Origin of the sequence: Uliginosibacterium aquaticum (assembly GCF_012972705.2) — a bacterium.
GTDB lineage: Bacteria > Pseudomonadota > Gammaproteobacteria > Burkholderiales > Rhodocyclaceae > Uliginosibacterium > Uliginosibacterium aquaticum.
Genome location: NZ_JABCSC020000002.1, coordinates 733,426 through 789,007, shown reverse-complemented (window position 1 = coordinate 789,007; position 55,582 = coordinate 733,426). Strand labels below are relative to the sequence as shown.

Sequence of the window (55,582 nt, the reverse complement as noted above, 5' to 3'; positions counted from 1 at the left end):
TTTGGCAAAGGCCTCAAGTAGCTTTGATGGATGTGAGGATTTCCGGTGGCAATCTCTTTCAGCAGAAACTGCGCCTGCAGTTGCGGGTGACAAATCCGAATGCGCTGGATATCGGTGTCGAAAGCCTGGTGTTTGAAGTGTTGGTTGGCGACAGCCAATTTGCCAGTGGGCGATCGAGTGCGCCGGTGACTATCCCGAAGCGCGGAGAAGGTCGGGTAGATGTTGATGCGGATGCGCAAGTGCTGGGGTTATTACGTCGGTTGCCGGAGCTGACCGGGGGGGATGGCAAGCTCCACTATCGCCTGAAGGGTGAGGCACAGATCAAGGGATATGGCCGTACGCCCTTCGATCAGCCGGGCGAACTGGATGTCAGCAAGCTGCTCGGTGGTGCAGCCAAGCCTGCCCCGGCCGGGAATGGCGAGCGGATAGGATTTTAGTAAGAGTGTTCGGTCTGTAAAAACACGCACGTTGGGAATGGCTTCATCAATGGGCTGACCTGATCCCGTGCGGGGCAAGATAGCCAGGCCTCTGCCTGATCGCTCGCCAGATCGGTGCAGCGTGGATGTGTAGAGGCGCATTCGTCGCCTGCATGATCAGGACTTTAAGCATGGAGCCGATCTTGTTGGAGGTGTCGCCACGGGTTGTGAAGCGGCCTTCTCTGATCATCACGTTGGGATACGCTGATGGTCTTGGGAGGCCGTTATTCCGTCTGCGGCGCCTGATGAATTGGACCGAGCGGGCCTCCGGGATACACTCGCGGTTCCTGAAATGCTGGAGCAGGCATGCGCAATCTTTTGCTGTTTTTCCTCTTGTTGCTGGCGGTTCACTTTGTGCGCCGCTGGTGGCAACGCTCTGATGCGCCGCAAGAGCGGGGGGCGGAGCAGGCTGCACCTGCGGAACCCGAGCGCATGGTGGGGTGCGCGCATTGCGGCCTGCTGGTTCCAGAGAGTGAGGCGGTAAGTGACGGTGGGCGGGACTTCTGCTCGCCCGAGCATGCTCATCTTGGTGTGGGGGGCGGCCACTGATGACTGCAGTACTGACCGGATTCGAGGCTCCGGATGCACGCGCGGTTTCGATCCGTTACTTCAATCTGTACCGGATCGTCGTGGCGAGCGCCTTTGCGATTTTCGGCGGTGTGCTGAGCTTCGGCCAGAAGGCGCCAGATGTGTTCATCGTGGCGGTGGTGGCCTACTGGGTGATGGCCTTCACCTTCTTCCTGCTGCATGCTGGCAGCCCGCATTACGGCGAGCGTACGCTGGGATTGCAGGCGGCACTGGACATCATCGTGCTAGCGATGTTCATGTATGCCAGCGGGGGCTATCGCAGCGGTGTGCCGTTCCTGATGATGACTTCCATTGCAGGTTCCGGACTTATTGGCCAGGGCCGTATGGTGCTGGGGGCCGCTTCGCTGGCGACGATTGCAGTGCTGATCGATCAGGCCGCCCGTATGCTGAGTGGAGAGCGAACTACGGAAGATCTGCCACAGGCTGCGATCGTCTGCATTGGTTTTTTTGCGGTGGCCATCGTGGCCCGCATGCTGGCCCGGCGTGCGCTGGCCAATGAAGCGTTGGCGAGGGAGCGTGGACTAGACCTGGCACGCCAGTTACGCGTCAATGCCCGCATCATCGAGGATATGCAGGAGGGCGTAGTGGTGGTCGATGAGCGTGGTCGGATTCGCCAGGCCAATCCACGTGCGGCCGAGCTGCTCGGTGTGAGGCTGGATGTTGGCTCGGCGCTGAGTGCGTGTGTGCCGGCGCTGGAGGCTGGAGCGGTGCTGCACGTCGAGACTGATTTCTGCGTCCACATCCAGAACGAGCAGACCGGCGCATCACTCCAGGTGCGGCGGCTGGCGACTGGCGAGGGTGCCGATTTGCTGTTCTATGTAGAAGATACCGAGCGGGTTCTGGCGCGTGCGCGGCAGATGAAGCTCGCTGCACTGGGGCGACTTACTGCCAATATTGCGCACGAAATCCGCAATCCGCTCTCCTCGATCTCGCACGCTGGTGAGCTTTTGCTGGAAGAGAAGCGAGGAGAGGTCCAGCAGCGTCTGGTGCGGATCATTCATGACAATACGGCCCGCATCGAGCGCATTGTGCGGGATGTGCTGGAACTTGGCCGGCGTGATCGCCTGACCAGTGAGCGCCTCGAGCTGGGGCAGTTCTGCCGGACCTTTCTGGAAGAATATGCCCTGCAGCACGCCGATGTGATGACGCTGGTGGTGCTCGATGTACCGCAGGAGGTGTGGGTGAATTTTGATCGCGTGCATCTCTATCAGATCCTTTCCAATTTGCTCGGCAACGCGCGTCGTTATTGTTGCGGCCAGCCCGGCAGCATTCATCTGAATGTGCAGCGGCTCGACGAAGCACGTGGCCTGTTTACCATTCGTGATGACGGCCCGGGCATTCCGTCAGAGGATCGGAGCAAGGTGTTCGAGCCGTTTTTTACTTCCGACCCCAAGGGGACCGGCCTAGGGTTATACATGGCTCGCGAGCTGGCAGAGGCCAATGCGGCTGATCTGAGTTTGCTGGATGCTGCGGGCGGGGCGGAATTTCATCTGATTGTAAGGAGGCTGCATGAGCAGTGAGAGCATGGAGCGTCGTGGCCGTGTGCGGGGTGCCGACGTGCTGGTGGTTGATGACGAGGAAGATATCCGCGAATTGATCGAGCTTTCGCTGGTGCGTATGGGCTTGGGTGTGGACGCTGCAGGCTCGGTGAAAGAGGCGATCCGTCTGGCCAGTGAGCGCCAGTACCGGTTGTGCCTGACGGATATGCGCCTGCCGGATGGTGAAGGGCTGGATGTTGTGCGCTACATCGCCACTCATTGCGCCGACTTGCCTGTTGCCGTGATTACTGCTCACGGCAGCACGGACAACGCGGTGGCGGCACTCAAGGCCGGCGCTTTCGATTACATCTCCAAGCCCGTGTCGCTCGAGCAACTGCGCACACTGGTCAAATCGGCCCTCGAGATCCCGAAGGCTGAGCAGAAGGCTGGCAAACCGGTGGCGCAACTCACTGGGGAATCGGCCAGCATGCTGCAGGTGCGCAGCATGATCGAACGCCTCGCTCGCAGCTTGGCTCCGGTCTATATTTCTGGCGAATCCGGCAGTGGCAAGGAGCGCGCCGCTCGCCTGATCCACAGTTTCGGCGCGCGCTCGGACAAACCCTTTGTTGGCGTCAACTGCGGTGCTATTCCGGAGAACCTGATGGAGAGTGAGTTCTTCGGCTATCGCAAGGGTGCTTTCACGGGGGCGGATGCTGATCGGGAAGGTTTCTTCCAGGCGGCCGACGGCGGCACGCTGTTTCTCGACGAGGTCGCTGATTTGCCGCTGGCCATGCAGGTCAAACTGCTGCGCGCCATCCAGGAAAAGCGTGTGCGGCGTATCGGCGACACACAGGAGCAACCGGTTGATGTGCGCATCATTTCAGCGACTCACCAGAATCTGCGAGAGCGGGTAGAGCAGGGCAAGTTTCGTCAGGATCTCTTTTATCGCCTTAACGTGATCGAACTGAAAATGCCGGCTCTGCGAGAGCGGCGTGACGATATCCTGCCGCTTGCCGAAAACATCCTTGCACGTCTTGCGACAGAAGCCGGTTTGCGCACGCCGCAGCTTACCGATGCGGCACGGCGGGCTTTGCTGGCTTATGCCTTCCCCGGCAACGTGCGCGAACTTGAAAACATCCTTGAGCGCGCCATGGCACTGGCACTGGGGGACCAGGTTGAAGTCGAGGATCTGCATCTTGAGCCGCAGGACTGTGAGGGCTCGCCAGGTGCCCATGGTTGCGCTGAGGGCACCCTGCAGGATTATCTTGATCGGGTCGAACGTGACGCCATCATTGAGGCCTTGGGCAAGACTTCTGGCAATCGCACCGCGGCTGCACGCGTGTTGGGCGTAACTTTCCGCTCGCTGCGTTATCGCATGGAGCGTCTGAGCATGAAGGGTGACAAGGGGGGAGAGGCCGAGTGAGTGCCCTGCAACTGGATCATGAGGGATGGCTCAGTGAGGCTCGCAGGATTCCGTCACCGAATTCTGATGAACGCCCGGTTGGCTGCGTGGCAGAGCTGCTGGTGATACATGCCATCAGCCTGCCACCGGAGGAGTTTGGTGGCCCCGGCGTCGAAGCGCTCTTCACCAATACTCTCGACGCTTCCGCTCATCCCTATTACGCGAAGATCCATCACCTGCGGGTGTCTGCACACTTCTTCATCCGTCGGGATGGTGAGCTGCTGCAATTCGTGTCCACCCGTCAGCGTGCCTGGCATGCCGGCGTCTCCTGCTGGGAAGGGCGTGAGCGCTGCAACGATTTCTCCCTCGGCATCGAGCTGGAGGGGAGCGACACGCAAGCGTTTGAGGCTGCCCAGTATGCGCAGTTGAACAGGCTTGTGGCCTGCCTTGCGGCACATCATCCATTGCAGGCTATAAGCGGGCACAGTGATATCGCGCCTGGCCGCAAGACGGATCCGGGGCCATTTTTCGACTGGAACCAGTTGTCGTCGTGTGCTCTGCATAGCGGCTTACGCATGCACAACATGCGCTGAACACGGCTACCGCCGATAGTAGCCTTGTGCGGCGGACTCACCATATCTAGTGTGCACTGATTGGGCAGAGTGGTGGCGACTCGCAATTTTCCGGAAGCGCATGAATTGCCCTGTGGCCGGGCTTTCCGACGAACGTTGATACTTGTGGTGAGTAGGGTGGAGTCATTTGTCATTTTATTTTGGCTTGCTTGAAAGCCTTGTGGCGCAAGCTTTTCCGGCAAGGATGAAATGTTGTGTGTTCGCGACGAGCGTGCAAGTCTTCGCCTAAGGCAAGAAGAAAAGTCTTGATTCCACTAGTTTTTTGCATTAAACGGTAATGACAAGCTCAACTTCATTCACGACCTGAGCCGGTGCATATACAGAACCAGAACCCGACGTCTGTGCTTACCTACACTGCCTTCGACGCAAGGGCTTTCTGTTCTCCGCAAAAACGTGATGCTCATCGCGTCTGCATGCCGGAATTTTCTGGACTTCCCTTTCCCATTCTTCGCCATGCTGCCGCGATGTTGAGCAGGGTGGTCGACTGTTTTCTCATCGCCGCGTTATCGCGTGGCTTGATCACCATCCGGATGGCATCCGGGGATGGTGTGTTCGTGCGTAGTAACCAACCTGATCGGTGCTAACAAGGAGGTGTGAAGATGGCAACAACTGAGAAAGTAAAGAAAGCAGCAGAAAAAAAACCGGCGCCCAAAGTGGTCGCCAAGCCCGCAGCTAAAAATGCGGCTCCCGTCAAAGCTGCTGCCAAACCTGTAGCGAAGAAGGCTGCACCAGCTAAAGCTGCTGCCAAGCCAGTGGCGAAGAAGGCCGCGCCGGCCAAAGCTGCTGCCAAGCCAGTGGCTAAGAAGGCTGTGGCTGCCAAGCCGGTCGCCAAAGCTGCTGCCAAGCCAGTGGCCAAGAAGGCCGCACCAGCTAAAGCCGCTGCCAAACCCGTAGCAAAGAAGGCTGTAGTGGCTAAGCCGGTCGCGAAAGCTGCAGCCAAGAAGGCTGCACCAGTCAAGGCCGCAGCCAAGCCGGTGGCCAAGAAGGCCGTGGCGAAAGTTGCAGTGAAGAAAGCAGCGGCGGCCAAGCCCGCAGTAAAGAACGCTGTTGCCAAGCCAGCAGCCAAGCCGGCAGCTAAGAAGGCTGTGCCGGCCAAGGCGGCAGCCAAACCGGTCGCAAAGAAGGCTGTGGCCGCCAAGCCTACCGCTAAAACTCCGGCCAAGAAGGCTGCACCGGTCAAGGTGGCTGCCAAACCTGCCGCTAAAAAGGCCGCAGCTGCAAAGCCTGCCGCCAAGCCGGCCGCCAAGAAAGCTGCGCCGGCCAAAGCCGCAGCGAAGCCCGTTGCGAAGAAGGCCGCTCCTGCCAAAGCCGCAGCGAAGCCTGTTGCCAAGAAGCCGGCTCCGGCCAAGCCTGAAGCAAAGAAGGTTGTTGTTGCCAAGCCTGTAGTGAAGAAGGCTGCTCCTGCGAAGGCTGCCGTGAAGCCCGAACCCAAGAAGGCTGTAGTTGCCAAGCCTGCGGCGGTAGCCAAGAAACCCGCCACAGCCAAGAAGTCTGCCGCAAAAAAAGCTGAGCCGGTTGCTGCCCCCGCTGCGGCTGCACCGGCTTCGGTAGTTGCAGCGCCGGCCGCAGTTGCCGAGACATCTCAGGCAACTCCTGCTCCGGCACCCAAGCCCGCAACGCCCTCGACGGCGGCTACTCCGGGTATCAAGTCCTCGTTGGATCCGAAGGCTGGCTGGCCTTTCCCGGGTGGTTCGCGCCCCTGATTATGGCCAGTTCAGGTGTATGAGAACGGGGTCTGCGGACCCCGTTTTTTTGTGCCTGAAAGTACAGTGGGTGGCTGAATCTACCGTCTGACGCGGCTTTTGAGGAAATGACAAATGAATTGCCGCGTCAGCGCTGGCTTTGTGGGCTGATTGACAAAATTCATTGTAATCAATAGACTGCGAACACCTCTGGAAACAGACGGAAACGCTCTGCCCTTACTCAGGGGGCTGCATAGCAGGATCGAGCGCTTCGTCACATAGAACTACATGCCCTGATGACCCGTTACGCTGTGGTCGCCGATGCAAGAAGCATCGTGTTGCTGCAGTCCAGTCCGGCACCTCCCGGTTGCGGAGATGCGTTACGCAGGATGGCCCTTCCCACTTGGAAGTTTTCGCCATCTGACACTCGAAGAAAACCGGTATGAACTATCACGCTGCGCTGCGCGCGGAGTGTTGTCCGCGCCACGGCGCTGTGCCGGTTTGACTGAACAGGAGAGCCAGAATGACACCCTTAGTCAGACTGACCCGCTTTGCTCAACATCTGCTGACTTTTTTCCTGCACTTTGCTCACGGTGGTTTCGTGATGGCGGGTGTGATCGTGATGGCCGGCATGACTTATCAGCTGGGCCGTTTCGGTGTGGATGGTCTTAATCCCCGCGAAATGTTTGGCTATGGCCAGCAGATGGTGGAAACGACTGAAGTTGCGATGGTGGATGCTGTATATGAAGAGGCTGTGGCTGAGCACTCGCGCGGCATGTCTGCTGGTCACGCACGTGTTGCAGCCGCCATTGCCAAGCGCCATCGGGTCTCTCCGCTGGTGGTCGAGACGCTGGTCAAGGCGGCTCAGCGTGAAGGGCAGGCGAATGGTGTGGATCCGCTGCTGATCCTGGCAGTGATCACTGTTGAGTCCGGCTTCAATCCTTTTGCCGAGAGTAATTTCGGTGCTCAGGGCCTGATGCAGATCATTCCGCGTTTTCACGTCGAAAAGATCACCGCTGAGAAGGGCAGTGTTGCGCTCTTCGACCCGGTTGAGAACATTCGAGTGGGCACCCTGATTCTCAGGGAGTACATCCGCTCCACCGGAAGCGTAGATGCAGCGCTGCAACTTTATGGCGGGGCCAGTGCCGATCCGGAGATGGCCTATTCCAGCCGGGTCATGCAGGAGTTTGAGCGCCTGCGTGGTTTCGTGGCGGCACCCGCCACGCGCACGGCGGCGCGATCTGCCACTGATAAGGCCAGCTGATTACAGGACGCTGCGGATGCGCTCCAGCGCTTCTGCGATGCGTGTTTCGTCAGCGGTATAGGCTAGCCGCAAATGTGCGGCAGCCTGCCAGTCACCAAAGTCTTTGCCTGGAGTGCAGGCCACTCCGGCCTGATCAAGCAGGCGGTGAGCAAACTCCATGCTGTCAGTCGCGAGCCCTGCGATGTTGGCATAGATGTAGAAGGCACCAGCAGGTTCGTGTCCGATACCGAAACCGAGCTCACGCAAACCTTGCAGCATGCCGTTGCGGCGCGAGGCAAAAGCCTGGCGTCGGAGCTCCAGGATTTCCAGGCATTCTGAACTAAAGGCTGCCAGTGCCGCATGTTGGGCAGGGGTTGAGGCGGCGATGAACAGGTGCTGAGCAAGCATCTCCACTGGACGCGCAAAACCTTCTGGAACTACCAGCCAGCCTAGGCGCCAACCGGTCATGCCGAAATATTTCGAGAAACTGTTCACCACGAAGACATCCTGGCGCTGACTCAGGACGCTGCTGGCGGCTTCGCCATACACCAATCCTTGGTAGATCTCATCCACGATAACCTGCTTGCCGGCGGTTCGCGTATGGGCGCACAGCGCGTTCAGCTCTGCTGGGCTGAGCACGCTGCCCGTCGGGTTGGCAGGGCTGGCAAGAAGCAAGCCCTTGGTATGCGGCCCCCAGGCGGCGCCGAGTTGTTCGGCGGTCGGCTGCCAGGCTGTCGTGGCACTGACCGGCAGAGCGCGTACGCTGCCGTTGAAGGCCTGTACAAACTGACGGTTGCAGGGATAGCCCGGGTCTGTGAGCAACCATTCGTCACCGGGGTTGGTGAGGGCCGCTACCGCAAGTAGTAGTGCGCCGGAAGCGCCAGCGGTAATGATGATGCGTTCAGGATCAACGTTGGCGCTGAAGCGTTCAGCATAAAAACCGGAGATTGCTTCGCGTAAGGCGGGAAGGCCCACCGCTGGGGTGTAGCGCACCTGCCCCTTGGCGAGAAAAGCCTGGGCTGCCCGGATTACGGGCTCCGGACTGGGGAAATCCGGCTCTCCAACCTCCAGATGAATGATGTCGTGCCCTTTGGCTTCGAGTGCTTGGGCACGAGCCAGCAACTCCATGACATGGAAAGGAGGAATGCCGTGCAGCCGCGCGGCGAGACTGTCGGGAAGAGTGGCGGACATGTGGCTGTGGAAGGGCGGACAAGGGGTGAGCATACGTGATTTGTGCCAACAAGCATGTCCGGATGAACAGCAGGGTGTCAGGTGTGCATTGCGGCTTCTAGAATGAGCGGCACATACAAGAACAATCTTCCCGAACCCTACTCAGAGGCCTTCTCATGGATGAAAGAATCCGTGCTGCCGCACTGGAATACCATGCCTTGCCCCGCCCCGGAAAAATTGCCGTGGTGCCGACGAAGGCGCTTACCAATCAGCGGGATCTGTCCCTGGCGTATTCGCCGGGGGTTGCGGCTGCGTGTGACGCCATCGTTGATGATCCGGCGACAGCCAGCTTGTACACCGCACGTGCCAATCTGATCGGTGTCGTTACCAATGGCACTGCTGTGCTTGGACTTGGCGCGATCGGCCCCTTGGCGGCCAAGCCGGTGATGGAAGGCAAGGGCGTGCTGTTCAAGAAGTTTGCGGGCATTGATGTATTCGACATCGAGATTGCCGAGCGTGACCCGGACAAGTTGGTGGACATCATTGCTTCGCTGGAACCGACCTTTGGCGGGATCAACCTTGAAGATATCAAGGCGCCAGAGTGCTTCTATATCGAGCGCAAGCTGCGCGAGCGCATGAAGATCCCGGTCTTCCATGATGACCAGCATGGCACGGCCATCGTGGTGGGGGCGGCCATCCTCAATGGCCTGCATCTTTTGGGCAAGCCGCTGGACCAGATCAAGCTGGTAACTTCCGGCGCCGGAGCAGCTGCACTGGCCTGTCTGGACCTGCTGGTGATGTTGGGCATCCCGGTCCGGAATATCTGGGTGACTGATATCAAGGGCGTGGTCTATGAAGGCCGCACCGAAGAAATGGATCCGATCAAGTCTGTGTATGCCAAGTCCACCGGCATGCGGACCCTGACCGAGGTTATCGAGGGGGCGGATGTGTTTTTGGGGCTTTCCGCCGCCGGCGTGCTCAAGCCGGAAATGGTGGTGAAGATGGCGGTGAATCCGCTGATCTTGGCTCTGGCCAATCCGGTGCCGGAAATCATGCCGGACGAGGTCAAGGCGGTGCGCCCCGATGCCATCGTGGCAACCGGCCGCTCCGACCATCCCAATCAGGTCAACAACGTTCTGTGTTTTCCCTTTATCTTCCGCGGCGCGCTGGATGTGGGGGCGACTACGATCAGTGACGAGATGCAGCTGGCTGCCGTGCGAGCGATTGCTGAATTGGCGCGGGCCGAGCAGTCCGACGTGGTCGTAGCGGCTTACGGGGAGCAGGTCGCGGGTTTTGGGCGTGAGTACATCATTCCGCGTCCCTTTGATCCGCGTCTGATCGTGCGGATTGCTCCTGCGGTCGCCAAGGCTGCCATGGATTCCGGTGTGGCCACGCGGCCGATCGAGGACTGGGACGCCTATCGTCAGCAGCTGAATAATTTCGTGTGGCATTCGGGGTTGGTGATGAAGCCGGTGTTCTCCGCTGCCAAGCGTGAGCCGCGCCGTATCATCTTTGCTGAAGGTGAGTCCGAGCGCGTGCTGCGCGCGGTGCAGACGGTAGTGGATGAAGGGATCGCACAGCCGATCCTGATTGGGCGGCCAGATGTGATCAGCATGTACATCGAGCGCTTTGGGCTGCGCATCCGCCCTGGGGTGGATTTTGAGCTGGTGAATCAGGACTCCGATCCGCGCTATCGCGAATTGTGGTCGCACTATCATCAGCTCATGGAACGACGCGGGGTTTCCGTTGAATACGCCAAGCGCGAGGTGCGCCGACGCTCGACCCTGATTGGTGCCTTGATGCTCAAGTTTGGTTGGGCCGATGGAATGATCTGTGGCACCTATGGTCTGCACAACCACCACCTGCGGTTCATCGAGAGCGTGGTGGGGCGACGACCTGGCGTGAACCACTTTTACGCCATGAATCTTCTTGCCCTGCCAGGGCGCACGATCGCTTTGTGCGACACCTACGTCAATTACGATCCGAGTGCCGAGCAGGTTTTCGAAATGACGTGCCTGGCAGCTGAGGAATTGCAGCGTTTTGGCATCACGCCGCGTGTTGCACTCCTATCGCATTCGAGTTTCGGTACGGATGACACGCCAACCGCGCGCAAGATGCGTGAAGCGCTTACGCTGCTGCATGAGCGGCGCCCTGATATCGAAGCTGAGGGCGAGATGCATGGAGATGCAGCGCTGGACGCCTGCATCCGACAGCAGATTTTCCCGAATGCGCGCATGCGGGATGATGCCAACCTGTTGGTATTCCCGACTCTGGATGCGGCCAACATTGCCTTCAATCTGATCAAGACGACGTCTGGTGATGGCATGACGGTTGGTCCTATTTTGCTCGGCGCGGCGCGCCCGGTGCATATCCTCACACCGACGGCGACGGTACGCCGGATCGTTAACATGACCGCCCTGACTGTGGTCGATGCTGCGCAGATTGAACGTCGCGGCTGATCGCTGGTCTTCTTTCCGGATGGCTTGACGCAATTCGGTCGCCATCCGGACAAAACCCGTATACTTCCGCCTGCCTCGGACTGGGGCAGGTTTTTTTTTGCAAGCGGTCCAAAAGCTGCGAAATTACTTCAAGAAATTCGCCTATCTCTTTAATTTTCAAGAATCATTGCTAGAATCAGCAATGATTCAGTAGTCTGGAGTTGCCCCGATGCGCGTCAGCCAAATCCTGCTTGGCCTCATGAGTGCGGTCTTTCTCGTTGTGACGCCGCTTTCTGCAGAGGCTGCCAGCAAGAAGCCGGTTGCCAAAACAAGTACTAAAGCGCCTGCCTCCAGCAAGCTCACCAAACCGGTGGCCAAGAAAGTGAAGCTGGCACCAAGCAGCGTGCGCAGCAAGCAATTCAAGCCGGTACTGGAGAACGATTTCGACAAGGAAGGCAACCCGCTGATCCGCTCGTCCGCTTTCTTTGTGCAGGACGTGAATACTGGCGAGGTACTGCTCGAGCGCAACGCTTCGGCACCGCAGCCGATCGCTTCGATCACCAAGCTGATGACGGCCATGGTGGTCCTGGATGCCCACCAGAATCTCTCTGAAATCATCGAAGTGAGCGACGACGATGTTGATCGGCTCAAGGGCACCAGCTCGCGCTTGGCTGTAGGCACGCAGTTGAGCCGGGAAGACATGCTGCGTCTGGCCCTGATGGCGTCCGAAAACCGTGCGGCCTCCTCCCTGGCGCGCAGCTACCCGGGCGGGATGAATGCCTTTCTGGAGGCGGTCGCGGTCAAGATCAGCCTCATGGGCCTGCATGACACACGGATTTTCGATGGCACTGGCCTGAACAAGAACAACGTCTCCTCTGCGCGTGATCTGGCAACTTTGGTCGCGAATGCCTCGCGCTATCCGCTGATCCGTGAGTTTTCGACTGCCTCCGAGCATACGGTGGCACTGAAGGGCGGACGCTCGCACACCTTTCACAGCACGAACTCGCTGGTGAAGAGTCCGGACTGGCAGATCGACGTGCAGAAAACCGGTTATATCAGCGAGTCTGGCAAGTGTCTGGTGATGCAGGCCTGGATGGGCAACAAGCCGTTGGCCATCGTGCTGCTGGACTCCTGGGGGCGCTATACCCGGGTGGGTGATGCACAGCGCATCCGCAAGTGGCTGGAGACTATGGCCATGCATCGCAGCCAGCCCGTAGCCAGCGCCGGGCATCCGGGTCTTTCACACAGCAACTGATTGCTGGCAGAAAAACATAAAGGCCGCATGGATCTGATCCATGCGGCCTTTGTTTTTTTGTGCGTCGTGTTTGTGGGATGGCTTAGCCGAAGCGGCGACGCTCCGGGGTACGACGGGCAAGCTGCCACAGGGCGACCAGTGCAACAAGCGTGAAATTCAGCAGGGCCCATTCAGCGATTGTCAGGCCCAGAAAGGGATCGGCTTTGCTGCAGTCGCCCGTGCCTTGGAAAATCATCGGGAAGGCGTCGCCGAGCGGAAAGGAATTGAGCAGATAGGCCAGATCGGGGCCACAAACCGTTTCGGCCGGAGGATTGCGTTGCAGCATGATCTGGCGGACTGACACGCTGGCGCCGGCAATTGCGCTGGCTGCGATCAGGAAAGCGTAGAGGCGACGCCCCGCACCTGGGGCGTTGTGGATGACGGCAATGAGGGCAATCGCGGCGCAAGCGACGAAGGCATAGCGTTGCATGATGCACATTGGGCAGGGCTCGTAGCCACCAAAGTGCTGCAGGATCAGACCGAAACCGATCAGGCCGGCACACCAAGCAAAGATTGCGGAGAAAACAAGGCGCAGCGGGTAACGGGTGTACATGGCGAGCGACTGGAAGTTAACGGGCCGGTTTCCGGCGGAGGCTGGATTCTAGCCCGGATTGCGTGTGTGGGCTTGCCGCAGGTGCGGGAGTGAGACGCAAAAGACGGGCTGCCGAGAATCGGCAACCCGTACCACATTGAACGGGCCTAGTTGTGCTTGGTGTCTTGCAGCCGACTTACCGCATCGCGCACGTTCTGGGTGTCGAATTCCGCTCCGGAATCGCCTAGCAGTGTGCGAATTTCCTTGCATCTGGTTGTGGCCGGAACCTGTTGTTCGGAGAAGCCAAGTTCTCGGTAAAGCTTGCCGAGTTCCACGCCGTAGGTTTTTGCAATCTCTTCCAGCGTCATGTAGCCGCGGATGGCTTGCGCATCGAGTCGTCCTTCGCTGGTAACGGCAGCGCTGATCGAAGCTGGTTGGGTACGCCAGTAGCCTGCGAATTGTGCCGTAGCGATCATGCCCAGGAAGATGACCAGTCCGGCCCAGCCGATGACAGCCGGGCGGATCTGTTTGCCGGCGATTGCGGGCAGCAGGAAGGTTTGACCCTCATGCTCGGTGCCGCGCTTGCCGGTGGGGCAGGTGGTGGTGCAGGTGAGACAACCGATGCATTCTGCCGAGCGCACGGCCGGCGCCGCCATGATGGGGATCGTGACCGGACAGGTTTTCTCGCACTTGTTGCAGGCGAGACAGCTTTTGCCATTGCGCTTGATGCTGAACAGGCCCAGCTTGCTGACGATGCCGAGAAAGGCGCCGAGCGGGCACAGGTAGCGGCAGAAAACGCGATCAACAAAGAGGCTGATCAGCAGGGACGCAAAGAGGATGCTGCTGCCGACCGCAAACTCGCTCCACATTTCGTTCCAACCCGCGAAGCCGTGGGCGTAGGCGGCCCAGGGGTCATAGGGGCGGATGATCAGGCTGCCTGTCTTCCAGGTGAAGACCAGTGCCCAGGCCAGCACGACGTATTTCAACCAGCGCAGGGGCTTGTCGAGCATGGCGGGAACGCTGAGCTGGACTTTGCGGAACAGTTTCTGTCCGATCTTGCGGGCCAGCTCCTGGAGGGTGCCGAGCGGGCAGATCCAGCCGCAGAAATAGCGCCCGAGTACGAGGGCCAGCGCGATGGTGCCGGCCAGCAGCACAAAGTCAGAGGTATTCAGGCGCTGGATGAATTCGCCGCTGCTGACGAATTTGAACAGAGCTTCGAGCCCGCCGAAAGGGCACAGGGCATCGACGGATGCCGCGCCTTCCGGACCACCGCCCAGTTTCTGATGACGCCAGGCTGCAAAACTGGCGAAGGCCAGAAAACCGAGCTGGGCGATGAGGCGTGCGGGCTGCACCCAGGGACTGTGCTGATAGTGTTTTTTCATGATTCAACTCCCCCGATGGTATGTGGATCGGTCTCTGCTGGAGTTGCGGGTGCGCGGGCAGCTTCCGGGCTGGGGGCTGCCCGTGATGAGGCTCAGCGGCGCGGGCCGCGGCCGGCAGCTTGCTCTTCGGCCGAGAGCTTGCCGTCCTTGTTGGTGTCGAGCGTGTCGAAGCGGTTCAGGGCCTGGGTGGTGAGGTACTTCTCGGCTTCAGCGCGGGTGATGACGCCGTCTTTGTCGGTGTCGGCGTTGAGCAGCATGCCGCCCTGAGATCCTTGCCCACGGTAGCTTGCCTTGTGCATACCGCCGCGAGCCCCCATGCCACCCTGTGCGCCGGAGCTTCGGGCATTGTTGCGGAAGGTCTGGAATTCTTCGGTGGTGATCTTGCCGTCCTGATTGGTGTCCAGCACGGCGAAACGCTCACCGAGCCCTGGCATGCCCTTGCTGGCTTCGTCTTTGCTCAGCGCGCCGTCCTTGTCGGTATCGGCGGCCTGGAAGCGTTCAAGGGCGCGGCCTTGCATGGTGGCCGGCTGCATGACTCCGCGGCCGGGGCCTGTCTGGGCAATGGCGCCTGCACTGGCAAAAACAGCGGCGATCAGGCTGGTCAGCGTGAGCAGATTGCGGGTGGTGGTTTTCATGGTGACACTCCTCTTTGGATGATTGAGTGGGCGGAGCGTCTGCTCCGTCCGCACTTGCATCCTAGGCCGGGGTGTCGTGCGAGATGTTTCGCAGCGGAAAGCGTGTGTAAGCGGATGTAACAAGGGCCGCCTTCCGGTCACCGGTGGCGGCCCTCAGAAGCTGTTCCCGATCTGACTGCGAGGCCGCTCACTGATCACTGAGAGGGCTCATGCGTTGCTCGGAATCCTCATTGATCAACATAAATTCCGGTTCCTGTGCTGCTCTTCATCCTGCTGACGGCCTCTCGCTACAGATCGTGAACAGCTTCTCAGAACTCTCGCAGAAGGCGGATCAGCCGGGTTCGCGGGTGATCAGGGTGGCGATGGCCGTGTGGCGTGAAGCGATATCGGTCGAGATGCTTTCTTCAAACATCATCATCGACAGGCCGAACACATGAGTGAAGGTCAGTAGCGCCCGGGTATAGGCTTCTTCGGCGCTGAAGCCTGCCAGTTCGAAGAGGCGGGTGGAGTTGCGCAGGCGGGCCTGATCCACGGCTTCCACGGCGGCGGCGACCAACGCGTCGCGACGGGCCCAGTCCCGAATGGCCAGTTCCATGCGCATGCGGACCTGATTGGGCTGGGTCGCGTACTGGTTGATGACCGCGTGAATCTGCTCACGGGCCTGCTGTGGTGCGATGCTGGCCTGGGCTTCCACTTCGGCGATGCGCAAGTCGCGCCAATGTGCAGCGACGGCATTGAGGAGCGCCTGCCGGTCCTTGAAGTGCCAGTAAAAACTGCCCTTGGTCACATTCAGGCGGCGCGCCAGCACTTCCACACGCAAGCCTTCGAGGCCATCTTCAGCCAGTACTGAGAGGGCGAAGTTGATCCAGGCGTCACGATCGAGTGGCTGACGGGGCTGAGCGGAGCCGGTGGCTGGCGATTTCGTTGTGTTCATGTGGGCGATGCGGTGTTGGGCTGGGTGGCGTCGTATTATCCGGCCTTGGCGTAATTGGACAAGTCGCACCGCAAGGTGCTGACCTGATCGTTCGAGCTTTGCGGGAGTTGGCAGCGTGAAAATCCTGGTTCCGGTGAAACGGGTCGTGGACCATCAGCTCAGGGTGCGGGTGAGGCCCGATGGCAGTGGCCTCGAAACGGAAGGCCTCAAAAGAGTCATCAATGCTTTTGACGAAATAGCCCTTGAAGAGGCGGTGCGTTTGCGCGAAGCGGGGCTGGCAAGCGAGGTGCTGGTGGCAAGTTGTGGCCCGGCTGCCTGCCAGGAGAATCTGCGCAACGCACTGGCGTTGGGGGCGGATCGTGCCGTATTGCTTGAGACTGACGAGTGCCTCCAGCCGCTTGGCGTGGCGAAATTGCTCAAGGCTCTGGCCTTGCGTGAGGCGCCGGATCTGGTGCTGATGGGCAAACAGGCGACGGATGATGATGCGGGCCAGGTCGGTCCGATGCTGGCGGCGATGCTGGGCTGGCCGCAGGCCTGCTTCGCTTCCAAGCTGGTGCTGGGTAAGGCTGCGCTGCAAGTCAGCTGCGAGGTGGAAGGCGGACTGGAAGTGCTGGAGCTGAGCTTGCCGGCACTGGTGACTGCGGACCTGCGCCTCAATGAGCCGCGTTTCGTGAGCCTGATGAATCTCATGCAGGCCCGCAAGAAGCCGGTGGAGGTCTTGCCTGCAAGCGGCCTGGGCGTGGACTTCAGTCCGCGCCTGAAGACCCTGAATTACGCGGAGCCGCCGGTGCGTGCGGCCGGTCGGCAGGTGGCGAGCGCTGGCGAGATGGCACACGCCCTGCGTGCGCGCCTCGCGGCAGAGGGAGCCGAGGTATGAAGATTCTGGTCCTGGCTGAACATGACAACATTCGCCTCAAACCGCTGACCGCGCGCCTTTTGGGGGCTGCGCAGCAGTTGGGGGCGGCTGCGGATCTATTGGTGATTGGCGCCGCATGCCAAGCCGTTGCCGAGCAGGGCGCCCTGCTGGCCGGGGTTGCGCGGGTGCGTCAGCTCGATGCACCGCACTATGCGCACTTCTCAGTTGAAAACCTGGCCATGGTGTTGGCCCAACTAGCAGGCAGTTATACCCATGTGCTGTTGCCGGCGACGCCCTTTGGTAAGGCCTTGGCGCCACGGGTAGCGGCGATGCTGGATGTGGCGCCGGTGTCAGGCGTGACGGCGATTGTCGCGGGGGACTGCTTTGTGCGTCCGACGCATGCCGGCAATGTGCTCGAAACGGTGTTGTGTCCGGAACCGGTCAAGGTACTGACCCTGCGTCCCGCTGCTTTTGCGGCGACAGGCCGGCAGCTGCCGGCGGTGATCGAGAGTCTGGCGCCCGGGCCGGAAATGGGCGTGAGCCGGCAGGTGGCGCAGCAGCGGACGAACAGCGCGCGGCCGGAACTGGCGACGGCGCGGGTGGTGGTGGCCGGTGGGCGTGGTCTGGGCAGTGCAGATGCCTTTCGTGATCTGCTTGAGCCTCTGGCCGATTGCCTCGGTGCTGCGCTGGCGGCAACGCGTGCGGCGGTGGATGCGAACTACGCGTCGAATGATCTGCAAGTCGGGCAGACCGGTTGTGCCGTAGCACCAGAGCTCTACATTGCGGTCGGCATTTCTGGCGCACAGCAGCATCTGGCGGGTATGCGCGATGCGAAATGGATTGTCGCGATCAACACCGATCCGGAGGCGCCGATCTTCAAGGTGGCCGATCTGGCACTGGTGGGGGATGCTCACGAAATTGTGCCGCAGCTGATTGCAGCACTACGCGGATGACGGTGTTCGTGTTTGACAGTGAGGCCGCCAGCCTTGCCGTCTGCGCTGATCCGGCGGCGGCCCTGCAGGGGCGTGCCGTGGCGGCTTTGCGGGCGCAGCGCTGGTTGTTCTTTGGTGCGGATGGCGCGCCTTTACGGGTCGATTGTCTTGCTGACGGGACGAGCCAGCTGCGCCCATGGGCATCCTGTGCGTCCTGCCGACTGGTTCAGGTGCTGCCGTGGGTGGAGCATTTTGAGGCTACACCGGAGTGGCCGGATCTGCAGCGTGTGCGCGAGAGCCTGGGGGAGTGAGGCGGGTGGGCTGGCTCAACGCCGGTCCATCATCTTGCGCACAAGCATTCAGCCTGCGGGTTGGTAGCGGGCCAGTGCGGTGTGCAACTGCTGCTCATCGATCGGCTTGGTGAGGAAGTCGTTCATCCCGGCGGCGAGGTAGTCGTCACGGTCTTCCACGCTGGCGTTGGCGGTCAGTGCGATGATCGGAATCTGCGGCTGGCGTACCGGATGCTCGGGCAGGCCGCCGGCACGAATTGCGCGCGTGGCTTCCGGGCCATCCATTTCGGGCATGCGCCCATCCATCAAGACCAGATCAAATTCTTCGCGGGCCAGGGTGCGGACGGCTTCGAGCCCATTTTCGGCGAACACCGGGCGATGCCCCATTTCTTCGAGCAGGGCGCGCAGGATCAGACGGTTGGTGCTGGAGTCCTCGGCACAGAGAATGCGCAAGGCATGCCGGGCCGCAGGCAGCGGCATGCTTGCGGTGGCCTGATCCATGCCTTGCTGTGGCAGGGTGAGGGGCAGGGTGAAGCGGAAAGTGCTGCCCTCCTGCTCGCGGCTTTCTACGCCGATGCTGCCGCCCATTGCTTCGACGAGCTGGCGGCAGATCGCCAGGCCGAGGCCGGTGCCACCGAATTTGCGCGAGGTGGAGGCATCGGCTTGCTGGAATTTATGGAACAGGCGGCCCAGCGCTTCAGGCGGGATGCCCAGTCCGGTGTCCTTTACGGCGAAGAGCAGGCTGGCTTGTCCGTCCGCCTCCTGATCGCAGTCGACCTGGACCGAGATCTTGCCTTGCTGGGTGAACTTGATCGCGTTGCCGATCAGGTTGGTGAGTACCTGACGGATGCGTACCGGGTCGCCGATGATCCAGCGCGGCACCCGTGGCCCCATGTCGAGGGTGAAGCGCAGTCCCTTGTTCTGCGCATTGTGGCGCATGATCTGCACGGTGTCGTCGAGAAGCCGGTGAAGATCCAGGGAAACACTTTCGATCTTCAGCTCCCCGGCTTCGATCTTCGAGAAATCGAGGATGTCGTTGATGATGCCGAGGAGCGATTCGGCGCTTGACAGGCCGGTGGCGACGAAATCCCGTACCGGGCCGGTGAGTTGCTTGTCACGCATGGCCAGCCGCAGTGTGCCGATCACGCCGGAGATCGGGGTGCGGATCTCGTGACTCATGTTGGCGAGGAACAGGGACTTGGCTGCGCTGGCGCGCTCGGCCTCTTCCTTGGCCTGCTGCCAGCGGGCTTCAGTCTCGCGCAGGGATGTGATATCCGAGAGCACGCCGATGCGCACCGGCTCACCGTCCGCACCCTTGCCGAGCGTGTCCAGCAGCACGTAGTGGTGCAGGCTGCCGCCCTGTGGGCGCAGGCTCAGCGGGCGCTGCAGGATCTGCAGTTCCTGGCTAGCGTCGGCCATGTCCGGCACCGGAGGCAGGCCGAATGCCCGTGGCTGCTGGCCGATCAGGGCCACTGGATCACGTTCGAACATGCGTCCCAGGGCGCGGTTGACCATCACGAAGCTGCCGTTTGCGTCCTCTACAAAAAGCGGAGTAGGCAGGGCATCAAACACTTCCTGGAGGAAGGCCAGCAACTGCGTCTGGCTCTGGAGTGCGATCTGCAGTGCGGCTTCGGCGGTGCGCCAGGGCGTGATGTCGAAATTGGTACCGACGATCACTGCCTGTCCATCCACGCCGGCGCAGGAAGTTTTCGCAATCATGCGGAAGGCTTCCTTGCCGGTATAGGGATGGGTGATGTGTTCTTCCTTGTGAATCTGGAGGGTGCCTTCCAGTACCTGGCGATCTTCCTCACGGACCAGACTGACGTACTCCGCCCCGGCCCCCAGCTCGGCCGGCCCACAGCCGATCAGCTCGGCTGCGCTGCGGCCGGAGTCCTTGGCCATGGCCGTATTGACCAGCAGATAGCGGCTGTCGGCATCCTTCACGTACACCGGTTGCGGAATCACGTCGATCAGGCGCTGAGTGAATTCCCGGGTGCGCTGCAGGAGCGCCTGTTCGCGTTCCACCGCCGCCTGCAGGGCGCGTTCGGCGAGCTTCCACTTGGTGATGTAAAAATGCGCGCCGAGTACCAGTACCTTGCCGTCAGCATTCTCCAGACGACGCTTGCGCACGATCCGGAAGCATTCCTCACCCCGTGCGTTGGTCGTGTGCTGTTCCTTGTCGATCTCGCCGCCGGCCAGCACCTGATCATCTTCTTTGGCGGCCAGAGCGGCCGAGCTGGGGTCGCTGGCGAGATCGTAGGAGGTCAGGCCCAGCAATTCCTCGCGTGGCCGGCCACGCTCCTCTGCGAAAGCCTCATTCACCATTACAAAGTGGCGCTGCTCATCCTTGAGGTAGACCGGATCAGGAATCACGTCGATGAGGCGCTGGATGAAGGCCTGGATGCGTCGGCGACGGGCTTTTTCCTCTTCCAGCGCCTGCTCGCTGCTGCGCCAGCGAGTGATATTGATATTGGCACCGACGATGACGGGCTGGCCGTCGAACCAGTCGATCCGCTCCTTATTGACGAGTTGGTGGCGCTCCTCTCCGGTGACAGGATGCGGGCCGTGCTCGTCCTTGAAGATTTTCTGCCCGGCAAGGATCAAGCCGTCTTCGGCGCGCACCATGGCGCCGTACTCGGTGCCGAAAACTTCCTCTGGGGTGCGGCCGATCACCTGTTCGCGCTCCAGTCGGTTGGAACGCAGGAAAGCGCGGTTTATCAGCAGGTAACGGCTCTGCCCATCCTTGATGTAGAAGGGTTCGGGCAGTACGTCGAGCAGGTTCTGGATAAGCGCTTCGAGATTGGCAGGCGGTGCTGCGCTGCGTGGGGGCATGGAGGCGAGACTGCCGGTGAGGCAGCCCGCCAGCGCCAGGATGGCCAGGCCAAACCCGTCCTGCCCGAGAGACCATGCCAGCAGCACGCCCAGCAGCGTGCCGAGAGCGGGAAGGGCAGGTCGGAATAGATCTGGTTTCACAGGGCGGGCCACCAGCAGGGGAGGATCCTCTCCGGCTAACGGCCAGCTACGGCCGCTACTTGATGGCGGACGGGAGGATTGCCCGCAGGTGCGCCGTCGATGGCGGGATCAAGCCTTCTTGCGGCCCTTGCGGTTTTCGCAGTCGGTTTTGGTGCATTCGGCGTAGAGATACATGGCATGTTCGCGCACCTTGAATCCCTTTTCGATCGCGATGGCGTTCTGACGCGCCTCGATTTCCGGATCGAAGAACTCCTCGATGCGGCCGCAGTCCATGCACACGATGTGATCGTGATGGTCGCCCTTGTTGAGCTCGAACACGGCCTTGCCGGTTTCAAAGTGATGGCGTTGCAGCAGACCAGCTTGCTCGAACTGGGTTAGCACACGGTAGATGGTGGCCAGGCCAACATCCATTTCTTCAGCCAGCAAAAGGCGATAGACGTCTTCGGCGGAGAGATGGCGCTCGCTGGTTCGCTGGAACAGGTCGAGGATCTTCAGGCGCGGCAAGGTTGTCTTGAGCCCTGACTCCTTGAGGCTATGGGGTGGCGGCATCGCGGTCTCCGGTCAGTAAGGCCCGTATGATATAGTCCGGGCGGTGTTCTTGGAATCTTCCGGGGCCGGGCCGATGGCCGGGCCCCGTCCCTGTCGATGTCACGAGAGTTTGTCCGAATGATCCTGCGTAGCGGCTTCCTGACCCTTGCTGTCTGCCTGCTGGCAGCCTGTTCCTTCAAGCCGTACCGGATCGATGTACGTCAGGGCAATGCCATCACTCAGGAGATGGTGGCGCGCCTCACGCCCGGCATGAGCCGCGAACAGGTGCGCCTTGTGATGGGCTCGCCGATGCTGGTGGATGTCTTCCACGCAGATCGCTGGGACTATGTTTACCAGTTCTCCAGTGGCTACAAGACGCCCGAGCGCCGCAAGCTGACCGTCTTCTTCGAAGGTGACAAGCTCGCGCGCCTCGATGGCGATGTGGTGCCCGCTTCTGGTGAGATGCCGGTGCTACCGGTTACGCCGCGCATGATCGACATCACTGGCCCGGCGCCCGCCGCCAAACCCTGATTTCAATCGCGGCCGCAAATCCTGCGGCCAGCCGCTTTCCCGAGGATCGAACATGACTGTGAAGGTCGCCATTGCCGGGGCTTCCGGCCGTATGGGGCGCATGCTCATTGAAGCCGCCCAGCAGATGCCCGAAGTGCAGTTTGTGGCGGCGCTTGATCGCGCCGACAGCCCTTTCATTGGTCGCGACGCCGGTGAGCTGGTTGGCAACGCCTGTGGCGTTCCGGTCACCAGCGACATCGAGGCGGCACTGACGCTGGCTGATTGCCTGATCGATTTCACCCGCCCCGAAGGTACGCTGGAACACTTGAAGATCGCTCGCCGCGTGAAATGCGCGGTGGTGATCGGCACGACCGGCTTCAAGCCGGAAGAGAAGGCCCAGATCGGTGAAGCAGCCACTGAAATTCCGGTGACTTTTGCGTCCAACATGTCGGTGGGCGTGAATGTCGTGTTCAAGCTGCTTGATGTCGCGGCGCGGCTGCTGGAAACGGGCTATGACGTTGAGGTCTTCGAGGCTCACCATCGTTTCAAGGTCGATGCCCCCTCCGGTACCGCGCTCAGCATGGGAGAAGTGGTGGCCCAGGCGCTTGGGCGTGACCTCAAGGAATGTGCCGTGTATGGCCGTGAAGGTGTGACTGGTGAGCGCAAGCCCGAGACCATCGGTTTTGCCACGGTACGCGGCGGCGATGTAATCGGTGATCACACCGTGATGTTTTGTGGTCTGGGCGAGCGCGTCGAGATTTCGCACAAGGCCAGCAGTCGCATGCCTTACGCCACCGGCGCCCTGCGTGCTGCGGCTTTCCTGCAAGGCAAGGGCAGTGGCCTGTACGATATGCAGGATGTGCTGGGCCTGAAGTAGTCAGGCACTTCAGCCAGATCAAAGGCCGGGCTTGCCCGGCCTTTTGTTTGCCTGCCTCAAGGGCGGAGGGCTACCTGCCGTAAACCAAGGGAGTCGTTCACCCTTTCCGGAGCAGGCATGGCCCGCCGTCAGCACGAAGAAGAGCATGAGAATCACGAGCGCTGGCTGGTGTCCTACGCGGACTTCATCACCTTGCTGTTCGCCTTTTTCGTCGTGATGTATGCAATCAGCTCGGTGAATGAGGGCAAGTACCGGGTCTTGTCCAGCTCCATGGTGCAGGCTTTTCGCAGCGCGACCAACGAGCAGGCTGCAGCCATCGTGGCGCCGCCGCAGGCGACGGGCACGCCGATCATGCCTGTAGTGACCCGGCAGAGCCGCTCGGATACGCAGACCGAAGCGCGGCGTACCGAGTATCGGCAGAAGATGCGCAGCATGGCCGAGGAGGTCAAACGGGTGCTGGAGCCCTTGGTGCGCGGTGGTCAGGTGCGGGTCACCGAGGGAGTGAATGGCATTGCCATTGAAATCAATGCCAGCGCCCTCTTTAACCCGGCAGAGGCTCAGTTGGGGCCCGAAGCCGTGCGCGCTTTGCGTGCCGTAGCCGAAGTGATTGCCGTGGGCAGTTTTCCGATCAAGGTCGAAGGGCATACCGACAACCTCCCGATCTCTACTGCGCTATTCCCTTCCAATTGGGAGCTGTCGGCGGTGCGTGCTTCGTCCGTGGTGCGCCTGTTTGTGGCTTCCGGCGTCAGTGCTGAACGCATGACGGCGGCAGGCTATGGCGATCAGAGGCCCGTGGCAGACAATTCCACCCCGGAGGGGCGGGCCCGCAATCGGCGAGTAACCATCCAGATTGAATCGATGGCGCCCGAAGTGGCTGAAGCACCGGTGACCACGACAGAAGTGCTCGGCGCGCCGCGGCAGCCCGAAGGTGTGCGCCAGGTGCCGGATGCGGATGGAGCGCTGGGAACGCCGGAGAACATACGTCTGGTGCCGGGCGGGAAGGCTCCATGAATGCGCTTGGCTCAGAGGCCCGCTGGAATCTGTAAAACGACATAAAAAAAGCAGGCGTTGCTGATACGGATCTCGCAAAAATGGCAGGCCGCTTCGCCTTCGGATGGATGCCCTCTGCCGAAAAATGTCGGTGTGTGGCTGAAGCTATTACTGTAGAGGCGCTCGGTCAGTGCTCGAGCAGATCTGTGCAGCAATCTTTGATGCGGCCGGTGTTCAGGCAAGAGCGCGTACGTTGATCAGCAGACGTGCCGTTCAGGTGGGGCTGAGCGGTGCCGGGCGAGATGGCCCGGGACTTAGTAGCTACCCAGCAGGCGTGAGCCAGGGCGGGTGCGGGCGGCACCGTCCGGCCCATAGACTGTGGGCTGGTCGGAGTGCGCCATAAGAATGGCAAGGGCTTGATGATTGTGGGCGAGGCGCTCGGTGAGCAAGGCACCATTGGCCTGATTCAGGGCACGGGCCTCGGCGACAGCCTTCAGGTAGTTGTTCCAGACCGGATTGGCTGGATCGCCAAGCAGACTTTCCACGCCGCTCTTGTCATGCTTCAGCGCAGCCTGGCCGAGCAGGCTGGTGCGGGCGTCTGCGCTTTGCTGGAGCAGGCGGGCGTAGCGGTTCTTGTGTTCCGAGAGGGCAAACAATGGCTCGACGTCGCGCTCGCCCAGGATCTTTCTTTCCTGTTCGAGAACGGCGACGAAATCCCGTACCTGCTGGGTTTCAGCAATCAGCAGGGCGAGCAGGCGCTGGCGCAGCGCGCTATGGTCGGCAGCTGGGCTCACGCGCTACGGGGTTGGGCGGCGAGCATCTGGCGCACGCTGTCGAGCAGACCATCGGCGACCTTGTCCGGATTGACCTTGAACTGCCCTTGAGCAATGGCGCTCTTGATCTCGTCGACTTTGCCGCTATCGACAACCGGTGTTTCGGCAATGGCTTGCTCCAGCTTTTGCAGATTGCTGGCAAGGTTGGAAAGTTGCACCTGCGACGGGCTGGCCGAAGCGGAGCTGGTGGAGGATTCGCGGGTAGATCGGGGTTTTGAGGTGCTGACCGATCCTGGCGAAGTGACTGAATTCTCGATTTTCACGGCGTTTCCCTTCGGCTCGAGGCATGTGCGGTGCACTGGCAGGGCACGCAAGCCACTGATTTTTTAACAGGCATTCGTGATGCCATGACTGCCTTATCGGGCCTCTGGGGAAAAACTTTAGATTTTTTTGCAATCCACGGCAAGGGGCTGCCGGTGCTCCGGGGCAGAGCACAGCAGGCCTGGCGGCAGGAATCGGGTCAGAGCTGAACTTCGACCAAGCCGGCCTCGCTCGCTATCCCGCGCACGATCTTGCCGTTGGGCAGGCGGACGCGCAGCGTTTCGCCGCGCCCGGCGCTGCTGATGGCAATCCCCTGGTTGCTCACCTGCAGGCTGCCGGCCCGGATTTCCACGCGGACCTCCTGACCGGCTTCGATGATGGCTTCGCTGCGCAGCAGGCTGCGTTGCAAGGGCCGGCCGGCGGCGATGCTGGCCCGACTGGTGCGCCCGAGGGCCTCAGTTGGCGTGCTGAGTACATCCGCTGCCTGGTTGCTCAGCTCTCCTTCGACGAGCTTCATATCGTGCTCGGTGAGCGTTGCGCCGAGTGGAATCTGGCGGGCCGCTACCAGCATCTGGCCTTCCACCTTGATTCGGGAGGGGATGTAAAGGGCTTGTTGGGGCCCCGCCTGGCAGCGGGCGCCAACCGATATGCGTCCCCAGGGGCGGCCGCCTTCAGGCAGGAAGAGTTCCCAGCGCTGGCAGGCGATGAGTTTCTCGCTCAGTGGATAGCGCCCGATTTCAATCGTGACCTTGCCGGGCAGGCTGGCGCTGCGGGCTGCCAGAAAACGCTGCAGTGCCGGGCCGAGTTGGTCCTCTGCATGGGCGGTGCAGGGGGCAAGACAACTAAGCAGCAGGAGGAGGCCGGGAAGGAGGGAGCGCATGGTGCCGCCGGATGGGTGATGGCCGATTCAAGCACAGCGCGCGCCAGCTGATGGGTCAAACAGGCGGGTGCTTGTGGGGCTATTCCGGGGCGTTTCAGCCTGCCGGCAAACATTGCCGCAGGCTGGGTGATGGCTGCCGGGAAAGCCGGTGGTTTTGCCGCTTTATCGCCGTCTGCGGACCGTAATACGGGGCTTAGGATGGTTGGCATAGAAGCTGCAATGAGTTCGTCGAGTGGCCGATGTGTGCCGGGAGCGACGGATATGTTTGAAGAGATCATGAACGGAGTTGAAGAGATGAACGTCCAGCTCGATAACGCCCTGCGCTTTCACCAGACCGCCCTCAACCTGCGCGCCGATCGCCAGGAGCTGATTGCGGGCAACATGGCCAACGCGGATACCCCTAACTACAAGGCACGCGACATCGATTTCGGCTCTGCGCTAAGCGGTGCGCTGCTGGGGCGTGCAGGCAAGCCGATTGCGCTCAGCACGACGGCCAGCCGTCACCTGAATGCGAGTGGCACGAGCACTTTCCCGCAGCAGATGTATCGCACGGAAACGCAATCGAGCGTAGATGGCAATACGGTGAACATGGATGCCGAGCGCGCGGCTTTTGCCGGAAACTCGGTGCAGTACGAGGCCAGCATTACCTTCATCAACGGCTTGTTGCGCACCATGCAGCAGGCCGTGTCGGGCCAGTGAACAGGGGCTGAATCATGAGCATGTTCAATGTTCTGAATATCGCCAGCTCGGCGCTCAGCGCGCAGTCTCAGCGCCTGAACACCACCGCCAGCAATCTGGCCAATGCCGAGAGCGCGGTGGGGGCCGATGGCAAGCCTTACAAGGCCAAGCAGGTCGTTTTCCAGGCCGTGAATATGGGCCAGAGCGGGCAAGGCGTGAAGGTGCAGCAGGTGGTGGAGAGCGCAGCCCCCGGCCGCATGCTCTACGACCCGAAGAGCCCGCTGGCCGACGAGAAGGGTTACGTCACCATGCCCAATGTGGATGTGGTGGAAGAGATGGTGAACATGATTTCGGCTTCGCGTTCCTACCAGACGAACGCGGAGGTGATGAATACGGCCCGCACGCTGTTGCAGCGCACGCTGGCCATTGGACAGAGCTGAGCAATCGGCGGGTAAGACAGGAGTAGGCACATGACAACCGTCAGCAGCAGTACCAGCGCGCAGGATATCTATTCCTCGCTGAACAAGACGAGCACGACGTCCACAAGCACGGTCGAAGAGCAGCAGTCGCGCTTTCTGAAGCTGCTGACAACCCAGCTCAAGAATCAGGACCCGCTCAACCCGATGGACAACGCGCAAACCACTTCTCAGCTTGCACAGATCAGCACGGTGGATGGCATTGAGCGGCTTAACGCAACGCTCAAAAGCATGATGGGCAACATGCAGTCTTCCGAAGCACTGCAGGCTGCCAATCTAGTCGGCCACGCGGTGCTGGTGCCGGGCAGCGGCATGGTCGTGACCGAGAGCATAGGCATGGGTGGCGTGCAACTCGATGCCGTGGCCGACAAGGTATCGGTGACCATCAGCGACAAGAACGGCCTGGAGATCAAGCACATGGAGTTGGGCGCGCTTGAGGCTGGCGTGCATGACTTCGTGTGGGACGGCAAGAACGATGCCGGCACCGCTGTGGTGGATGGCAGCTACACCATGAAGGTCACGGCCTACAAGGGTGACGTCAAGGTGGGGGCCACCGCACTCGAGTTGGGTACGGTGACCGGCGTGGTCACCAGTGGCAGTGAAGTGCAGGTTGATGTGAACAAGTTTGGCGACTCCGCCCAGCTTGGTCGTGTTTCGATGGGCGACATCAAGCTCATTCTGTAATCCGGGAGCAGATCATGGCATTCCAGCAAGGCCTCAGTGGCCTCAACGCATCCTCCAAGGCGCTCGACGTCATCAGCAACAACGTGGCCAACGCCAGCAACGTGGGCTTCAAGCTCTCGGGCACCCAGTTCGCGGATGTGTACGCCTCTGCGCTCAATGGCGCGTCCGCCGGGGTGTCGATCGGGATCGGCACCCAGATTGGCAAGGTGGCCCAGGTTTTCAATCAGGGCAACATTACGCCGACCAACAATCCGCTGGATGTGGCCATCAATGGCTCCGGTTTCTTCCGCATGGATAACGGCGGCTCGGTGGCCTACACCCGCAACGGTCAGTTCCAGATCGACAAGAACGGCTACATCATCAACTCTCAGGGTTATCAGCTCACGGGCTATCCGGCGAGCTCTACCGGCCAGATTTTGCCGGCCAGTCCAAGCAGCATCTATATCGACACCGCCGACCTGATGCCGGCACAGAGCTCGGAGGTCGCCATGGGGCTGAACCTCGATTCGCGCTCCACTGTGCCGACCAATGCCTGGGTGGCGGGCAGTGCCAGTCCGGATCCGAGCACCTACAACTCGTCGACCTCGGTCACCCTGTACGACAGCCTGGGTAACTCCCACATCATGACGATGTATTTCCGCACGGCGGGCAGCGGTAATTGGGACATGTATACCGCGCTTGATGGTGGTGCGACCGGAGCGGCGACTGCCGTGACCTTTGATACCTCCGGTCAGCTCACCACTGCCATGCCTGTGACCATTGCAGGCTTGGCTGTAACGACTGGCGCCGTCACGCCCTTCAGCGTTGATTTCGATTTGACCGGCAGCACCCAGTACGGCAGTTCCTTCGGGGTGAATCGCCAGACTCAGGATGGTTTCGCCTCGGGTCGTCTCTCCGGGATCACCATTGGTGACGATGGTGTGATCCAGGGGCGTTACTCAAATGGCCAGACGCGCAATCTTGGCCAGGTCGTACTGGCGAATTTCGCCAATCCGCAAGGCCTGCTTTCCCTGGGCAATAACCTGTGGGGCGAATCGCCCACTTCCGGCCAGCCGCTGGTGGGCGCGCCCGGCACTGGCAGCCTGGGGCAGCTTACGGCTGGCTCGGTGGAAGAGTCCAACGTTGATCTCACGGCTGAGCTGGTCAACATGATTACCGCTCAACGTAACTACCAGGCCAATGCCCAGTCCATCAAGACTCAGGATCAGGTGCTGCAGACCCTGGTGAACCTGCGCTGATAAGCACTTGAACGCGAGCGAATGAGACTGAGATGGACAAGCTGATCTACACCGCGATGACCGGGGCCAAGGCCACCATGGGCCAGCAGGCCTCGGTGGCGCACAACCTCGCCAACGCCAGCACGGTCGGCTTTCGCGCCGAGTTGCATCGTCTGCGTGCGGTGCAGGTGCAGAGCGAGGCTCAGCCTACCCGGGCCTTCGTGGTGGATGCTTCGGTTGGCAGCGATTTTTCGTCTGGCCCGCTTAATCACACTGCTCGTCCGCTGGATGCGGCGGTCAATGGTCAGGGCTGGTTTACGGTGCTGCAACCGGATGGCAGCGAGGCCTATACGCGTGCCGGCTCCTTCAAGATCGACGACAACGGTGTGCTGCGCACGCAAGGCGGTCTTGAAGTGGCGGGGGATGGCGGTCAGCTCGCAATCCCGCCGGAAAACGCAGTGGAAATCGGACCGGATGGCACCATCACTGCCGTGCCGCTCAGTGGCACCCTGGCGGCTACCAATACAGTAGGCCGCCTGAAGCTCGTCAACCCGCCTGAAGAAGAGCTGGTTCGCGGCGATGACGGCCTGTTTCGCCTCAAGAGCGGCCAGCCCGCCAATCAGGACGAGAACGTGCGTGTGAGTGGCGGCTATCTCGAAGGCAGCAATGTGAATCCGGTCGACCAGATGGTGAACATGATTTCGCTGGCGCGCAGCTACGAGACCCAGCTCAAGCTGATCTCCAGCGCACAGGACAATGACAAGAGTGCCAACCAAGTGATTGCTGCCCGTTAAGGGGGGCGGATTGCGGGGTTTTTGATGCGCTGATTGACGGACTGGTCGATGACTGAGCGACCTATCCTCGCAACACAAGGAGAAGCAAAATGATCCGTGCCCTGTGGATTGCCCGTACCGGCCTCGATGCGCAGCAGACGCATCTCGATGTGATTTCCAACAACCTCGCCAACGTCAGCACCAATGGCTACAAGCGTGGGCGTGCAGTGTTCGAGGATCTGCTCTATCAGACCCTGCGCCAGCCCGGTGCACAGAGCTCGCAGAGCACCCAGATCCCCTCCGGCCTGCAGATCGGCACCGGTGTGCGCACGGTTGCCACCGAGCGCATCCATACCCAGGGCAACCTGCAGCAGACCGGTAATTCGCTGGATCTGGCGATTCAGGGCGCGGGCTACTTTCAGGTCCAGATGCCGGATGGCACGCTGGCCTATACCCGCGATGGCGCTTTCCAGAAGGATTCGCAAGGCCAGATGGTGACTTCCAGCGGTTATCCGGTGGAGCCGGCGATCACCATTCCGGCCGACGCGCTATCGGTCACCATCGCCAAGGATGGCACGGTCAGCGTGCTGCTGTCGGGGCAGACCAATCCGGCTCAGATCGGCTCGATCCAGGTTGCCAACTTTGTCAATCCGGGCGGCCTGCAGAGCATGGGTGAGAACCTCTTTCTCGAAACTGCTTCCAGCGGCACGCCCACGCCCACCACTCCTGGCACCAATGGCACGGGTGTGATCAATCAGACCTACCTCGAGACTTCCAATGTGAACGTTGCGGAGGAGCTGGTCAGCATGATTGAAACCCAGCGCGCCTATGAACTCAACTCGCGTGCAGTGAGTACGGCGGACCAGATGCTCTCGCGTCTGACCCAGCTCTGATCCGGTTCTGAACGGAGGCTGATCATGTCCATCCGCCTTGTCCTGTTGCTGCTCGTCGGTTTGCTCAGTGGCTGCAGCTTGCTGCAGCAGACCACTGCCGTGCATCAGCCGATGACGGCGCGGCCAATGCCAGCGCGCACCGAAACTGCCGGCAGCATCTTCGGCAGCAGTCCGCGCTCGCTGTTCGAAGATCGCCGTGCGCGCTATGTGGGCGACACCTTGACGATCAACATCGTCGAGAAGAATGCCGCCAGCAAATCCTCCAATACCAATGCCACACGTGCTTCCAGCACCGAAATGGAAGCACCGTTGATTGCGGGGGTGATGGGCAAAAATATCGCAGCCAAGATGAGCGCGTCGGCCGCAGCGGACCAGAGCTTTGCCGGCAAGGGCACAGCGGCGGCCAACAACTCCTTTACCGGCACGGTGACGGTGACGGTGATCGAAGTCTTCCCCAACGGCAATCTGCTGGTATCCGGCGAAAAGCAAGTGGCGATCAATCAGGGCCAGGAGTTCATCCGTTTCTCCGGCGTAGTGAATCAGAACAACGTGAGCAGCTCGAATACCGTGCAATCCACTCAGGTGGCCGATGCCCGGCTCGAATACAAAGCCAATGGCTATCTCGACGAAGCCCAGACCATGGGCTGGATGCAGCGCATCTTCATGAACGTGCTGCCGTTCTGATCGTCAAGCAGGTGTGGAAAGGTCAGGTGGCATGATGGACAGGACAGGAAATTCCCTCCGGGGGGTATGGCGTGTGGCGCTCTTGCTGGCGGGCCTGCTGCTCGTTGCTCCGGTGCATGCCGAGCGCATCAAGGATCTGGCAAACATCGCCGGCGTGCGCAGTAACCAGCTGGTTGGCTATGGCATCGTGGTCGGCTTGGATGGTACTGGCGACCAGACTTCGCAGGCGCCTTTCACCACCCAGAGCCTGATCAACATGCTGGGCAATCTGGGTATCACGATCCCGCCCGGCACCACCTTGCAGCTCAAGAACGTGGCCGCCGTGATGGTGACCCTGCAATTGCCGGCCTTTGCACAGCCCGGCCAGCAGATCGACGTGACCGTTTCGTCGATGGCCAACGCCAAGAGCCTCAAGGGCGGCACCTTACTGATGACACCGTTGAAGGGCGCGGACGGGCAGATCTACGCGGTGGCGCAGGGCAATCTGATTGTCGGCGGGGCCGGCGGCTCGGCCGGTGGCACCAAAGTCACGGTGAATCATCTGTCAGCGGGTCGGATCCCCGGTGGGGCTACGGTCGAGCGCTCTGTGCCGACGGCGGTAGGCGGCGCGGACTCGGTGCAGCTCGAGCTGGCCCAGGCTGATTTCGGTACTGCGCAACGTGTGGTGGAAGCCATTAACAAGAGCTTCGGCGAGCAGGTGGCCTGGCCGCTGGACGGGCGCAGGATTCAGGTGCGGGCACCCGAGTCGGCGGCCGAGCGGGTGGGCTTTCTTGGCCGGCTCGAGAATATCGATGTCACACCGATGGCTGGCGCGGCGCGGGTGATCGTCAATTCACGCACCGGCTCGATCGTCATGAACCAGTCTGTGACCTTGCAGGAGTGCGCAGTGGCGCACGGCAACATCACGGTGACGGTGAATACCGATACCCAGATCAGTCAGCCCAATCCACTCTCGCAGGGGCAGACAGCCGCCGTGCAGAATGCTCAGGTCGACGTCAAACAGGATCAGGCCAGCCTGATGCGTTTCAAGCCCGGTGTGACCCTCACAGAAGTGGTCAAGGCGCTCAATGCGGTGGGCGCCACGCCGCTGGATCTGGTAAACATCCTGCAGGCCATGAAGTCAGCCGGCGCACTGCGGGCCGAGCTGGAAGTTATCTGAGCGGCGCTGAAAAAATGCTGCGCCTATTGCGATCGCATCTGAATGCACCTCGCGCCTTGCCGGGAATGGCCGGGTACGCTCTTGCTACGGGGCCCAATTTTTCACGCGCGCCGAGGCCTTGCCCATGAACAGTGTGCAGCCCAACGTACTCGACCCCTCCAGTCTGGCCGGCCTCAAGCTGCAGACGCGGGAAGGCTCGCCCGAGGCCAACAAGGCAGTGGCACAGCAGTTCGAGGCGATGTTCCTGCAGATCGTGCTGAAGACCATGCGCGAATCAATTCCGCAGGACGGGATGCTTGAAAGCGAAGGAACCAAGCTCTTCCAAGGCATGCATGATCAGCAGCTGGCCCAGCTGATGTCCCGCACAGGGGGCATCGGGCTGGCTCAGGTGGTCGAGCGTCAGCTCAATGGCACAAGCATTCCGCGCCTGCCGACCTACGATCTCAAGGGCCCGGCACAAGCGGGGGCAGCGGCGGCAAGTGCCGCCGGTGCGGCGCCGCAACTTGGGGCACCCTATAGCGGAGCGGCTCAGGGGTTCGTCACCCAGGTCTGGCCACAGGCCCAGCAGGCGGCTGCCAGCCTCGGTGTGCCGCCGCATTTTCTGGTGGCCCAGGCGGCGCTTGAAACTGGCTGGGGCAAATCGGTGATCCAGCGTGCGGATGGCAGCACGAGCTACAACCTCTTCAACATCAAGGCCGGTCGTGACTGGCAGGGTGAGGTGGTGGAGGCACGCACCACCGAGTATGAGAATGGCCGGGCGGTTGAGCGGGTGGAGCGTTTTCGTGCTTACGGCTCATACGCAGAATCCTTTCAGGATTACACCCGCCTGATCGGCCAGAACTCGCGCTATGCCGGCGTACGCGGCCAAAGTGATGGCGACGCCTTTGCACGTGCGCTGCAGCAGGGAGGCTATGCCACTGATCCGGCCTATGCCGACAAGCTCAGCCGCATCATCAATGGCAACACCCTGCGTCAGGGCTTGCAGGCTTCGGCGCGCTGAGGCGGCTCCCGGATCTGCGGGCGCGTCCGTCAGTAAACCGTCGCCCGGCTGTCCATGTCCGCCGGGCGGGCCTCCGCCAGCACCCGGTTGCGGCCCTCGTTCTTGGCTACATACAGTGCGCTGTCTGCACGCGCGATGAAAGACTCCAGCCCTTCGCCGATGCGGCGCTGAGCCACTCCGGCACTGAGAGTAATGGCCAGTTGGCGGCCTTCGATCTGCAGCAAGGAGTCGCCAACTGCGGCACGCAGGCGTTCGGCGACCTGCACGGCTTCGGCCAGTTCGGTGTGCGGCAGCAGGATGATGAATTCTTCACCGCCCCAGCGGCCGGGGAAATCGGCACGGCGGAGGCCTTCACGCAGGCGGCGAACGGTTTCGACCAGTACCAGATCTCCGGCGTGGTGGCCGTAGAGATCGTTGATCTGCTTGAAGTGGTCCAGATCAATCAGGATCAGTGAGAGGGCTTGCTGGTAGCGCTGGGCAAGATCGATGGCGCGTTCTGCTTCATGATGGAAATGGCGCCGGTTAGCCAGGCCGGTGAGGCCGTCTTCCTGTGCGAGTTGCTGCAACTCGCGCTCGGCCACGCGCCAGCGGGTGATGTTGTGGTCGATACCGATCACCACAGGACGACCATCGAAGAACACGCTGCGCCGCTTGCGTACGATGCGGAAGACTTCCTCGCCAGTGCCTTTGCGGATGGTGTGCTCTTCCTTGACGACTTCCTGGCCGCCGAGTACTGCCTGATCTTCCCGTTCGGACTGAGCGCGGGCCGGTGTGGTCGGGCCGTGAAAGGGGAAGTTTGGTCCCAGGATGAAGTCACGGTCGAGCTGGCGGTATTCGGCAAAGGCCTCGTTGACCAGCAGGTAGCGGCTATTGGAATCCTTGATGTAGACCGGGTCCGGGATCACGTCGACCAGGCGTTGCAGGAAGGCTTCGGTACGCTGGCGCAGGCCGGTTTCGCGTTCCAGGGCCTCCTGCAGGTGGCGCTGGGCCTGGCGCAGTTCGGTGATATCCACATGCGCCCCGACGATCACGGTATTGCCGCGTTCGTCTGTACACACGCCTTTGGTGATGATGCGGAATACCTCCGCGCCGGTTCGCGCGTGCGCGCGATGCTCTTCCTTGCGCAGCGGCTCACCGCGCAGCACTTTGGCATCCTCCGTCAGCACCTGTGCCAGCCGGTCCGGGTGGACGGGCCCAACGCCGGTACGACCGATCAGTTCAGCCCCTGGCAGCCCCTTGTCCTTCTCGAAGGCTTGATTGACCAGCTGGTAGTGGCTGTCTGCATCCTTGACATAGATCGGGTAGGGAATCACGTCGATCAGGCGTTGCAGCCAGGCACGGGTTTCAAGCTGTTGGGCCTGCTCGCGCTGGAGTACTGCCTGTAGTGCCTGTTCGGCTTCGCGCCAGTGCGTGATGTCGAAATTGGCGCCAACGATGACGGGCTTGCCCTCGGCATTGAGGCAGGTGCCTTTCATGATCAGGCGATCGCGCGGCTTGCCGCTGAGCGGGTCAGTATCGTGCAGTTCAGCGGTGATGCGCGCACCGCTCAATGCGGCGGCATCTTCCTGACGGGTGTGGGCAATCAGTTCCGTATCGCTGAGGAAGCTGCAGGAGTCGCAACCGATCAGCTCGGCCGGTTCGCGGCCCAGGCGGTTGGCGAGGCTCTGGTTGACCATCAGGTAGCGGGCCGCAGAATCCTTGACGTAGACCGGCTGTGGAATCACATCGATCAGACGCTGCATGAAGGCCTGTTGGCGCTCGCTTTGAACTGCGTGCTGGCGGCGCAGCTGGGTTAGGCGCAGCAGGGCTGACAGCACGGCAGTGAGCAGCAGCAGAGGTAGGGCCAGCGTGGGTGGCCAGGCGAAAAACAGGGCGAGTGCGACCAGCAGCGCAGGCAGGGCGGCCAGAACTGCGATTTCCCGGATGCTGCTGAGCAGATTCATGCTGGCCGATATTCCGTTGCAATACGCCGGCGTATTCTATCTGTTCACACCCGAACGCCTGTGTTTTCTGCCTGCGCGGGCAGGATGCGATTGCGGCCACCTTCCTTGGCAAGGTAGAGCGCGGCATCGGCATGTGAGACGAGCTGATCGAGCGACTCCCCGGCTTGCCATTGAGCCACGCCACCGCTGACCGTGACGGAGATTGCGCCGTTGCCAGTGGCGATCGGGGTGAGCGCCAGCTCCTCGCGCAGGCGTTCGGCTACCTGACAGGCTTCTGCGAGCCGCGTGTGGGGCAGCAGGGCGATGAACTCCTCACCGCCCCAGCGGGCCAGCAGATCGGTGCTGCGCAGCCCGCCGAGGCAGCGCAGTACGGTTTGTTTGAGTACCTCGTCACCGATGTTGTGGCCTTGGCTGTCGTTGATGTGCTTGAAGTGGTCAATATCCAGCATGAGCAGGCTCAGAGCTTCGTCATAACGACTGCTGCGGGCAATCGCGCGTTCGGCTTCGTCGCGGAAGTGGCGGCGGTTGGCCAGGCCGGTCAGGGCATCTTCGCGCGCCAGGCGCTGCAGTTCGCGTTCGGCTATTCGCCAGCGGGTGATGTGGTTATCGAAACCGACAATTACCGGGTCGCCGTCGAAATAGGTGCTGCGGCGCTTGCTGATGATGCGGAAGACCTCTTCGCCGCTGGCCTGGCGAATCGTGTGCTCTTCCTTTTCGATTTCGGCGCCGCCCAACACGGCTTCGTCTTCCTGCAGCGAGAGCTTGCGCGTTTCCTCGTTTTCGTAGGGCAGGGCATTCGGAGCCTTGACTACTTCGGCGCGGCAACGCTGGTGGTAGCGCAGGAAGGCTTCATTGACCAGCACATAAAGGCCGCCGGTTTTTTTTACATAGACCGGGTCCGGAATCAGATCCACCAGGCGCTGCACGAACTCGAAGGTGTTGCGGCGCAGCTCGGTTTCACGCTCGAGTGCTTCCTTGATCTGCAGTTCGGCCTGACGCCACTGGGTGATGTTGCGATCAATGCCGACGATCACGGCTTCACCATCGATGTAGAGGCATTGCTTCTTGCACACGATTCGATAGACCTCCTCCCCGGTGGCGCGGCGCCAGGTGTGTTCCTCGCGTGCGATCTCGCCGCCAACGAGTACCCGTAAATCCTCTTCACGCGAACGCAGGCGGCTGTCTTCAGAGAGGTGGGGGAAGGGTTGTGCGGGATCCAGCAGCTCGGCTTTGGGGCGAGCCTGGTAATCGGCAAAGGCTTCGTTGACGAGCAGATAGTGGCCGGCCTTCTTCACATAGACCGGATCCGGAATCACATCGATGAGACGCTGCACGAAGGCTTCGGTACGCTCGCGTAGCGCCGTTTCGCGTAGCAACGAGGCCTTCAGCTCGCGCTCGGCCAGGCGCAGGTCGGTCAGGTCGATGCTGCTGCCGACGATTACCGGCTCGCCCAGGGCGTTGTTGCAAGTGCCCTTGGACAGGATGCGGAAAACTTCGCGGCCGGTGTGCGGGTGCGGCAGTTGTTCCTCGCGCAGGATGCGCTCGCCGGCCAGCACGTTGCCGTCTTCTTCGAAGAGCTGGCGCATGCGTTCGGGGCTGGTACTTTCTTTCAGGCCCATATGCTCGATCAGCTCTTCACGGGGCATGAAGGCGTCGCGCGCCATGGCTTCGTTGACCATCAGATAGCGGCTCTGCGCATCCTTCACGTAGACCGGGTAGGGCAAGAGATCCAGCACCCGTTGCACGAATTCGAGCGTGGCTTTGTGATGCTCGCGTTCCCGCTGCAGCACCGTTGCCAGTTGGGCTTCGGATTCGCGCAGTACGGTCACGTCGATATTGATGCCAACGATGGCGAGCTCGCCTTCCGGGTCCGGGCAACTGCCCTTGATCACGATCTGATGGCAGCGCTCGCCAGTGATTGGCCTGGTCGCACTCTCTTCCTTCTGTATCCGTTCGCCGGCGAGCACCCGGCTATCTTCTTCAAGCGACGTGTGCGATTGCGGGCGATCAGGCATCAGCTCCCGATGGCTGTGCCCCAGTATCTGCTCACGACTCAATTGGTAGCGCTCGATCAGCGCGTCATTCACCCAGCGGTAGCGGCTCTGCGAATCGCGGATGTAGAAGGGGTAGGGGATGACGTCAATCAGGTGCTGGATGAAGTCTCGCGTGCGTTGCGCGACAGCTGTTTGCTCCGCCAGTGCTGCCTGCAGGCGCTGTTCGGCGTGGCGTATGCGGGTGATGTCGAAATTCGCGCCGACGATTACGCGCGCGCCCGTCGCATCCAGGCAGGTCCCCTTGGTCACGATGCGAAAGCGTGCCTCGTGGCTGATGGGGTGGAGCACTTCTTCTTCCTTGTAGACCATCAGCCCTTGCAGGACTTCGGCATCTTCGGCGGCGATCAGTGCGGCGGTAGCAGAATCTTGCGCCAGATCACGGGCGCTGCGCCCCAGGATGGCTGCACGCGGCTGGCCGCGCTGGAGCGCGAAGGCCTCATTGATCATGATGTAACGGCCGGCAGCATCCTTGACGTAAACAGGCTCCGGAATTACATCGACCAGACGCTGCACGAAGTTCTGTACCTGCTCGCGGCGTTGCTGCTCACGCTCGCGCTCGCGCAACAGCCAGAAGCCGGGCAGCAACATGCCGGCCGCTGCCGTGAGCCAGACAGCCAGCGCGGTCGGCAGTTCGGCAAACAGGCACAGCATTGCCACAAGTGGGGCTGCGGCAAGCGTGCCAGCTGTTTTCAGGAGAGTAGTACGCGTCAAAGGGACTCCTTGCTGACTTCGAGTAATAACGGCTTCGAAGGCAGGAAGCTTGATGATTCTGCGCAAAAACCGCACCGTCAGGGTGGATAAGTTCTGCTTCTGGTCGGCATACAATCGGCGCATGAATTCCGCAAAAACCTTCGGTATTTCCGGCTGGTCAGGTTCTGGCAAAACGACCCTGATCGAAGCCCTGATTCCGCTCTTCACTGCGCGCGGCCTGCGTGTGTCGCTGATCAAGCACACCCACCACGGCTTTGATATCGACAAGCCCGGCAAGGATTCCTTCCGCTTCCGTGCGGCCGGGGCCAGTGAGGTAATGCTGGCCGGCGAGCAGCGCTGGGCGTTGATGCGTGAGTTGCGTGAGGAGCCGCAAGCCTCGCTGACCGAGTTACTGGCACGGCTCTCTCCGTGTGATCTGGTTCTGGTGGAGGGTTTCAAATCCGCCGAACTGGCCAAGATAGAAGTCCATCGTCCTGCGCTGGGCAAGCCCTTCTTCCACGCCGAATTTCCGGAGGTGGTAGCGATTGCCAGTGATGCGCCGCTCGTGAGCGACTTGCCGGTGCTGGCGCTGAACGATCCTCCGGCCATTGCGGAGTGGATCCTGCAGTTCCTGAAACTGGCCTGAATCAAGGCCCCTGCCGATCCGCGCGTTTCACACTCCCTCGACTTCCGACTCCGACTTCCGAAAATGCTCAGCTACGAACAAGCCCTCGAAACCCTGCTGGCCGCGGCAACTCCGCTCGCCGGGCGCGAAACCGTGGATCTGCTGGCGGCTGCCGGTCGGGTTCTGGCTAGCCCGGTACGGGCCAGCCTCGATGTACCGCCGGCGGACAACTCTGCCATGGATGGTTATGCCCTGCGTGTGGCGGATGTGGCGCCGGGTGCCTTGCTCGAGGTGAGCCAGCGCATCCCGGCCGGCAGTGCCCCGGTTGCATTGCGTCCGGGTACGGCTGCCCGCATCTTTACGGGGGCGCCGATTCCGCTTGGAGCCGATGCCGTCGTGATGCAGGAGAAATGCATCGCTGAGGGCGAGGCGGTGCGCGTCGAGCATGCCCCTGGCGCGGGTGAGAACATTCGCCGTGCCGGCGAGGATATTGCCAGCGGCAGCGTCGTGCTTTCCGCCGGTACCCGCCTGGGGGCTGCGCACCTGGGGCTGCTGGCTTCCATCGGTGTGGCGCAGGTCGAGGTGTTTGCCCGTCTGCGGATTGCGGTGTTCTTCACCGGCGATGAGCTGGTGACGCCGGGCGCACCGCTGCGGTCCGGCCAGATCTATAACTCCAACCGCTACGTGTTGCACGGCCTGCTGGGCGCCCTGGGCTGTGTGGTGACGGATCTGGGCATCGTGCCGGATGATCTGGGGGCAACACGCTCTGCCTTGCGCGAGGCGGCAGCGGGTCACGATCTGGTGCTGACCTGTGGCGGCGTGTCGGTGGGTGAGGAGGATCACGTCAAGGCTGCCGTCGTAAGCGAAGGCGCGCTGGAAACCTGGAAGATCGCCATCAAGCCCGGCAAGCCTTTCGCGCTGGGGCGTGTGGGCGAGACGCCCTTCATCGGCCTGCCGGGCAACCCGGTGTCGAGCTATGCCACCTTCCTGATGCTGGCGCGACCCTATATCCGTCGCCGCCAGGGCGAAACCGATGTGTTGCCGCAGGCTGTGCAGGCGCGTGCTGACTTCAGCTGGCCCAAGGCCGGCGCGTTGCGCGAGTTTCTGCGCGTGCGGCGCAATCAGGCGGGCGGGCTGGAGCTGTTTCCGAAGCAGGGCAGTGGCGTGCTGAGCTCCTGTGCCTGGGCCGATGGCCTGGTCAGCAATCCGCCGGGGCAGATTATCCAGCCGGGTGATCTGGTGTCCTACATCCCTCTTGGAGACGGTCTGTGAGTGTGACGATCCTGTATTTCGCGAGCCTGCGTGAGGCGCTGGGCCGCAGCGAGGAACACTTTGATCTGCCGCCGGGCGTGGCGACCGTGGGCGCCCTGCGCGAGAGCTTGTGCGCACGTGGTGGTGACTGGACTGCGCTTGCTCCCGGCAAGGCGGTGCGTGCGGCGGTGAATCAGGAGCTGGCGCAAGCCGCGGTGTCGATCAAGGCTGGAGACGAGATCGCTTTCTTCCCGCCGGTGACCGGGGGATGAGATGAGTAGTCAAGTCAGTGTTCAGCATGAGGATTTCGATGTCGGCGCGGAAACAGCCGGGCTCTCCAGGGGGCGCAGCGATACCGGTGCGATAGCCAGCTTCCTGGGTCTGGTACGCGGCGATGGTGCGCTTGCGGCGATGACGCTGGAGCACTATCCGGCGATGACTGAAAAGGCGCTCGCCGGCATTGTGGCTGAAGCTGAGTCGCGCTGGCCCTTGCTGGCGGTGCGGGTGATTCATCGTGTCGGGCGCTTGTTGCCGGGCGAGCGCATCGTCTTCGTGGGCGTGGCTAGCAGTCATCGCCAGGCGGCTTTCGAGGCCTGCGCGTTCATCATGGATTATCTCAAGACCCGCGCACCCTTCTGGAAGAAGGAAGAAACTCCGGCTGGTAGCCGCTGGGTGGATGCGCGTGAGAGCGATGAAGCGGCGCTGACGCGCTGGGCGTGATGTTTCTCGTGGGTGCGAGGCGCGCCTCGCACCCACAATCGACAGGGCCGTGCAGACCGGCGCTTACAGCGTCTTCAGCTTGCCGCGCAGCGCTTCGATGCTGCGATAGCCCTTGCGCTCCATGATGGCACTCAGTTCGCGGTTCAGGCGCGCAAAGATGCGCGGGCTGTCTTCATGCAGGGCCGTGCCGACCTGAACCAGCGAAGCGCCGGCCAGCAGGTGCATGAACACCTGTTCGCCGCTTCTCACACCGCCGCAGCCGATCACCTGCTTGTCGGGGCAGCGGCGGTAGAAGGCATTCACGTTGGCTAGCGCAGTGGGGAGCACGTAATCCCCGCCGATGCCGCCGAAGCCATCCTTGGGCTTGATCACCACGCTCTCGTTCTCGATGTCGATCACCAATGCGTTGCCGATCGAGTTGATGCAGGTGACGAAGGCCACCAGCGGGTATTTGTTGAGGATCGCAGCGGCGGCGTCGAAGTGGGCGATATCGAAATAGGGCGGCATCTTCACGCCGAAAGGCAGCGCATATTCAGCGCTTACGGCGGCCAGCATGCGGTCCATGGCTTCGAAATCGTAGGCGATCTGCGGCTTGCCCGGCACGTTGGGGCAGGAGAGATTGAGCTCGACGATGGCCGGGATATAGGCGTCGCGTACGGCTGCCATCATCGTCAGATTGTCTTCCAGCGACAGGCCTGCCACGGAGAAGAACAGCGGCTTGGTAGCGTAGTTGTGGCGCCGGGCGTAGTCGAGGTAGTAGGCATAGCCCTGGTTGGGCAGGCCCATGGAGTTGATGCTGCCCAGCGCTGTAGCGGCGTAGCGTGGCTCGGGGTTGCCCTCGCGCTCGAGCAGAGTGCAGCTTTTGGTGATCAGGCTGCCGGCGGCGCTGGCGGCCAGCGCGTCGAGTTCATCGGTGTAGCGGCAGTGCACGCCGGAGGCGTTGAGGAGCGGATTGGCAAACTTGATGCCAAGCAGCGAGGCAGACAACAGGCTCATGGATTCAGCTTCCTGCTTTTTGGGGGGAAGCCGGATTCTAGACGGTTCGCCACAAGTGCCTTCTGGGACACATCAAGACTTGCAGAGGCCCGGGGCGAGCCTCTGCTCCGCTGGCTGAGGATTGTCAGGCCTGCTTCAGCAGCGTCTGCAGACGTTCTTCGGTGAGGCTGGCGTCCCAGTCGAATTTTGCGCCTTCGGCATAGGCGCGCTGCACCGCCGGGCGAGCCGCCATGCGTTCCAGATAGGCGAGGATGTTCGGGAATTGCGTCATGTCCATCAACTGGCGCTCATGCAGGAAGACCCAGGGGTAGATCGCCATGTCGGCAATCGAGTAGTCGCCTGCCACATAATCGCGGCCTTCGAGCTGGCGGTTCAGTACGCCATAGAGGCGCGCGGTTTCGTCGGTGTAACGCTTCATCGCGTACGGAATTTTTTCCGGCGCGAACTGGTTGAAGTGATGGTTCTGGCCGGCCATCGGACCGAGCCCCCCCATCTGCCAGTTGAGCCACTGCAGGACCTGGGCGCGGGCATGTCCGGTGGCCGGCAGAAATTTGCCGTGCAGCTCGGCTTCCACGGTGAGGATGGCTCCGGATTCCATCAGGTGCAGGGGGCCGCCGGGAAAGTCGTGATCGGTGATGGCCGGGATGCGGTTATTCGGTGCCGTTGCCAGAAAACTAGGCAGGAACTGGTCGTTCTTGCGGATGTTGATCGGGATGATGCGGTACGGCAGGCCCAGCTCCTCGAGCAGGATGGTGATCTTGTGGCCGTTGGGCGTAGGGGCGTAGAACAGGTCGATCATCGGGCGAATCCTCTTTCGGTTCGGGAGCAGGAGAGCACTCGCCTGGCGGCGGAGCTCGAAAGCCTGCCATTGCACTGCGAAAGTGTTGCCGAGACAAGCCCCGCTGTTACACGGCGTAATTCGCGCTGGGGGCTGGTGGGGCATGCCGGGCCCGTGGAGGAACGGGCCCGGCTGCTCCGATGACGCGGCTGGCCGTTGCAGCGGCCAGCCTGAGGACGCTCAGTTGCGCTTGGTGAGCACCGATTTCAGGCCATTGCGTTGCACCCAGGCCGGATATTCCTGTTTGAGCAGCGGAGCGGCCTCGGTGGTGAACCAGTTGTACTTCACGCGGCGCTCGTAGCTCACTTCTTCGAAACGGCTGCGCGGTTTGCTGTCGCGCGCCGAGAACAGCGGTTTGCCCTGTTGCAGATCGTAGAAGCGGGCCCAGGTCACGTCGTCGCTGCTGCCTTTTTCCATCACGAAGTCAAAGCCGTACTCGAGAGTCCGGTCTTCGCGGCGTGCGCGCTTGAGGCCGCTGAGCTTGGCGCTGTCCAGCCATGCCACCGCATCCTGAATGGCCTGCACGATCTCCGGTGCGGGTTTCTCGACACTCATCAGGAAGCGCACCACATTCACGCTTTCACCCCCGCTGATTGAGGGCAGTTCGAAAGCACGCCCCATCGCCGGCTGCAGATTTTCGACGTCGTACTGGGCGCACCAGCCTGTGCGCTTGCTGCCGATGCGGATCTGCGTGCGCAGGATCAGTAACAGGCCTGTGTCATACGCAACGCTGGCACGCTTGGCCTGTACCGGGCTGACGAAGGCGAAGTCGTCGCGCAGCTGGGCCACGTCGCGCAACACTTCGAGCACATTTGCCATTGCGTTGTCATTGAAGGTGATGTGCGATTTGTAGCCTTGCGGTGCCGGCCAGTATTGCTGCCAGCCGCCGCCGGGCTGCTGGGCGGAGAGCAGGTAGTCGAGGCCGCGATCGATGCTGGCGCGGATTGTTTCGTCCGGATGGTTGCGGTAGGCCGCTGCCAGTGCCCTGAGTTGCTTCGTGGTGGCGTCGTTATCGATGGTGGATTTGGCCTTGAAGCCACTCAGGGCGGCGCGGTTGACCGGCACCGTGAGGCTGGCGTCGCGTTCCAGCTTGGGCCAGCCGCCATCGGCGTTCTGATAGCCGATGATTACGCCGGCCACCTTGCGGCCCTCAGCGCTGGCCCAGAAGGCAGCATCCTGCTTGTCCAGATTGCCTTCGACTACCGGGCCACCCTTGGCCACACCGGCCACCTTGTTGCCGGCGGGCAGGATCAGGGAGGCTGTGTAGCGCTGGCGGGTCTTGTCCCACTTGGAGTAGGCACCGAACTGATCGAAGACCCAGTGCGCGGACACCCACAGATTGGCGTTACGCCACTGTGGAGCGATATCGGCCTGCACATCGGTGTTGCCAACGCGAACAGTCGTCTGCCCCGCCTTGAGCAGCAGCGTCTTGCCGTTGAGGGTGAAGCGGGCGGTCTGCTGCGCAGGATCCAGCTCCGCTTCGCCACCCAGACCGAGGATGATGGCGTTCAGCGGCGCCAGCATGCGCTCGCCAGGGAGTAGCTCCGGTTGCGAGTAGAGGCCTTCTTCCAGTTCCTCGTAGCCACCATCGATCGAGTAGTTGGGCTCACCCATGATCAGGGCCACGGTCTTCAGCACACTGCCGGCGCGGGCAGGGGCGCTGCCGGTGGGCGGTGCATTGTTGCTGACCGGCGTCTGGGCAAGGCTCGCGGAAATGAACAGCGAGGACAGGATGATGAAACTCGTACGGCGGATGAGGTGCATGCGGCGAGGCTTTCTTGGAGGGTTGGAACGCTGATAGGGGTAAACCCTAGATAATTGGTGTTGCAAGAGGACTAAATCCCGACGAACGGCTGTCGGAATGCCGTTCGTCGCCACTCACTGCGGGATGAGCGGTTTTTTTGCTGGGCCTCTGTGATCAGCTACGATGGAGCGACTCCCGACTCCCGACTCCCGACTATGAGCATCGAATACCGCGTTGAAGCCCGCAATCCACAAGCCCATTTGTTCAGTGTCACGCTCACGCTGGCCGCGCCTCAGGCAACGGGTGAAATCCTCCGCCTGCCGGCCTGGATCCCCGGCAGCTACATGATTCGTGAGTTCGCCCGCAATTTCGTTGAAATCCGGGCTAGTCAGGGCGGCAAGGCAGTAGCACTGGAGAAGCTGGACAAGCATTCCTGGCGCACTGCCAAGCTCGATCCGGATCTGGCGCTGGTGGTTGAGAGCGTGGTCTATGCCTGGGACCTGTCGGTGCGCTGCGCGCACCTGGATCAGAGTCACGGCTTCTTTAACGGCACCCAGCTTTTTCTGCAGGTGACGGGGCGTGAAAAGCAGCCGCACCGGGTCGACATCCGCCGCCCGGAAGGTGCTGATTTTGAGCGCTGGAAAGTAGCCACGACCTTGCCGGCGGCGACGAAGCGCAGCGTGGATAGAGCCGGTTTCGGCCTGCGTGAAGCACCGGATTACGACACGCTGATCGATCACCCGGTTGAAATGGGGGCCTGGCAGTCGGTGAAGTTCGAAGCGGGGGGCGTGCCGCACGAGATGGTCATTACCGGGCGTGCCGTGTTCGATGCCCAGCGCCTTGCTTCAGACCTCAAGAAGGCTTGTGAAGCCGTGTTGGCCCATTTTGGCAAGCGCCCGCCTTTCAGCCAGTATCTGTTCATGACGCTGGTGGTGGGCGAGGGCTATGGTGGCCTGGAGCATCGCGACAGCACCGCACTGATCTGCTCGCGCAATGATTTGCCGGTGCCGGGCGAGCTCAATATGAGCGAGGGCTACCGGACTTTCCTGGGGCTGTGCAGTCATGAGTATTTTCATGCCTGGAATGTCAAACGCATCAAGCCGGCGGTCTTTACACCTTACCGTCTGCAGGAAGAGAACTACACCCGCCTGTTGTGGGTGTTCGAGGGGTTTACTTCTTATTACGACGATCTCGCCCTGCTGCGCGCGGGGCTGATTACCCCGGCCGAGTATCTAGGGCTGATGGCGAAGAACATCACGGCGGTCGAACGCAATGGCGGGCGTCTCAAACAGAGCGTGGCCGACTCTTCCTTCGATGCCTGGACCAAGTATTACCGCCAGGACGAAAACAGCCCGAACGCCATTGTCAGTTACTACCAGAAGGGTGCGCTGGTCGCTTTTGGCCTGGATCTCACGATCCGCGCCAAGACCCGCGGCGCAAAATCGCTCGACGATGTGATGCGCCATCTGTGGCAGCACTATGGGGCGGACTCGGCCGGCGTGCCCGAGGGAGCCATGCCGGCCATCATCAAGGCTGCGACCGGCGTTGATGTGCGGCGTGAGGTGGCTCGTTGGGCCGAGGGCACGGAGGATGTGCCACTGGCGAAGCTGCTGAAGCCTTTTGGCATCAGTCTGAGTCGCAAGTCTGGTTCGCGCAGTGGCGGGCTGGGCCTGCGCACGCGCTCCGAGGGTAATGTGCTGAAACTCGCCAATGTGCTCGATGGTGGTACGGCGCAAGCGGCAGGTCTGTCGGCGGGAGATGAGTTGGTCGCGCTGAACGGATTGCGGGTGACTGGCAGCAATCTCGACAGCCTGCTTGCCCGCTGCAGCGTCGGCGACGTACTGGAGATCCTCGTTTTTCGCCGCGATGAGTTGCTGCGCTTTGCTGTGTTGCTGGCCGCGCCGCGCGTCGACGAGTGCCTGCTGACACTGGCCTCCGGTGCGACGGACAACGCCCTGCTGCAGGGGTGGCTGAAGCGCGCCTGAAGCTGTTCAGGCGCGGCGTTTGAAGTCTTGCAGGCGGAAACCAAGTGCGAACAGGGTGGCGAAATAGGCAAACATGCCGCCTCCCATTACCAGGGCCAGATGGCCCAGCCGCCACAGCGTGCTGTGGGTGAGCCAGTCGCTCTGCGCGCCCATGCCCAGTTGCAGGGTGCCGCCCAGGACCAGCAAGGCTAGCAGCAGCTTGGCACCGAAAATCGGCCAGCCAGCGCTGGGATGGAAGGCTTCACGGCGGCGCAGGCCACGATAGAGCAGGGCTGCGTTCAGTGTGGCAGCAAGGCTGATCGAGAGGGCGAGGCCTGCATGGCGTAAATCCAGTACGAAGATGAAGAGCAGGTTCATCAGCTGGGTAGCCGTTAGCGAGACCAACGCGTACTTGAGCGGAGCGCGGATGTCCTGGCGGGAATAGAAAGCAGGAGCAAGGATTTTCACGCAGATCAGGCCGATCAAGCCCACGCTGTAGGTTAGCAAGGCATCACGCGTCTGCAGGGTGTCTGCGGCTGTGAAAGCGCCGTGCTGGAACAGGGTCGCCGCGAGAGGCACGGCCAGCAGCATCATGCCTACGGCCGCCGGCGCGGTGAGCAACAAGGCAACGCGCAGGCCCCAGTCCAGTGTGGCTGAAAAGCCGGCTGCATCGTTCTGCGCCTTCATTTTCGACAGGCTGGGCAGCAGGATGGTGCCCAGCGCTGCACCAAGAAGGCCCAGCGGGAACTCCATCAGGCGATCAGCGTAATTGAGCCAGGAGACACTGCCGGTCGGCAGCCAGGAAGCGAAGGCAGTATTGATCAGCAAGCTCACCTGTGCCACGGATACGCCCAGCGTGGCCGGCCCCATCAGCTTGAGAATGCGCATCACGCCCGGATCCTTGGTCGATAGAGCGAATCGCGGCAACATGCCGATCTTTGCCAGGGCCGGTATCTGTAGCGCGAGTTGCAGGCAACCACCAATGAAGGCCCCCCAGGCCAGGGCCTCTACTGGCTGGGCGAAATGCGGGGCGGCAAAGAGGGCCATGCCGATGAAAGAGAGATTCAGCAGTACCGGCGTGAAGGCCGGGATCGAGAAGCGGCTCCAGGTGTTCAGCACGCCCGCGGAGAGCGCCACCATGGCCATGAAGAAGATATAAGGGAAGGTGATCCGGGTCAGCTCGACCGTCAGCGCAAATTTTTCCGGGTTGCGCGCGAAGCCGCCGGCTGTGGCGTGGATGATCCAGGGCGACGCGATCACGCCGAGAATGGACACCACGAGTACGATTAGCCCGAGCAGGCTGGCGACATGATTGATCAGAGCATGTGTTTCTGCTTCGCCACGCTGGCTGCGGTACTCGGCCAGAATGGGCACGAAAGCCTGCGAAAACGCCCCCTCGGCAAACAGGCGGCGTAGCAGGTTGGGCAGGCGGAAAGCGACATTGAAGGCGTCAGTGAGCATGCCAGCGCCAAAAAGATTGGCGACCAGCATTTCGCGGACCAGGCCGAGGATGCGCGAAAGCAGGGTGAGGCCACTGACGGTGGCAAGCGCCTTGAGCAGGTTCATGGCAGGGGAAAGGTCGGCGGGTACAGGCCGGCGTGCGCTGGAAGCGGCGAATAATAGCACCGCACCTGCGCGCGAGGAGCTCAAAGGGCTTGCAAGGCAAAGAGCTTCCGGCTATAGTCCGCCTTTCCGCGTAATTCTTACCGAAGACAGAACAAATGGCCAATTCCGCTCAAGCCCGCAAGCGCGCACGTCAGGCACTCGTGGCCCGCGCTCACAACGCCAGCCTGCGTTCACGTCTGCGTACCGCTGTGAAGGCCGTGCGCAAGGCTGTGGATGCCGGCGACAAGGCAGCCGCTCAACAAGTGTTCCAGCAGTCTGTCAGCATCATCGACAGCATCGCTGACAAGGACATCGTGCACAAGAACGTAGCTGCTCGTCACAAGAGCCGCCTGTCCGCCGCCATCAAGGCGATGGGCGCTGCTGCCTGATTGTGTCCTGCCACTTCGGTGGCAGGGATCAAAAAGGGGTGTGACGCGAGTCGCGCCCCTTTTTCGTTTCTCTCTCCGTTTCCTGTTTCGCTAGACATTGAGCCCCTGACCCTTTGGCAGCGCCGAGCCCTGCCCGAGAAAGAGCATCATGAACCAAGCGCCCAGACATTTTCTGCAGTTCAAGGACCTCTCCCGCGAAGAAATCGACTACGTCTTTGCCCGCGCCAAGTGGATCAAGGACCGGTTCAAGCGTTACGAGACCTATCACCCGTTGTTCGATCGTACCCTGGTCATGATCTTCGAGAAGGCCAGCACGCGTACGCGCCTGTCTTTCGAGGCCGGCATGTTCCAGCTCGGTGGCTCCGCCATTTACCTGAATACGCGCGACTCCCAGCTGGGGCGTGGCGAGCCGGTGGAGGATGCGGCCCAGGTCATCTCGCGCATGTCGGATGTGGTGATGATCCGCACCTTCGAGCAGACCATCGTCGAGCGCTTCGCGGCCAATTCGCGCGTGCCGGTGATCAACGGCCTGACCAACGAGTTTCACCCCTGCCAGATCCTCGCGGACATCTTCACTTGGATCGAGCGCAATGGCTCCATCCAGGGCAAGACCGTGGCCTGGATCGGTGACACCAACAACATGTGCAACACTTGGTTGCAGGCAGCCGAGCTGCTGGACTTCAAGGTGCACGTGAGCTCGCCGAAGGGCTACGAAGTGGATCAGGCCAAGGCCAACATTGCGGGTTCGGCCCACTACGAGCAGTTCGCCGATCCGATGGACGCTGCGCGTGGTGCGCACATCATCACGACCGACGTGTGGACCTCAATGGGCTTTGAAGCCGAGAACGAGGCGCGTCTGCGCGACTTCGCCGACTATCAGGTCGATGGCGACATGATGCGGGTGGCCGACAAGGAGGCCGTGTTCATGCACTGCCTGCCGGCACATCGCGGCGAAGAGGTGACTTCAGAGGTCATCGACGGGCCGCAGAGTGTGGTGTGGGAAGAGGCCGAGAACCGCCTGCATGCGCAGAAAGCGCTGCTCGAGTTTCTCGTGGTTGGCCGCGTGCAGGGCTGAAGCTGGCCTGCCTGAACAACAAGAGACCCGCCTCGGTCGGGTTTTTTGTTGTCTTGCGCCGGCATCAGTGGCGCATGCCGACTTCCTGTGCGGTCAGCGGGCCGATCAGGCATTCCGCGAGTGAGCGGGGGATTTCGAGCTCGGTTTCGGAAACTGGCGTGCGGCCGGCCATGATTTCACAGAGGCGCTGCGGGTAGCGTGGGTTCGCGTCCGGCTCGGCAAAGCCGGCGGGGTATTGTGGTCGCAGGTCCGGGCCATATTTGTCCGTAGCGCCCATGGTGTGCAGGATTTCGTGGGCGATCACCACATTGTTGCTGTGTTGCATGGCGCGGGTGGAATGCACATTGCTGATGGCAATTTGCCCTTTGGCCAAGCCGTGCGAATCTGGTACCCGGCCGCCATTGGCGTCGGAGTCCCAGAAAATGACGAAAGCGCGGACGTGGGCACGGGGCACGCCATCAGGCTGCTGCCAGGCCCAGTAGCGCAGCTTTAGGCTCCACAGCAGCACATCCAGTCCGCTGCGCTGCATGGGCGCAGCCGGGGGTAGTGCGCTCAGCGCTGGCTGCAGGCTGACCCGGAGTGGGCGCGGGTTGCTCACGCCGTGAGCCTGAGCCTGTTCGGTGAAGAAAGCCTCAATGTCCTTGAAGTCCTCTTCCTGCAGGCGAGCGATGCGCGCGGCCGCCGCCGGGCTGCCATCGCCATTGAGCGGGAAGATCGATACCTGAAGGGTCTTGCTCCAGTCTCGCGTCTGCGCGTGAGCGCGCCAGGCGTTGAGGCCGACGGTGGCAAGGATGAAGAGCAGGATGGCGATACGCAGTTTTTTCCACATGGCGAGACTTTAGCGTGTTCCTGTGTGCCCGGGACGCCCGAAAAGTCTGCTGGCGAAAGGGTTTTTGTTTTGTGTTGCGCCACGTAGCATTCGGGTCTTGCACGGCGAGCGGCAGTCGTGCAGGCCCACAACATGCCGCCGGAAGCCCCGCCAACATGAATCAAGCAATGATCTTCGGTTTGAGCGAACCAGAATTCGCCGAACTGTGCCTCAAATTCCTGCTCTCTGGCCTGATTGCCTGGATGGTGTTCATCATCTGGAACCTCGCCCGCGAATCGAAAGCCGGCAAATACGGCATGCTGTGGATGTTCATGGGCCTGGGGCTTGGCATGTTCGGTTTCATTGCCAAGGAATTGATTATCAAGATGCTGGCGCAGTAATCCGTTTCTCGGCTAGCGCAGGGGCTCCGGCTATAATCCGGAGCCTTTTCTTTTTCCTTTTCGGGAATTTCTGCAATGAGCCAAACCCAGTTCGACGCCGTTTCGGTCGTCACCAAAGCCAATGTGTATTTCGACGGCAAGTGCGTCAGCCACAGCATCGTGCTGGCCGACGGCACCAAGAAGTCGGTCGGCGTGATCCTGCCCGCGAAGCTGACCTTCAACACCGGCGCCGCCGAAATCATGGAAACCGTGGCCGGCTCCTGCCGCGTGCTGCTCAAGGGCGAAACCGAGTGGAAGAGCTATGGCGAAGGCCAGCGCTTCGATGTGCCGGCCAACTCCAGCTTCGAGATCGAAGTCAGCGGCGAGGCCTATCACTACATCTGCCACTTTGCCTGAAATCCCTTGCCGCGCTAGTGCGCGAAGCGCTGGCTGCGTTGGCGTGCTCGACGTACTCGCTGTACGTCTGTGCGCGCCGCCTTGCTAGCTCTCCGCTCGCAACGCGCCTCAAGGAATTCCGAGCTACTGAGATTGGGAGCACAACATGCCTTCATTTGATTTCACTTCCGAAGCCGATATGGTCGCCCTGAAGAACGCGATCGACGTGGCCGCGCGCCAGATCGACAACCGTTACGACTTCAAGGGCACCAGCGCCAAGATCGACTTCAACGAGAAGGACAAGCAGATCACTCTGTTTGGCGACTCGGATTTCCAGCTCGACCAGATCAAGGACATCCTCTTCCCCGCACTGGAGAAGAAGGAAGCCGAGAGTTCCAAGCGCCTTGATGGCGAGAAGATTGAGACGATCTCGGGCAACAAGGTCAAGCAGGTTTTCAAGATCAAGAGTGGCATCGAGAGCGAACTGGCCAAGAAGATCGTGAAGATGATCAAGGATGCCAAGCTCAAGGTTCAGGCGGCGATTCAGGGCGATGCGGTGCGGGTGACTGGCGCCAAGCGCGATGATCTGCAGGAATGCATCGCCTTGATTCGCAAGTCGGTGACGGATTTCCCGGTCAAGGCCGGCAACTTCCGCGACTGAGCTTTCATTGCGGCTCCGCTTGAGCGGAGCCCTTAGCGCTTGGAGCTGTGCTCAGGGAGTGGTTGGGTGGCAAAAATCCTGTATCGGGCGCGAGATGCGGCGGGCAACAAGAAGCAAGGCTATATCGAGGCCGCTACGCTGGAGGCTGCGCGCGAAGCCTTGCTTGCCAAGGGCTTGAGTGATCCGCAGTTTTTCAATGAACCTGGGGTGGCGGCTCTGCGCGAGGATCTTGCCAGCCTTTCGCCGGCTCAGGCGCAGCAGCAAGCGGCATTCGAGTTGCGCATCCGTGAGCGGCCGGGCTATTCGACCTTCATTCGCGAGCTGCTGCGGCGCCAGCGCTGGCTTCTGGCCATCGATGCTGTGCTGTTGCTGTGGGGCTTGTGGTCGGGTGATGGCTGGCTGTGTCTGGCGGCTGTACTGTTATTCGCTGGCAGCGTGCTGTGGCCGATCTGGAAATTCCGTGATGTGCAGCGCTACAACGACATGCTGCGCAGTTTCGCGCTGGGCGAATGGTCGCGGGCGCTGGCGCTGATCAGCGAACTCAAAGCGGGTGGGGGCAAGCCACTTCTCATGCGCAGCGATTTCGCTTTCCGCGAGGCTTATATCCACATCCGCTCGGGTGAGACGACTCTGGCCCGGGAAACCGAACGGCTGGATCGCCTGCACGCTGAACTCGAGGCGAGCGCTCCCGGCATGTTTGACATGCGCTATGCCTCCCTGTGTGCAGCGGCCAACGATGGTGCCGGGGTGGTGGCGGCCATGCGCCGGGCGCTGGTACTGAACTCGTCGGATTCGTCGCGCCTGGTCGACGTGGCCAACAGCGAGGCGCGCTTCGGTTCAATCGAGCAGGCGGAGGCAGTGCTCAAGAAGGCGCAGGATTGCGTGCAGCAGGAAATGGCGCAGCCCTTCATCGACTGGACCCGTGGCCTGATCGCCCTGCGCCGCAACCAGCCCGAAGCCGAAACTCACCTGGCTGAAGCCATGCGCGGCTTCATGGTGTATGCCGCCAATCCGGCCGTGCTGGGGGCAGTTGGCCTGTGCGGTGGCGCCTACGCGATTGCCCTGGCGCGCAATGGGCGGCGCAAGGAAGCGCGTGATGTGGTGCGCCAGGTGTCGCCGGTGCTCAAGGCACATGGTGACCATGCTCTGATGACGCTGCTGCGCTTCGAAATGAAGAAGGCCGAGGGCGCAAAGGCGGAGGCTTGAGGTGGTTCTCAACGTCGTCTGGCTGTTCTTCTTTTTTGCGGCTTTCGCGGCCTGCCTGGTGCAGTGGCTGTGGCTGGGCGATGCGGCCATCTTCTCACGGGTGCTGCAGGAATCCTTCGTGATGTCTAAGACGGCCTTTGAGATTGGCCTCGGGCTCACCGGAGTGCTCACGTTCTGGCTCGGCATCATGAAGGTTGGCGAGCAAGCAGGCGCGGTGGCGCTGTTGGCACGCCTCGTCGATCCGCTCTTCCGGCACCTGTTTCCAGGCGTGCCGGCGGGCCATCCAGCGCAGGGGGCGATGCTGCTGAACATCGGCGCCAACATGCTGGGGCTGGACAACGCCGCCACCCCGATGGGCCTCAAGGCCATGCGTGCGCTGCAGGAACTCAATCCGCACGCGGATCGCGCCAGCGACGCGCAGATCCTGTTCATCGTTTTGAACGCCAGCGGCCTGACCCTGATTCCGGTAAGCATCATGACTTACCGTGCCCAGCTTGGTGCGGCCAATCCGGCTGATGTGTTCCTGCCTATCCTGCTGGCCACCTTCTTTTCGACGCTTTTCGGACTGCTGGCGGTGGCCTGGGTGCAAAAGATCCGCCTCGCGCATCCGGTGGTGCTGGCCTGGCTGCTGGGCATGGGCGCGGCGGTGGGAGGCACCCTGCTGCATTTCGCGCGCCTGACAGCGGAGCAGATGGCTGCCCAGTCGGCCTTCGTTTCCGGCTTCACGCTGTTTGCGATCATCGTGGCCTTTCTGGGGCTCGCGGCATGGAAGAAGGTACAGGCCTTCGAGGCTTTCATTGAAGGCGCTAAGGAAGGCTTCAGCACTGCGGTGATGGTGATTCCGTATCTGGTGGCGATCCTCGTCGGCATTGCCGTGTTCCGTGCCAGCGGTGGCATGGACTTCGTGATGCGTGGGGTGGCCACGCTGCTGGGCTGGTTCGGTGTGCCGGAAGACATCGTGCCGGCCTTGCCCACTGCGCTGATGAAGCCGCTCTCTGGTAGCGGCGCGCGCGGCATGATGATCGATGCGATGAAAATCTACGGCGCGGACAGCTTCGCTGGGCGCCTCGCCTGCATGTTCCAGGGGGCGGCGGATACGACTTTCTATGTCGTGGCGGTGTATTTCGGCGCCGTCGGCGTGCGCAATACGCGGCATGCTGTGCCTTGTTGCCTGATCGCGGATCTGGCTGGTGTGGTCGCGGCGGTGCTGCTGGCTTTCCTGTTCTTCCCGGCCTGAACGCCTGTCGTACCCGTGCGCGGCACGGGTGAGGCAGCTAAAGTGGACGCATCACAGCAGATTGAGCAGGAGGCCCTATGGCCGTGTCGTCCGTTTCCCCGAATGTGCAGACCCAGGTGCAGATTGAGGTCTTGAAGAAAGCCAACGAGATGCAGGCCCAGCAGACCCGCCAGCTCGTCGAGGCGCAGGTGCAACAGCAGAAGGAAGCCCAGGCTGCACCGCCGCCCGAGCCAGGAAAGGCCGGCAGCGTCATCAACACCTACGCATAGGTGGCCCCCTGACGAGAAGCTGCAACGCAGCTCCATGTCCAAAACGCCCGAGCCCGTAGGGTTGAAGCGTATGGCTCGCGCTACTGCGTTGCACTCCTTGTGCGGGGGACCCACCCCGCACGGCGTCGCGCGCCTTGTCCCGCAAGCCATACGCTTCAACGCGATCCGGCGGACGACTGCCAACAGACCCTGAATACGGCATCCATCTACTGCGCGGGGCAATCCTGAAACTCCGGTGCTCAGCGTATCCCTATACGCTTCCGCTTCTCGCTTCAGCCTTGGCCCGCTCGCTACGATGGCTGCCGAACTCTGCCTTGTACTGAAGAAAGGGTTGTTTAGCAAAAACGCCAGCATGTTTGCTGGCGTTTTCTTTTCAGCTTTGTGTGCTTACTTCGCGTGCTCGAAGTAGCGCAGCAGGCGCTTGGGCATCCAGTCCAGCCTGCCCGGAAAAGCTCCGGTGACGAAGCCGACATGGCCGCCCTCGGGCGGGAAGTCCAGGCGCACATGCGGCGAGATCTCGCGCTGTGAGGGCAGGGCTTCGATGGGCATGAAGGGATCGTTAAGCGCATGCAGCATTAAGGTGGGCACAGCAATGCTCGCCAGCAGCGGGCGCGAGGAGGCGCGCTTCCAGTAGTCTTCGACGCCCTTGAATCCGTGCAGCGGTGCGGTGAAGGCATCGTCGAACTGCGCCAGATTGCGGGCCTTGATGGCTTTGCTGACATCGAAACGGCCGGGGAATTGTTCAGCTTTCTGACGCGCGCGCGGGCGCATGGTGGACAGAAAGTAGCGCGTGTAAATCTTGTTGAAGCCCTGGCCGAGGTGATAGCCCGCTGCCAGCATATCCACGGGTGCCGAAACCGAAGCGGCCTTGCTGATCAATCCGCGCGCTTCTTCGCGCCGGCTGCCCAGCCAGCATAGCAATGCATTGCCACCGAGCGAGACGCCGGCAGCGTAGCGTGGCACTTCCGGATATTTGCGCGCAAAGCGGCGCAGGATCCAGTCCACTTCATTCGCGTCGCCCGAGTGGTAGGCGCGCGGCAGGCGGTTCGGCTCGCCGGAGCAGCCGCGGAAATGCACGACAGCCCCATTCCAGCCGCGCACATGAACTTCGCGCATCAGGGAGCGCGCATAGTGACTGCGGCTGGAACCTTCCAGTCCGTGGAACAGGATCACGATCGGCTGGCCCTCACGGGAGGGCAGAAAATCGAGGTCGATGAAATCTTCGTCCGGAGTTTTCCAGCGCTTGCGTCGCAAAGGTGGCAAGTCGCCCTTGATGGCGAGCGGCCAGATCGTCTGCGCGTGCGCGCCGCGCAGCCAGACAGGTGCGGTGTACTTCATGTGCTTCCCCGGA

Annotated in this window: 55 protein-coding genes (1 of these 55 cut by a window edge); 37 read left to right on the top strand and 18 right to left on the bottom strand. The window is 61.6% G+C overall.

What is annotated here, in order from left to right; genetic code table 11:
• The 7 genes from HJ583_RS11050 to HJ583_RS11020 all read left to right on the top strand — a co-directional run.
• Positions 1–437, top strand: the 3' portion of a protein-coding gene (locus HJ583_RS11050; protein WP_170021940.1) for an LEA type 2 family protein. Its footprint begins 49 nt before the window's first position; the window shows 437 of its 486 coding nt (coding positions 50–486); its start codon lies beyond the left edge, outside the window; the stop codon is at positions 435–437.
• Between the two features lie 345 nt (positions 438–782).
• Entirely contained in the window at positions 783–1,025 is a 243-nt protein-coding gene (locus HJ583_RS11045; protein ID WP_170021939.1) for a PP0621 family protein, read from the top strand.
• Positions 1,025–2,584: a sensor histidine kinase gene (locus HJ583_RS11040; RefSeq protein WP_170021938.1), complete on the top strand. Its 1,560-nt coding sequence runs from the start codon at positions 1,025–1,027 to the stop codon at positions 2,582–2,584. The genes HJ583_RS11045 and HJ583_RS11040 overlap by 1 nt, the downstream gene beginning before the upstream one ends.
• A complete protein-coding gene (locus tag HJ583_RS11035) occupies positions 2,574–3,965 on the top strand; it encodes a sigma-54-dependent transcriptional regulator (RefSeq protein WP_217423370.1) in 1,392 nt (463 codons plus the stop codon). Before HJ583_RS11040 ends, HJ583_RS11035 begins: the two co-directional genes overlap by 11 nt.
• 5 nt (positions 3,966–3,970) lie before the next feature.
• Entirely contained in the window at positions 3,971–4,537 is a 567-nt protein-coding gene (gene ampD / locus HJ583_RS11030) for a 1,6-anhydro-N-acetylmuramyl-L-alanine amidase AmpD (RefSeq protein ID WP_217423393.1), read from the top strand.
• A gap of 638 nt (positions 4,538–5,175) precedes the next feature.
• Complete coding sequence (locus HJ583_RS11025; protein ID WP_170021936.1) at positions 5,176–6,279, top strand: hypothetical protein; 1,104 nt, start codon at positions 5,176–5,178, stop codon at positions 6,277–6,279.
• A 502-nt stretch (positions 6,280–6,781) separates the two neighbouring features.
• A complete protein-coding gene (locus tag HJ583_RS11020; RefSeq protein ID WP_170021935.1) occupies positions 6,782–7,522 on the top strand; it encodes a transglycosylase SLT domain-containing protein in 741 nt (246 codons plus the stop codon).
• Here HJ583_RS11020 and HJ583_RS11015 read toward each other — a convergent pair whose 3' ends face one another.
• On the bottom strand, positions 7,523–8,692 hold the full coding sequence (locus HJ583_RS11015) for a pyridoxal phosphate-dependent aminotransferase (protein WP_170021934.1): 1,170 nt from the start codon (positions 8,690–8,692) through the stop codon (positions 7,523–7,525).
• Positions 8,693–8,847: 155 nt separating this feature from the next.
• Between HJ583_RS11015 and HJ583_RS11010 the strand changes: the two genes are divergently transcribed.
• Both HJ583_RS11010 and HJ583_RS11005 read left to right on the top strand, forming a co-directional pair.
• Positions 8,848–11,130, top strand: a complete 2,283-nt coding sequence (locus HJ583_RS11010) for an NADP-dependent malic enzyme (protein WP_170021933.1) — start codon at positions 8,848–8,850, stop codon at positions 11,128–11,130.
• Between the two features lie 208 nt (positions 11,131–11,338).
• Entirely contained in the window at positions 11,339–12,364 is a 1,026-nt protein-coding gene (locus tag HJ583_RS11005; protein WP_170021932.1) for a serine hydrolase, read from the top strand.
• An 82-nt stretch (positions 12,365–12,446) separates the two neighbouring features.
• Here HJ583_RS11005 and HJ583_RS11000 read toward each other — a convergent pair whose 3' ends face one another.
• The 4 genes from HJ583_RS11000 to HJ583_RS10985 all read right to left on the bottom strand — a co-directional run bounded on the left by HJ583_RS11000 (position 12,447) and on the right by HJ583_RS10985 (position 15,886).
• Positions 12,447–12,956 (bottom strand): disulfide bond formation protein B, encoded by a 510-nt coding sequence (locus HJ583_RS11000; RefSeq protein WP_170021931.1) that lies wholly within the window; start codon positions 12,954–12,956, stop codon positions 12,447–12,449.
• 146 nt (positions 12,957–13,102) lie between these two features.
• A complete protein-coding gene (locus tag HJ583_RS10995; RefSeq protein WP_170021930.1) occupies positions 13,103–14,317 on the bottom strand; it encodes a 4Fe-4S binding protein in 1,215 nt (404 codons plus the stop codon).
• A gap of 92 nt (positions 14,318–14,409) precedes the next feature.
• Entirely contained in the window at positions 14,410–14,952 is a 543-nt protein-coding gene (locus tag HJ583_RS10990; RefSeq protein WP_170021929.1) for an EF-hand domain-containing protein, read from the bottom strand.
• Between the two features lie 331 nt (positions 14,953–15,283).
• Positions 15,284–15,886, bottom strand: coding sequence for a TetR/AcrR family transcriptional regulator (locus HJ583_RS10985; RefSeq protein WP_170021928.1), 603 nt, complete (start codon positions 15,884–15,886; stop codon positions 15,284–15,286).
• A gap of 115 nt (positions 15,887–16,001) precedes the next feature.
• Between HJ583_RS10985 and HJ583_RS10980 the strand changes: the two genes are divergently transcribed.
• The 3 genes from HJ583_RS10980 to HJ583_RS10970 are packed head-to-tail and all read left to right on the top strand — an operon-like array spanning position 16,002 to position 17,985.
• Positions 16,002–16,763: an electron transfer flavoprotein subunit beta/FixA family protein gene (locus HJ583_RS10980; protein WP_170021927.1), complete on the top strand. Its 762-nt coding sequence runs from the start codon at positions 16,002–16,004 to the stop codon at positions 16,761–16,763.
• Positions 16,760–17,695 carry an electron transfer flavoprotein subunit alpha/FixB family protein gene (locus HJ583_RS10975; RefSeq protein ID WP_170021926.1) on the top strand — a complete coding sequence of 312 codons (936 nt, stop codon included), beginning with the start codon at positions 16,760–16,762 and terminating at the stop codon, positions 17,693–17,695. Before HJ583_RS10980 ends, HJ583_RS10975 begins: the two co-directional genes overlap by 4 nt.
• Positions 17,696–17,703: 8 nt before the next feature.
• Positions 17,704–17,985 carry a hypothetical protein gene (locus tag HJ583_RS10970; RefSeq protein ID WP_170021925.1) on the top strand — a complete coding sequence of 94 codons (282 nt, stop codon included), beginning with the start codon at positions 17,704–17,706 and terminating at the stop codon, positions 17,983–17,985.
• A gap of 48 nt (positions 17,986–18,033) precedes the next feature.
• Here HJ583_RS10970 and HJ583_RS10965 read toward each other — a convergent pair whose 3' ends face one another.
• Positions 18,034–20,949 (bottom strand): PAS domain-containing protein, encoded by a 2,916-nt coding sequence (locus HJ583_RS10965; RefSeq protein ID WP_170021924.1) that lies wholly within the window; start codon positions 20,947–20,949, stop codon positions 18,034–18,036.
• A 96-nt stretch (positions 20,950–21,045) separates the two neighbouring features.
• On the bottom strand, positions 21,046–21,486 hold the full coding sequence (gene fur, locus HJ583_RS10960; protein WP_101942304.1) for a ferric iron uptake transcriptional regulator: 441 nt from the start codon (positions 21,484–21,486) through the stop codon (positions 21,046–21,048).
• 117 nt (positions 21,487–21,603) lie between these two features.
• On the opposite strand from fur, the gene HJ583_RS10955 reads away from it, so the two are divergent.
• From HJ583_RS10955 to motD, 3 genes are all read left to right on the top strand, one after another.
• A complete protein-coding gene (locus tag HJ583_RS10955) occupies positions 21,604–21,996 on the top strand; it encodes an outer membrane protein assembly factor BamE (protein WP_170021923.1) in 393 nt (130 codons plus the stop codon).
• Positions 21,997–22,048: 52 nt separating this feature from the next.
• Complete coding sequence (dapB, locus tag HJ583_RS10950; RefSeq protein ID WP_101942306.1) at positions 22,049–22,852, top strand: 4-hydroxy-tetrahydrodipicolinate reductase; 804 nt, start codon at positions 22,049–22,051, stop codon at positions 22,850–22,852.
• Between the two features lie 117 nt (positions 22,853–22,969).
• A complete protein-coding gene (gene motD / locus HJ583_RS10945; protein ID WP_170021922.1) occupies positions 22,970–23,863 on the top strand; it encodes a flagellar motor protein MotD in 894 nt (297 codons plus the stop codon).
• A gap of 293 nt (positions 23,864–24,156) precedes the next feature.
• On the opposite strand, the gene HJ583_RS10940 is transcribed toward motD, so the two are convergent.
• From HJ583_RS10940 to flgA, 3 genes are all read right to left on the bottom strand, one after another.
• Positions 24,157–24,636: a flagella synthesis protein FlgN gene (locus HJ583_RS10940; RefSeq protein ID WP_170021921.1), complete on the bottom strand. Its 480-nt coding sequence runs from the start codon at positions 24,634–24,636 to the stop codon at positions 24,157–24,159.
• Complete coding sequence (gene flgM / locus HJ583_RS10935) at positions 24,633–24,938, bottom strand: flagellar biosynthesis anti-sigma factor FlgM (protein ID WP_170021920.1); 306 nt, start codon at positions 24,936–24,938, stop codon at positions 24,633–24,635. The genes HJ583_RS10940 and flgM overlap by 4 nt, the downstream gene beginning before the upstream one ends.
• A 197-nt stretch (positions 24,939–25,135) precedes the next feature.
• Entirely contained in the window at positions 25,136–25,816 is a 681-nt protein-coding gene (flgA, locus tag HJ583_RS10930; RefSeq protein ID WP_170021919.1) for a flagellar basal body P-ring formation chaperone FlgA, read from the bottom strand.
• Between the two features lie 294 nt (positions 25,817–26,110).
• Between flgA and flgB the strand changes: the two genes are divergently transcribed.
• The 9 genes from flgB to flgJ all read left to right on the top strand — a co-directional run bounded on the left by flgB (position 26,111) and on the right by flgJ (position 33,380).
• Positions 26,111–26,515 (top strand): flagellar basal body rod protein FlgB, encoded by a 405-nt coding sequence (gene flgB, locus HJ583_RS10925; protein WP_170022027.1) that lies wholly within the window; start codon positions 26,111–26,113, stop codon positions 26,513–26,515.
• A 14-nt stretch (positions 26,516–26,529) separates the two neighbouring features.
• Positions 26,530–26,934 carry a flagellar basal body rod protein FlgC gene (gene flgC / locus HJ583_RS10920; protein WP_101942311.1) on the top strand — a complete coding sequence of 135 codons (405 nt, stop codon included), beginning with the start codon at positions 26,530–26,532 and terminating at the stop codon, positions 26,932–26,934.
• 30 nt (positions 26,935–26,964) lie between these two features.
• Positions 26,965–27,654 carry a flagellar hook assembly protein FlgD gene (locus tag HJ583_RS10915; protein ID WP_170021918.1) on the top strand — a complete coding sequence of 230 codons (690 nt, stop codon included), beginning with the start codon at positions 26,965–26,967 and terminating at the stop codon, positions 27,652–27,654.
• A gap of 14 nt (positions 27,655–27,668) precedes the next feature.
• Positions 27,669–28,892: a flagellar hook protein FlgE gene (gene flgE / locus HJ583_RS10910; protein WP_101942313.1), complete on the top strand. Its 1,224-nt coding sequence runs from the start codon at positions 27,669–27,671 to the stop codon at positions 28,890–28,892.
• Between the two features lie 32 nt (positions 28,893–28,924).
• Positions 28,925–29,665 (top strand): flagellar basal-body rod protein FlgF, encoded by a 741-nt coding sequence (flgF, locus tag HJ583_RS10905; protein ID WP_170021917.1) that lies wholly within the window; start codon positions 28,925–28,927, stop codon positions 29,663–29,665.
• A gap of 89 nt (positions 29,666–29,754) precedes the next feature.
• Positions 29,755–30,537, top strand: coding sequence for a flagellar basal-body rod protein FlgG (gene flgG, locus HJ583_RS10900; RefSeq protein ID WP_170021916.1), 783 nt, complete (start codon positions 29,755–29,757; stop codon positions 30,535–30,537).
• Between the two features lie 24 nt (positions 30,538–30,561).
• On the top strand, positions 30,562–31,221 hold the full coding sequence (locus HJ583_RS10895) for a flagellar basal body L-ring protein FlgH (RefSeq protein WP_101942316.1): 660 nt from the start codon (positions 30,562–30,564) through the stop codon (positions 31,219–31,221).
• Positions 31,222–31,255: 34 nt separating this feature from the next.
• Positions 31,256–32,380, top strand: coding sequence for a flagellar basal body P-ring protein FlgI (locus HJ583_RS10890; RefSeq protein WP_170022026.1), 1,125 nt, complete (start codon positions 31,256–31,258; stop codon positions 32,378–32,380).
• A gap of 124 nt (positions 32,381–32,504) precedes the next feature.
• Positions 32,505–33,380 carry a flagellar assembly peptidoglycan hydrolase FlgJ gene (flgJ, locus tag HJ583_RS10885; protein ID WP_170021915.1) on the top strand — a complete coding sequence of 292 codons (876 nt, stop codon included), beginning with the start codon at positions 32,505–32,507 and terminating at the stop codon, positions 33,378–33,380.
• 29 nt (positions 33,381–33,409) lie between these two features.
• On the opposite strand, the gene HJ583_RS10880 is transcribed toward flgJ, so the two are convergent.
• Entirely contained in the window at positions 33,410–35,323 is a 1,914-nt protein-coding gene (locus HJ583_RS10880; protein WP_170021914.1) for a sensor domain-containing diguanylate cyclase, read from the bottom strand.
• 44 nt (positions 35,324–35,367) lie between these two features.
• The gene (locus HJ583_RS10875; protein ID WP_235943829.1) at positions 35,368–38,028 is read right to left on the bottom strand and encodes a diguanylate cyclase; all 2,661 of its coding nucleotides are present in this window, start codon (positions 38,026–38,028) and stop codon (positions 35,368–35,370) included.
• Positions 38,029–38,209: 181 nt separating this feature from the next.
• On the opposite strand from HJ583_RS10875, the gene mobB reads away from it, so the two are divergent.
• From mobB to moaE, 4 genes are all read left to right on the top strand, one after another.
• Entirely contained in the window at positions 38,210–38,713 is a 504-nt protein-coding gene (gene mobB, locus HJ583_RS10870; protein WP_170021912.1) for a molybdopterin-guanine dinucleotide biosynthesis protein B, read from the top strand.
• Between the two features lie 63 nt (positions 38,714–38,776).
• Entirely contained in the window at positions 38,777–39,964 is a 1,188-nt protein-coding gene (locus HJ583_RS10865; protein ID WP_170021911.1) for a molybdopterin molybdotransferase MoeA, read from the top strand.
• Positions 39,961–40,215 carry a molybdopterin converting factor subunit 1 gene (moaD, locus tag HJ583_RS10860; RefSeq protein WP_170021910.1) on the top strand — a complete coding sequence of 85 codons (255 nt, stop codon included), beginning with the start codon at positions 39,961–39,963 and terminating at the stop codon, positions 40,213–40,215. The genes HJ583_RS10865 and moaD overlap by 4 nt, the downstream gene beginning before the upstream one ends.
• Position 40,216: 1 nt before the next feature.
• A complete protein-coding gene (moaE, locus tag HJ583_RS10855) occupies positions 40,217–40,663 on the top strand; it encodes a molybdopterin synthase catalytic subunit MoaE (protein WP_170021909.1) in 447 nt (148 codons plus the stop codon).
• Positions 40,664–40,726: 63 nt separating this feature from the next.
• Here the strand turns inward: moaE and HJ583_RS10850 are convergent, their stop codons facing one another.
• The 3 genes from HJ583_RS10850 to pelA all read right to left on the bottom strand — a co-directional run bounded on the left by HJ583_RS10850 (position 40,727) and on the right by pelA (position 44,261).
• Positions 40,727–41,659 (bottom strand): dihydroorotate oxidase, encoded by a 933-nt coding sequence (locus tag HJ583_RS10850; protein WP_170021908.1) that lies wholly within the window; start codon positions 41,657–41,659, stop codon positions 40,727–40,729.
• Between the two features lie 124 nt (positions 41,660–41,783).
• Positions 41,784–42,458, bottom strand: a complete 675-nt coding sequence (locus tag HJ583_RS10845) for a glutathione binding-like protein (RefSeq protein ID WP_170021907.1) — start codon at positions 42,456–42,458, stop codon at positions 41,784–41,786.
• 219 nt (positions 42,459–42,677) lie between these two features.
• Positions 42,678–44,261, bottom strand: coding sequence for a pectate lyase (gene pelA, locus HJ583_RS10840; RefSeq protein WP_170021906.1), 1,584 nt, complete (start codon positions 44,259–44,261; stop codon positions 42,678–42,680).
• Between the two features lie 195 nt (positions 44,262–44,456).
• Between pelA and HJ583_RS10835 the strand changes: the two genes are divergently transcribed.
• Positions 44,457–46,226, top strand: coding sequence for a M61 family metallopeptidase (locus tag HJ583_RS10835; protein WP_170021905.1), 1,770 nt, complete (start codon positions 44,457–44,459; stop codon positions 46,224–46,226).
• A 6-nt stretch (positions 46,227–46,232) separates the two neighbouring features.
• Here HJ583_RS10835 and murJ read toward each other — a convergent pair whose 3' ends face one another.
• Positions 46,233–47,771 (bottom strand): murein biosynthesis integral membrane protein MurJ, encoded by a 1,539-nt coding sequence (gene murJ / locus HJ583_RS10830; RefSeq protein WP_170021904.1) that lies wholly within the window; start codon positions 47,769–47,771, stop codon positions 46,233–46,235.
• 155 nt (positions 47,772–47,926) lie between these two features.
• Here murJ and rpsT point away from each other — a divergent pair, with 155 nt between their 5' ends.
• Positions 47,927–48,199: a 30S ribosomal protein S20 gene (gene rpsT, locus HJ583_RS10825; RefSeq protein ID WP_101942331.1), complete on the top strand. Its 273-nt coding sequence runs from the start codon at positions 47,927–47,929 to the stop codon at positions 48,197–48,199.
• A 148-nt stretch (positions 48,200–48,347) separates the two neighbouring features.
• Positions 48,348–49,274, top strand: coding sequence for an ornithine carbamoyltransferase (gene argF, locus HJ583_RS10820; protein ID WP_170021903.1), 927 nt, complete (start codon positions 48,348–48,350; stop codon positions 49,272–49,274).
• A 64-nt stretch (positions 49,275–49,338) separates the two neighbouring features.
• Here argF and HJ583_RS10815 read toward each other — a convergent pair whose 3' ends face one another.
• Complete coding sequence (locus HJ583_RS10815) at positions 49,339–50,103, bottom strand: zinc metalloprotease (protein ID WP_170021902.1); 765 nt, start codon at positions 50,101–50,103, stop codon at positions 49,339–49,341.
• A 155-nt stretch (positions 50,104–50,258) separates the two neighbouring features.
• Here HJ583_RS10815 and HJ583_RS10810 point away from each other — a divergent pair, with 155 nt between their 5' ends.
• From HJ583_RS10810 to HJ583_RS10785, 6 genes are all read left to right on the top strand, one after another.
• Entirely contained in the window at positions 50,259–50,483 is a 225-nt protein-coding gene (locus tag HJ583_RS10810) for a DUF2788 domain-containing protein (protein WP_101942334.1), read from the top strand.
• Between the two features lie 75 nt (positions 50,484–50,558).
• Positions 50,559–50,879: a pyrimidine/purine nucleoside phosphorylase gene (gene ppnP / locus HJ583_RS10805; protein WP_170021901.1), complete on the top strand. Its 321-nt coding sequence runs from the start codon at positions 50,559–50,561 to the stop codon at positions 50,877–50,879.
• Between the two features lie 145 nt (positions 50,880–51,024).
• Positions 51,025–51,519, top strand: a complete 495-nt coding sequence (locus HJ583_RS10800) for a YajQ family cyclic di-GMP-binding protein (protein ID WP_101942336.1) — start codon at positions 51,025–51,027, stop codon at positions 51,517–51,519.
• Between the two features lie 66 nt (positions 51,520–51,585).
• Positions 51,586–52,725 carry a hypothetical protein gene (locus HJ583_RS10795; protein ID WP_170021900.1) on the top strand — a complete coding sequence of 380 codons (1,140 nt, stop codon included), beginning with the start codon at positions 51,586–51,588 and terminating at the stop codon, positions 52,723–52,725.
• A 1-nt stretch (position 52,726) separates the two neighbouring features.
• Positions 52,727–53,962 (top strand): nucleoside recognition domain-containing protein, encoded by a 1,236-nt coding sequence (locus tag HJ583_RS10790; RefSeq protein ID WP_170021899.1) that lies wholly within the window; start codon positions 52,727–52,729, stop codon positions 53,960–53,962.
• A gap of 83 nt (positions 53,963–54,045) precedes the next feature.
• The gene (locus HJ583_RS10785; protein ID WP_170021898.1) at positions 54,046–54,231 is read left to right on the top strand and encodes a putative motility protein; all 186 of its coding nucleotides are present in this window, start codon (positions 54,046–54,048) and stop codon (positions 54,229–54,231) included.
• A 387-nt stretch (positions 54,232–54,618) separates the two neighbouring features.
• Here HJ583_RS10785 and HJ583_RS10780 read toward each other — a convergent pair whose 3' ends face one another.
• Positions 54,619–55,569, bottom strand: a complete 951-nt coding sequence (locus HJ583_RS10780) for a hydrolase (RefSeq protein ID WP_170021897.1) — start codon at positions 55,567–55,569, stop codon at positions 54,619–54,621.
• Between the last annotated feature and the right edge of the window lie 13 nt (positions 55,570–55,582).

Excerpts from the sequence above, each read along its gene's own strand:
- HJ583_RS10800 (WP_101942336.1), top strand. The coding sequence starts at position 51,025 with ATGCCTTCATTTGATTTCACTTCCGAAGCCGATATGGTCGCCCTGAAG.
- HJ583_RS10815 (WP_170021902.1), bottom strand. The coding sequence starts at position 50,103 with ATGTGGAAAAAACTGCGTATCGCCATCCTGCTCTTCATCCTTGCCACC.
- HJ583_RS11005 (WP_170021932.1), top strand. The coding sequence starts at position 11,339 with ATGCGCGTCAGCCAAATCCTGCTTGGCCTCATGAGTGCGGTCTTTCTC.
- HJ583_RS10995 (WP_170021930.1), bottom strand. The coding sequence starts at position 14,317 with ATGAAAAAACACTATCAGCACAGTCCCTGGGTGCAGCCCGCACGCCTC.
- HJ583_RS10895 (WP_101942316.1), top strand. The coding sequence starts at position 30,562 with ATGTCCATCCGCCTTGTCCTGTTGCTGCTCGTCGGTTTGCTCAGTGGC.
- ppnP (WP_170021901.1), top strand. The coding sequence starts at position 50,559 with ATGAGCCAAACCCAGTTCGACGCCGTTTCGGTCGTCACCAAAGCCAAT.
- motD (WP_170021922.1), top strand. The coding sequence starts at position 22,970 with ATGGCCCGCCGTCAGCACGAAGAAGAGCATGAGAATCACGAGCGCTGG.
- fur (WP_101942304.1), bottom strand. The coding sequence starts at position 21,486 with ATGCCGCCACCCCATAGCCTCAAGGAGTCAGGGCTCAAGACAACCTTG.
- HJ583_RS10880 (WP_170021914.1), bottom strand. The coding sequence starts at position 35,323 with ATGAATCTGCTCAGCAGCATCCGGGAAATCGCAGTTCTGGCCGCCCTG.
- HJ583_RS10975 (WP_170021926.1), top strand. The coding sequence starts at position 16,760 with ATGAAGATTCTGGTCCTGGCTGAACATGACAACATTCGCCTCAAACCG.
- flgB (WP_170022027.1), top strand. The coding sequence starts at position 26,111 with ATGAACGTCCAGCTCGATAACGCCCTGCGCTTTCACCAGACCGCCCTC.
- flgJ (WP_170021915.1), top strand. The coding sequence starts at position 32,505 with ATGAACAGTGTGCAGCCCAACGTACTCGACCCCTCCAGTCTGGCCGGC.
- HJ583_RS10915 (WP_170021918.1), top strand. The coding sequence starts at position 26,965 with ATGACAACCGTCAGCAGCAGTACCAGCGCGCAGGATATCTATTCCTCG.
- HJ583_RS11035 (WP_217423370.1), top strand. The coding sequence starts at position 2,574 with ATGAGCAGTGAGAGCATGGAGCGTCGTGGCCGTGTGCGGGGTGCCGAC.
- flgC (WP_101942311.1), top strand. The coding sequence starts at position 26,530 with ATGAGCATGTTCAATGTTCTGAATATCGCCAGCTCGGCGCTCAGCGCG.
- mobB (WP_170021912.1), top strand. The coding sequence starts at position 38,210 with ATGAATTCCGCAAAAACCTTCGGTATTTCCGGCTGGTCAGGTTCTGGC.
- murJ (WP_170021904.1), bottom strand. The coding sequence starts at position 47,771 with ATGAACCTGCTCAAGGCGCTTGCCACCGTCAGTGGCCTCACCCTGCTT.
- HJ583_RS10875 (WP_235943829.1), bottom strand. The coding sequence starts at position 38,028 with ATGCTGTGCCTGTTTGCCGAACTGCCGACCGCGCTGGCTGTCTGGCTC.
- flgF (WP_170021917.1), top strand. The coding sequence starts at position 28,925 with ATGGACAAGCTGATCTACACCGCGATGACCGGGGCCAAGGCCACCATG.
- HJ583_RS10845 (WP_170021907.1), bottom strand. The coding sequence starts at position 42,458 with ATGATCGACCTGTTCTACGCCCCTACGCCCAACGGCCACAAGATCACC.
- HJ583_RS10990 (WP_170021929.1), bottom strand. The coding sequence starts at position 14,952 with ATGAAAACCACCACCCGCAATCTGCTCACGCTGACCAGCCTGATCGCC.
- HJ583_RS11025 (WP_170021936.1), top strand. The coding sequence starts at position 5,176 with ATGGCAACAACTGAGAAAGTAAAGAAAGCAGCAGAAAAAAAACCGGCG.
- dapB (WP_101942306.1), top strand. The coding sequence starts at position 22,049 with ATGACTGTGAAGGTCGCCATTGCCGGGGCTTCCGGCCGTATGGGGCGC.
- flgE (WP_101942313.1), top strand. The coding sequence starts at position 27,669 with ATGGCATTCCAGCAAGGCCTCAGTGGCCTCAACGCATCCTCCAAGGCG.
- HJ583_RS10810 (WP_101942334.1), top strand. The coding sequence starts at position 50,259 with ATGAATCAAGCAATGATCTTCGGTTTGAGCGAACCAGAATTCGCCGAA.
- HJ583_RS11000 (WP_170021931.1), bottom strand. The coding sequence starts at position 12,956 with ATGTACACCCGTTACCCGCTGCGCCTTGTTTTCTCCGCAATCTTTGCT.
- HJ583_RS11015 (WP_170021934.1), bottom strand. The coding sequence starts at position 8,692 with ATGTCCGCCACTCTTCCCGACAGTCTCGCCGCGCGGCTGCACGGCATT.
- HJ583_RS10850 (WP_170021908.1), bottom strand. The coding sequence starts at position 41,659 with ATGAGCCTGTTGTCTGCCTCGCTGCTTGGCATCAAGTTTGCCAATCCG.
- HJ583_RS11020 (WP_170021935.1), top strand. The coding sequence starts at position 6,782 with ATGACACCCTTAGTCAGACTGACCCGCTTTGCTCAACATCTGCTGACT.
- pelA (WP_170021906.1), bottom strand. The coding sequence starts at position 44,261 with ATGCACCTCATCCGCCGTACGAGTTTCATCATCCTGTCCTCGCTGTTC.
- argF (WP_170021903.1), top strand. The coding sequence starts at position 48,348 with ATGAACCAAGCGCCCAGACATTTTCTGCAGTTCAAGGACCTCTCCCGC.
- HJ583_RS10835 (WP_170021905.1), top strand. The coding sequence starts at position 44,457 with ATGAGCATCGAATACCGCGTTGAAGCCCGCAATCCACAAGCCCATTTG.
- HJ583_RS11040 (WP_170021938.1), top strand. The coding sequence starts at position 1,025 with ATGACTGCAGTACTGACCGGATTCGAGGCTCCGGATGCACGCGCGGTT.
- HJ583_RS10955 (WP_170021923.1), top strand. The coding sequence starts at position 21,604 with ATGATCCTGCGTAGCGGCTTCCTGACCCTTGCTGTCTGCCTGCTGGCA.
- flgA (WP_170021919.1), bottom strand. The coding sequence starts at position 25,816 with ATGCGCTCCCTCCTTCCCGGCCTCCTCCTGCTGCTTAGTTGTCTTGCC.
- HJ583_RS10890 (WP_170022026.1), top strand. The coding sequence starts at position 31,256 with ATGGACAGGACAGGAAATTCCCTCCGGGGGGTATGGCGTGTGGCGCTC.
- HJ583_RS11010 (WP_170021933.1), top strand. The coding sequence starts at position 8,848 with ATGGATGAAAGAATCCGTGCTGCCGCACTGGAATACCATGCCTTGCCC.
- HJ583_RS10780 (WP_170021897.1), bottom strand. The coding sequence starts at position 55,569 with ATGAAGTACACCGCACCTGTCTGGCTGCGCGGCGCGCACGCGCAGACG.
- HJ583_RS10985 (WP_170021928.1), bottom strand. The coding sequence starts at position 15,886 with ATGAACACAACGAAATCGCCAGCCACCGGCTCCGCTCAGCCCCGTCAG.
- moaE (WP_170021909.1), top strand. The coding sequence starts at position 40,217 with ATGAGTAGTCAAGTCAGTGTTCAGCATGAGGATTTCGATGTCGGCGCG.
- HJ583_RS10865 (WP_170021911.1), top strand. The coding sequence starts at position 38,777 with ATGCTCAGCTACGAACAAGCCCTCGAAACCCTGCTGGCCGCGGCAACT.
- flgG (WP_170021916.1), top strand. The coding sequence starts at position 29,755 with ATGATCCGTGCCCTGTGGATTGCCCGTACCGGCCTCGATGCGCAGCAG.
- HJ583_RS11045 (WP_170021939.1), top strand. The coding sequence starts at position 783 with ATGCGCAATCTTTTGCTGTTTTTCCTCTTGTTGCTGGCGGTTCACTTT.
- rpsT (WP_101942331.1), top strand. The coding sequence starts at position 47,927 with ATGGCCAATTCCGCTCAAGCCCGCAAGCGCGCACGTCAGGCACTCGTG.